Source organism: Klebsiella sp. K5-306 (assembly GCF_051835185.1).
GTDB classification, from domain to species: domain Bacteria; phylum Pseudomonadota; class Gammaproteobacteria; order Enterobacterales; family Enterobacteriaceae; genus Klebsiella; species Klebsiella oxytoca.
The window spans coordinates 1-57,671 of the sequence record NZ_JAIFJY010000003.1 but is presented as its reverse complement, the minus strand read 5'-3'; the positions used below and the strand labels follow the sequence as shown (position 1 = coordinate 57,671).

The 57,671-nt window shown below is 54.9% G+C and carries 51 protein-coding genes and 2 rRNA genes (1 of these 53 running past the window's edge); 17 read left to right on the top strand and 36 right to left on the bottom strand.

The features are described from left to right. Window positions 1-710: the 5' portion of a tRNA (cytosine(32)/uridine(32)-2'-O)-methyltransferase TrmJ gene (gene trmJ, locus K2184_RS05975; protein WP_004114430.1), read on the bottom strand. Its footprint begins 28 nt before the window's first position; 710 of the gene's 738 nt are visible here — the first part of the coding sequence; the start codon lies at window positions 708-710; its stop codon lies off the left edge, out of view. Window positions 711-830: 120 nt separating this feature from the next. On the opposite strand from trmJ, the gene suhB reads away from it, so the two are divergent. Next, window positions 831-1,634 carry an inositol-1-monophosphatase gene (gene suhB / locus K2184_RS05970; RefSeq protein WP_004104514.1) on the top strand — a complete coding sequence of 268 codons (804 nt, stop codon included), beginning with the start codon at window positions 831-833 and terminating at the stop codon, window positions 1,632-1,634. 54 nt (window positions 1,635-1,688) lie between these two features. Here suhB and K2184_RS05965 read toward each other — a convergent pair whose 3' ends face one another. Both K2184_RS05965 and K2184_RS05960 read right to left on the bottom strand, forming a co-directional pair. After that, window positions 1,689-2,669 (bottom strand): nickel/cobalt transporter, encoded by a 981-nt coding sequence (locus tag K2184_RS05965; RefSeq protein ID WP_023329920.1) that lies wholly within the window; start codon window positions 2,667-2,669, stop codon window positions 1,689-1,691. Further along, window positions 2,660-3,298, bottom strand: a complete 639-nt coding sequence (locus K2184_RS05960) for a DUF1007 family protein (protein WP_004114434.1) — start codon at window positions 3,296-3,298, stop codon at window positions 2,660-2,662. The genes K2184_RS05965 and K2184_RS05960 overlap by 10 nt, the downstream gene beginning before the upstream one ends. 124 nt (window positions 3,299-3,422) lie before the next feature. Here K2184_RS05960 and csiE point away from each other — a divergent pair, with 124 nt between their 5' ends. Further along, on the top strand, window positions 3,423-4,700 hold the full coding sequence (csiE, locus tag K2184_RS05955; RefSeq protein WP_163525794.1) for a stationary phase inducible protein CsiE: 1,278 nt from the start codon (window positions 3,423-3,425) through the stop codon (window positions 4,698-4,700). Here the strand turns inward: csiE and K2184_RS05950 are convergent. The 4 genes from K2184_RS05950 to K2184_RS05935 form a co-directional block, all read right to left on the bottom strand. Beyond that, window positions 4,697-5,830: a 3-phenylpropionate MFS transporter gene (locus K2184_RS05950; RefSeq protein WP_004114454.1), complete on the bottom strand. Its 1,134-nt coding sequence runs from the start codon at window positions 5,828-5,830 to the stop codon at window positions 4,697-4,699. The genes csiE and K2184_RS05950 overlap by 4 nt on opposite strands. Before the next feature lie 77 nt (window positions 5,831-5,907). Next, window positions 5,908-6,744 (bottom strand): aldose 1-epimerase, encoded by an 837-nt coding sequence (locus tag K2184_RS05945; RefSeq protein ID WP_016809514.1) that lies wholly within the window; start codon window positions 6,742-6,744, stop codon window positions 5,908-5,910. Further along, window positions 6,744-8,180 (bottom strand): sugar porter family MFS transporter, encoded by a 1,437-nt coding sequence (locus K2184_RS05940; RefSeq protein ID WP_016809513.1) that lies wholly within the window; start codon window positions 8,178-8,180, stop codon window positions 6,744-6,746. The genes K2184_RS05945 and K2184_RS05940 overlap by 1 nt, the downstream gene beginning before the upstream one ends. 70 nt (window positions 8,181-8,250) lie before the next feature. Next, window positions 8,251-11,526 carry a DUF5107 domain-containing protein gene (locus K2184_RS05935; RefSeq protein ID WP_023321431.1) on the bottom strand — a complete coding sequence of 1,092 codons (3,276 nt, stop codon included), beginning with the start codon at window positions 11,524-11,526 and terminating at the stop codon, window positions 8,251-8,253. Window positions 11,527-11,638: 112 nt separating this feature from the next. Between K2184_RS05935 and K2184_RS05930 the strand changes: the two genes are divergently transcribed. Both K2184_RS05930 and K2184_RS05925 read left to right on the top strand, forming a co-directional pair. Beyond that, window positions 11,639-12,835, top strand: coding sequence for an ROK family transcriptional regulator (locus K2184_RS05930; RefSeq protein ID WP_017145536.1), 1,197 nt, complete (start codon window positions 11,639-11,641; stop codon window positions 12,833-12,835). A 74-nt stretch (window positions 12,836-12,909) separates the two neighbouring features. Beyond that, on the top strand, window positions 12,910-13,332 hold the full coding sequence (locus tag K2184_RS05925) for a DoxX family protein (RefSeq protein WP_024274561.1): 423 nt from the start codon (window positions 12,910-12,912) through the stop codon (window positions 13,330-13,332). Window positions 13,333-13,387: 55 nt separating this feature from the next. On the opposite strand, the gene glyA is transcribed toward K2184_RS05925, so the two are convergent. Continuing rightward, window positions 13,388-14,641, bottom strand: coding sequence for a serine hydroxymethyltransferase (glyA, locus tag K2184_RS05920; protein WP_004104543.1), 1,254 nt, complete (start codon window positions 14,639-14,641; stop codon window positions 13,388-13,390). Between the two features lie 325 nt (window positions 14,642-14,966). Here glyA and hmpA point away from each other — a divergent pair, with 325 nt between their 5' ends. Beyond that, the gene (hmpA, locus tag K2184_RS05915) at window positions 14,967-16,157 is read left to right on the top strand and encodes an NO-inducible flavohemoprotein (protein ID WP_004104545.1); all 1,191 of its coding nucleotides are present in this window, start codon (window positions 14,967-14,969) and stop codon (window positions 16,155-16,157) included. 58 nt (window positions 16,158-16,215) lie between these two features. Here the strand turns inward: hmpA and glnB are convergent, their stop codons facing one another. From glnB to purL, 5 genes are all read right to left on the bottom strand, one after another. After that, a complete protein-coding gene (gene glnB, locus K2184_RS05910) occupies window positions 16,216-16,554 on the bottom strand; it encodes a nitrogen regulatory protein P-II (protein WP_002914032.1) in 339 nt (112 codons plus the stop codon). 65 nt (window positions 16,555-16,619) lie between these two features. Further along, window positions 16,620-17,957 carry a two-component system response regulator GlrR gene (gene glrR / locus K2184_RS05905; RefSeq protein WP_017145534.1) on the bottom strand — a complete coding sequence of 446 codons (1,338 nt, stop codon included), beginning with the start codon at window positions 17,955-17,957 and terminating at the stop codon, window positions 16,620-16,622. Further along, the gene (gene qseG / locus K2184_RS05900; RefSeq protein WP_017145533.1) at window positions 17,944-18,648 is read right to left on the bottom strand and encodes a two-component system QseEF-associated lipoprotein QseG; all 705 of its coding nucleotides are present in this window, start codon (window positions 18,646-18,648) and stop codon (window positions 17,944-17,946) included. Before qseG ends, glrR begins: the two co-directional genes overlap by 14 nt. Before the next feature lie 13 nt (window positions 18,649-18,661). Then, complete coding sequence (locus tag K2184_RS05895) at window positions 18,662-20,098, bottom strand: sensor histidine kinase (protein ID WP_094298922.1); 1,437 nt, start codon at window positions 20,096-20,098, stop codon at window positions 18,662-18,664. Between the two features lie 671 nt (window positions 20,099-20,769). After that, the gene (gene purL / locus K2184_RS05890; protein ID WP_142478597.1) at window positions 20,770-24,657 is read right to left on the bottom strand and encodes a phosphoribosylformylglycinamidine synthase; all 3,888 of its coding nucleotides are present in this window, start codon (window positions 24,655-24,657) and stop codon (window positions 20,770-20,772) included. A 174-nt stretch (window positions 24,658-24,831) separates the two neighbouring features. Here purL and mltF point away from each other — a divergent pair, with 174 nt between their 5' ends. After that, window positions 24,832-26,448, top strand: coding sequence for a membrane-bound lytic murein transglycosylase MltF (gene mltF, locus K2184_RS05885; protein WP_032705131.1), 1,617 nt, complete (start codon window positions 24,832-24,834; stop codon window positions 26,446-26,448). On the opposite strand, the gene tadA is transcribed toward mltF, so the two are convergent. Further along, a complete protein-coding gene (tadA, locus tag K2184_RS05880) occupies window positions 26,445-26,951 on the bottom strand; it encodes a tRNA adenosine(34) deaminase TadA (RefSeq protein WP_224261118.1) in 507 nt (168 codons plus the stop codon). The genes mltF and tadA overlap by 4 nt on opposite strands. Window positions 26,952-27,009: 58 nt before the next feature. Further along, a complete protein-coding gene (yfhb, locus tag K2184_RS05875; protein WP_004114470.1) occupies window positions 27,010-27,645 on the bottom strand; it encodes a phosphatidylglycerophosphatase C in 636 nt (211 codons plus the stop codon). Window positions 27,646-27,854: 209 nt separating this feature from the next. On the opposite strand from yfhb, the gene K2184_RS05870 reads away from it, so the two are divergent. Then, entirely contained in the window at window positions 27,855-28,703 is an 849-nt protein-coding gene (locus K2184_RS05870; protein WP_047720788.1) for a MurR/RpiR family transcriptional regulator, read from the top strand. A gap of 38 nt (window positions 28,704-28,741) precedes the next feature. On the opposite strand, the gene K2184_RS05865 is transcribed toward K2184_RS05870, so the two are convergent. After that, window positions 28,742-29,659, bottom strand: a complete 918-nt coding sequence (locus K2184_RS05865) for an oxidoreductase (protein ID WP_004114473.1) — start codon at window positions 29,657-29,659, stop codon at window positions 28,742-28,744. 21 nt (window positions 29,660-29,680) lie between these two features. After that, window positions 29,681-30,877, bottom strand: a complete 1,197-nt coding sequence (locus K2184_RS05860; RefSeq protein ID WP_004104562.1) for an L-lactate MFS transporter — start codon at window positions 30,875-30,877, stop codon at window positions 29,681-29,683. A 115-nt stretch (window positions 30,878-30,992) separates the two neighbouring features. On the opposite strand from K2184_RS05860, the gene K2184_RS05855 reads away from it, so the two are divergent. Beyond that, window positions 30,993-31,919 carry a LysR family transcriptional regulator gene (locus tag K2184_RS05855; protein ID WP_142448195.1) on the top strand — a complete coding sequence of 309 codons (927 nt, stop codon included), beginning with the start codon at window positions 30,993-30,995 and terminating at the stop codon, window positions 31,917-31,919. A gap of 37 nt (window positions 31,920-31,956) precedes the next feature. Then, window positions 31,957-32,217 carry a YfhL family 4Fe-4S dicluster ferredoxin gene (locus K2184_RS05850; protein WP_004114478.1) on the top strand — a complete coding sequence of 87 codons (261 nt, stop codon included), beginning with the start codon at window positions 31,957-31,959 and terminating at the stop codon, window positions 32,215-32,217. A gap of 45 nt (window positions 32,218-32,262) precedes the next feature. On the opposite strand, the gene acpS is transcribed toward K2184_RS05850, so the two are convergent. The 12 genes from acpS to rseD form a co-directional block, all read right to left on the bottom strand. Further along, window positions 32,263-32,643, bottom strand: a complete 381-nt coding sequence (gene acpS / locus K2184_RS05845) for a holo-ACP synthase (protein ID WP_004104568.1) — start codon at window positions 32,641-32,643, stop codon at window positions 32,263-32,265. Beyond that, window positions 32,643-33,374, bottom strand: coding sequence for a pyridoxine 5'-phosphate synthase (pdxJ, locus tag K2184_RS05840; protein ID WP_023329928.1), 732 nt, complete (start codon window positions 33,372-33,374; stop codon window positions 32,643-32,645). The genes acpS and pdxJ overlap by 1 nt, the downstream gene beginning before the upstream one ends. Before the next feature lie 11 nt (window positions 33,375-33,385). Beyond that, window positions 33,386-34,114, bottom strand: a complete 729-nt coding sequence (recO, locus tag K2184_RS05835; RefSeq protein ID WP_024274566.1) for a DNA repair protein RecO — start codon at window positions 34,112-34,114, stop codon at window positions 33,386-33,388. A gap of 198 nt (window positions 34,115-34,312) precedes the next feature. Further along, entirely contained in the window at window positions 34,313-35,218 is a 906-nt protein-coding gene (gene era / locus K2184_RS05830) for a GTPase Era (protein ID WP_004104571.1), read from the bottom strand. Then, the gene (gene rnc, locus K2184_RS05825; protein WP_004104573.1) at window positions 35,215-35,895 is read right to left on the bottom strand and encodes a ribonuclease III; all 681 of its coding nucleotides are present in this window, start codon (window positions 35,893-35,895) and stop codon (window positions 35,215-35,217) included. The genes era and rnc overlap by 4 nt, the downstream gene beginning before the upstream one ends. Before the next feature lie 224 nt (window positions 35,896-36,119). Next, on the bottom strand, window positions 36,120-37,094 hold the full coding sequence (gene lepB / locus K2184_RS05820) for a signal peptidase I (protein WP_163525798.1): 975 nt from the start codon (window positions 37,092-37,094) through the stop codon (window positions 36,120-36,122). Between the two features lie 15 nt (window positions 37,095-37,109). After that, window positions 37,110-38,909: a translation elongation factor 4 gene (lepA, locus tag K2184_RS05815; RefSeq protein WP_004104577.1), complete on the bottom strand. Its 1,800-nt coding sequence runs from the start codon at window positions 38,907-38,909 to the stop codon at window positions 37,110-37,112. Window positions 38,910-39,094: 185 nt separating this feature from the next. After that, window positions 39,095-39,574, bottom strand: a complete 480-nt coding sequence (gene rseC / locus K2184_RS05810) for a SoxR-reducing system protein RseC (protein WP_004104579.1) — start codon at window positions 39,572-39,574, stop codon at window positions 39,095-39,097. Continuing rightward, entirely contained in the window at window positions 39,571-40,527 is a 957-nt protein-coding gene (rseB, locus tag K2184_RS05805) for a sigma-E factor regulatory protein RseB (protein ID WP_004104581.1), read from the bottom strand. The genes rseC and rseB overlap by 4 nt, the downstream gene beginning before the upstream one ends. Further along, window positions 40,527-41,177 carry an anti-sigma-E factor RseA gene (gene rseA / locus K2184_RS05800; protein ID WP_004104582.1) on the bottom strand — a complete coding sequence of 217 codons (651 nt, stop codon included), beginning with the start codon at window positions 41,175-41,177 and terminating at the stop codon, window positions 40,527-40,529. The genes rseB and rseA overlap by 1 nt, the downstream gene beginning before the upstream one ends. 32 nt (window positions 41,178-41,209) lie before the next feature. After that, entirely contained in the window at window positions 41,210-41,785 is a 576-nt protein-coding gene (gene rpoE, locus K2184_RS05795) for an RNA polymerase sigma factor RpoE (RefSeq protein ID WP_004104583.1), read from the bottom strand. A gap of 39 nt (window positions 41,786-41,824) precedes the next feature. Then, window positions 41,825-41,923, bottom strand: a complete 99-nt coding sequence (gene rseD / locus K2184_RS05790) for a rpoE leader peptide RseD (protein ID WP_148720832.1) — start codon at window positions 41,921-41,923, stop codon at window positions 41,825-41,827. Between the two features lie 285 nt (window positions 41,924-42,208). On the opposite strand from rseD, the gene nadB reads away from it, so the two are divergent. Beyond that, window positions 42,209-43,828: an L-aspartate oxidase gene (gene nadB / locus K2184_RS05785; protein WP_023329931.1), complete on the top strand. Its 1,620-nt coding sequence runs from the start codon at window positions 42,209-42,211 to the stop codon at window positions 43,826-43,828. Here the strand turns inward: nadB and trmN are convergent. Next, window positions 43,813-44,553: a tRNA(1)(Val) (adenine(37)-N(6))-methyltransferase TrmN gene (gene trmN / locus K2184_RS05780; protein ID WP_004104592.1), complete on the bottom strand. Its 741-nt coding sequence runs from the start codon at window positions 44,551-44,553 to the stop codon at window positions 43,813-43,815. The two genes, nadB and trmN, sit on opposite strands and share 16 nt — an antisense overlap. Before the next feature lie 131 nt (window positions 44,554-44,684). On the opposite strand from trmN, the gene srmB reads away from it, so the two are divergent. Further along, entirely contained in the window at window positions 44,685-46,016 is a 1,332-nt protein-coding gene (gene srmB, locus K2184_RS05775; protein ID WP_023321440.1) for an ATP-dependent RNA helicase SrmB, read from the top strand. Between the two features lie 44 nt (window positions 46,017-46,060). On the opposite strand, the gene grcA is transcribed toward srmB, so the two are convergent. Next, complete coding sequence (grcA, locus tag K2184_RS05770) at window positions 46,061-46,444, bottom strand: autonomous glycyl radical cofactor GrcA (protein WP_004104596.1); 384 nt, start codon at window positions 46,442-46,444, stop codon at window positions 46,061-46,063. Between the two features lie 311 nt (window positions 46,445-46,755). On the opposite strand from grcA, the gene ung reads away from it, so the two are divergent. Further along, window positions 46,756-47,445 (top strand): uracil-DNA glycosylase, encoded by a 690-nt coding sequence (gene ung / locus K2184_RS05765; protein ID WP_004104597.1) that lies wholly within the window; start codon window positions 46,756-46,758, stop codon window positions 47,443-47,445. Window positions 47,446-47,550: 105 nt separating this feature from the next. Here ung and K2184_RS05760 read toward each other — a convergent pair whose 3' ends face one another. After that, window positions 47,551-48,624 (bottom strand): tRNA/rRNA methyltransferase, encoded by a 1,074-nt coding sequence (locus K2184_RS05760; RefSeq protein WP_163525743.1) that lies wholly within the window; start codon window positions 48,622-48,624, stop codon window positions 47,551-47,553. Window positions 48,625-48,827: 203 nt separating this feature from the next. Here K2184_RS05760 and trxC point away from each other — a divergent pair, with 203 nt between their 5' ends. From trxC to K2184_RS05735, 5 genes are all read left to right on the top strand, one after another. After that, the gene (gene trxC / locus K2184_RS05755) at window positions 48,828-49,253 is read left to right on the top strand and encodes a thioredoxin TrxC (RefSeq protein ID WP_004104599.1); all 426 of its coding nucleotides are present in this window, start codon (window positions 48,828-48,830) and stop codon (window positions 49,251-49,253) included. 69 nt (window positions 49,254-49,322) lie between these two features. Beyond that, window positions 49,323-50,021, top strand: coding sequence for a tRNA-uridine aminocarboxypropyltransferase (locus K2184_RS05750; RefSeq protein ID WP_004114489.1), 699 nt, complete (start codon window positions 49,323-49,325; stop codon window positions 50,019-50,021). Between the two features lie 35 nt (window positions 50,022-50,056). Further along, window positions 50,057-52,735, top strand: a complete 2,679-nt coding sequence (locus tag K2184_RS05745; RefSeq protein WP_004104601.1) for a bifunctional acetate--CoA ligase family protein/GNAT family N-acetyltransferase — start codon at window positions 50,057-50,059, stop codon at window positions 52,733-52,735. Window positions 52,736-52,828: 93 nt separating this feature from the next. Next, the gene (gene pssA / locus K2184_RS05740; RefSeq protein WP_004104602.1) at window positions 52,829-54,184 is read left to right on the top strand and encodes a CDP-diacylglycerol--serine O-phosphatidyltransferase; all 1,356 of its coding nucleotides are present in this window, start codon (window positions 52,829-52,831) and stop codon (window positions 54,182-54,184) included. A 40-nt stretch (window positions 54,185-54,224) separates the two neighbouring features. Further along, window positions 54,225-54,551 carry a YfiM family lipoprotein gene (locus tag K2184_RS05735; protein ID WP_004104604.1) on the top strand — a complete coding sequence of 109 codons (327 nt, stop codon included), beginning with the start codon at window positions 54,225-54,227 and terminating at the stop codon, window positions 54,549-54,551. Between the two features lie 2 nt (window positions 54,552-54,553). Here K2184_RS05735 and K2184_RS05730 read toward each other — a convergent pair whose 3' ends face one another. The 4 genes from K2184_RS05730 to K2184_RS05715 form a co-directional block, all read right to left on the bottom strand. After that, on the bottom strand, window positions 54,554-55,852 hold the full coding sequence (locus K2184_RS05730) for an MFS transporter (RefSeq protein ID WP_163525744.1): 1,299 nt from the start codon (window positions 55,850-55,852) through the stop codon (window positions 54,554-54,556). 273 nt (window positions 55,853-56,125) lie between these two features. After that, a complete protein-coding gene (locus K2184_RS05725; protein ID WP_064372916.1) occupies window positions 56,126-56,581 on the bottom strand; it encodes a DUF4385 domain-containing protein in 456 nt (151 codons plus the stop codon). 214 nt (window positions 56,582-56,795) lie between these two features. Continuing rightward, window positions 56,796-56,911 (bottom strand): 5S ribosomal RNA (gene rrf, locus K2184_RS05720). 71 nt (window positions 56,912-56,982) lie between these two features. Beyond that, window positions 56,983-57,671 (bottom strand): 23S ribosomal RNA (locus K2184_RS05715); the annotation flags it as partial.

The window sequence follows — 57,671 nt, the reverse complement described above, 5'->3', positions numbered from 1 at the left end:
ATTGACGCCAGCATGCCGCGCAGGATGTTCAGCTCCTGGCTTTCCGGACGGGCGCGAGTAAACAAACGGCGCAGTTTGTTCATCACCTGACCCGGGTGGCTGGCGCGAATAAAACCGGTTGCCAGCAGCGTCTGCTCCAGATGACCGTAGAAACGCTCTAAATCATCCACCAGCGGATACGGGGTTTCCTCATGCTCAACGACAGGTTCATTTTGTTCCTGCGCCGCCAGCCAGGCCATCCGGACTTCATAGGAGATAACCTGTACCGCCATCGCCAGGTTCAGCGAACTGTATTCCGGATTCGCGGCAATCGCCACGTGGTAGTGACACTTCTGCAGCTCTTCGTTAGTCAGGCCTACGCGTTCGCGGCCAAATACCAGCGCGATCGGCGCATGCTTCGCTTCCGCAACGCTTTTCAGACCGCATTCACGCGGATCGAGCATCGGCCACGGCAGCGTGCGGGAGCGCGCGCTGGTTCCCACGACCAGGCTGCACCCCGCCAGGGCCTCATCGAGGGTATCAACGATGTTGGCATTGCCAATCACGTCGCTGGCTCCGGCCGCCAGAGCGATGGCCTGAGAATCAGGTTTAACCAGAGGATTGACCAGCCAGAGGTTGGTTAACCCCATGGTTTTCATTGCGCGGGCGACGGAGCCCATATTGCCGGTGTGTGAGGTTTCTACCAGTACGATTCGAATATTTTGCAGCATTATGGTTCTTCGGCTAAAGATTATTCGTGCATGCTATCATAAAACGGAGACATAAGCAGATTTCACTGTTACTATATGCGCCGTTTTTTCCCGTTCTTTAACATCCAGTGAGAGATACCGATGCATCCGATGCTGAACATCGCCGTGCGCGCAGCGCGCAAGGCGGGTAATTTAATTGCCAAGCACTACGAAACCCCTGACTCCGTAGAAACCAGCCAGAAAGGCAGCAATGATTTTGTGACCAACGTCGATAAAGCCGCAGAGGCGATGATTATCGAAACCATTCGCAAATCTTACCCGCAGCACACCATCATCACCGAAGAAAGCGGTGAGCACGCTGGTGAAGATCAGGATGTTCAATGGGTTATCGATCCACTGGATGGCACCACCAACTTTGTAAAACGTCTACCCCACTTCGCCGTATCCATTGCCGTACGCATTAAAGGCCGTACTGAAGTAGCCGTGGTTTACGATCCAATGCGTAACGAACTGTTTACCGCAACCCGCGGTCAGGGCGCGCAGCTGAACGGCTACCGCCTGCGCGGCAGCAGCGCTCGCGATCTCGATGGCACGATCATCGCCACCGGCTTCCCGTTCAAAGCAAAACAGCATGCGACCTCCTACATGAACATCCTCGGCAACATGTTCACCGAATGCGCGGACTTCCGCCGTACCGGTTCCGCCGCCCTGGATCTGGCCTACGTTGCTGCTGGCCGCGTTGACGGCTACTTTGAAATCGCGCTGAAACCGTGGGATTTCGCGGCCGGCGAGCTGATCGCCCGTGAAGCCGGCGCTATCGTCTGCGACTTTACCGGCGGCCATAACTACCTGCTGACCGGCAACATCGTTGCAGGTAACCCGCGCGTTGTGAAAGCGATGCTGGCCAATATGCGCGAGCAGCTGAGCGAAGCGCTGAAGCGTTAATTTCTCACTGAATGAAAAACAAAAAGGAAGCCGCGGCTTCCTTTTTTTATCGCTTCAAAACGGACGCAGGCCGCCGCCCGATGGCATCGCGCTGCTCCACATCACTATCGCCGCCGCCAGTAAGATCACGCCGCCGGCCAGCGCCAGCGTTGCCCAGCCAATCTGCTTCCACAGTGCCGGCGCCCGGCCGGCGCTCAGCCTGACCGCCAGCTGACGGAAGCCATGCACCAGCAGGGCCAGCGCGCTAATCGTTAACGAGGTACCTGCCGCCATCGCCATCGCGGCCGCCATGCCCCAGCTAAATACGCCGATAACCTTGCTGAATAACAGCACCATAATCGCTCCGGAGCAGGGCCGCATCCCCATTGACAGCACGATAGCCAGCCGAGCCCGCCAGTCGTCGCCGCTTTGCAGCTGTTCCGGCGCCGGCAGATGCTGATGCCCGCAGCCGCAGTTGGCGTGATGAACGTGATGCGCGGTGAAGGCGGTGAATGTCGGCCGGCGCAGCAGTACGCGCAGCTTTTTTAGCGCACGCCAGCACAACAAAAGGCCCAGCGCGCCGACCAGCAGATAGCTTCCCTTTTCCAGCCAAAAGCTGCTCAGATGCAGCTGTCTTGCCGGCAGCCGCAGCAGCGTCAGTACCACCACCACTAAGGCGATGGCCACCAGTCCCTGCAGCAGCGAGGCGGCCAGGGTCAGGCCGATGCTCGATTTCAGCTTCGACGGATGGGTTGCCAGCCAGGTGGTTATGACCACCTTGCCATGCCCCGGCCCCAGCGCATGCAGGACGCCGTAGGCGAAGCTAAATCCCAGCAGCGACAGCCCGGCAGCGGCAGGATTCTCCGCTACCGCCTGCAGAAGCCGACTCAGTTCGACATTCAGCGCGCGCTGCCAGACCGCGCTTTGCAGCAGCACCTGCGGCCAGGCCCGCCATAGCCAGAAGCCAGCTCCGGCTGCCAGCAGCAGAAACAGCGCCAGCGGCCACAGCTGACGCCAGCGCGGCGAACGGCCGTTTTGTGCAAAAATCACTGACATTGCAGCGTTACCTTTTGCGCGAAGTAATTCCCCAGTTCCATATCCTCCGGCGGCGCATCCGCTTTATCCAGCGACTGCGCGTAGGACAACATTTTTTCATTAGGTTTCGGCGTCATCACTTTTGCCGTGCAGCCCGCTGTCATTGCAGCCGGCAGAACAAAGTCTGCGTCCTGGTCATAATACATATCAACATAATAAGTTGGGTCGTAGGTGGAAAAGGTGAAGGTTTGCCCGGCCAGAGGCTGCGGCTTCGCCAGCGGCAGAGTAAAAGAGAGTACCGCCTGATGGCCGCTGCGCTCAAGGCCATAGCCATCGGGCCGATTATCAAACTTCACTCTCTCGCCGTTATGCCACAGCTCGCTGAAATAGTGCTGGCCCAGTACGTTAGCCATCACTTCCGCCGCCAGCTTTTTCCAGATTTCGCTACCGGGTTTGGCGTTGCCCGCATCATAGAGCAGATCGGCGGAGGTGATTTCATCCATCGTCCAGCGCATTTTAAAGCCGGTAAGCTGCCCATTTTCCGCTACGGCCTCGGTTTGCAGACTAATGAAACTGTGCGGATGCGCCGCCGCAGATAGCGATAAAAACATGAAAAACGCTACGCTGACGCATTGTTTCACTCTCTTCATCTGTTCCTCGCGTGAAAAATTCTGTGAACCCCGCCAGCAATCCTGATGTAAAGACCCGGAAATGCCCTGTTCACCCGCAATACATTAACTACTCTTAACGAAAACCCTAACTGGAACTAACCGGATGATGACAGTGATTGAACCACCATCTGTGCTTTCCAGTCCACAGCGCCGTAGCCAGGTGCTCCTGATGTTTTATCTGCCCGGGCAGTCCGTGACGCCCGAATGGCTGGGTAACCTCACCCAGGTTGATGAGGATACCGCCCGGCAGGACATCGCGGAGACGGGACGCGAAATTCAGCGTTATCACCGCTTGACCCTGACTTCACAAGCGGACGGCAGCTATCGGATGGAAGGCGCCGCGCTCGATCAACGCTTATGCCTGCTGCACGGCCTGCGCCGCGGGCTGCGCCTGTGCCCGTATTTTGTCAGCCACCATTTTACCCCGGCTCTGAAAACGCAGCTTAAACAGCAGGGTATCGCACGCACGCTCTATGATGACACCAATCTTCAGGCATTGGTCAACCGCTGCTCGCGCGCCCTGAACCGGCAGTTTGACTGCCGCGACGTGCATTTTCTGCGTCTTTATTTACAGTATTGTTTGCTGCAGCACCACCTTGGGCAGAGTCCCTCTTTCACTCACGAGCAACAGCGCTGGGCGCAGGCCGCCGCCGAATTTGCCCTCGCGGAGGAGATTGTCCGCCACTGGCAGCGGCGGGTTGCGGCAGCGCCCCACGCAGGAGAACAGCTGTTTTTGACCCTGCTGTTTATGCTGTTGAAAACTCCCGATCCTATTCGCGATGGTCATCAGCAGGATCGACGTCTGCATCTGGCTATATCTGGCCTGATTCACCGCTTTCAGAACCTGGCGGGTCGTCCGTTTAGCGATGAACAGGGGCTCAGCGATCAGCTCTATATCCACCTCTCGCAGGCGTTACATCGCAGCGTTTTCGCTATCGGTATCGATAACGCGCTGCCGGAGGAAATTGGCCGTCTTTATCCCCGCCTGATGCGCACCACCCAGGCCGCACTGGAGGAGTTCGAAGCCAGCTGGCAAGTGCGGTTTAGCCAGGAGGAAGTCAGCCTGATCGCGGTGATTTTCGGCGCATGGCTGATGCAAAAAAGCGATCTGCAAGAGAAGCAGGTGGTGCTGCTTACCGATGATAATCCGGATCTTGAGCAGTCGCTGGAGCAGCAGCTGCGCGAGTTAACCCTGCTGCCGCTCAATATCAAGTATTTGAGCGTGAGCACCTTTCAGAAAGAGGGCGCCCCGAAGGAAGTGACGCTGATCGTCACTCCCTATACCACCGCGCTACCGCTGTTTTCACCGCCGCTGTTTCATGCTGAAGAGGCGTTCAGCGATCATCAGCAGCAGCAGATTTGCAAAATGCTGGAGGCCTAGGCTACCGCTTTTGGCCTCACCACCAGCGCCGGTAAGGCCACCAACGCCATTACCCAGAACACGCCCTGGTGCAGATGCTGGTAGAGGAAACCGGCAAATACCGTCATCACCGCAATGCTGCCGCCCATCGCGACGGCGGAGTAGACCGCCTGCAGGCGGATCACTTCGCTGCCCTGACGCGCTGCGATATAGCGCATCGCCGCCAGATGGCACACCGTAAAGGTGCCGCAGTGGAGGATCTGCGCGACGATAAGCCAGGGTAGCGCCGTCGTCCAGCCCATCATCGTCCAGCGAATCAGCCCGCACACCGCGGACAGCAGCAGTAGATCGCGGGCGCTAAAGCGACGGAAGACTTTTTTGCTCAGCGCGAAAATCACCACTTCCGCCACCACGCCAAGCGACCACAGATAGCCCACCGCGGAGGCCGAATACCCCGCCTCCTGCCAGTAGATAGCGCTAAATCCGTAGTAGGCGGCGTGCGCTCCCTGCAGCAAACAGACGCAGGCGAGGAAGCGCCAGCTTTGCCGCACCAGCGTAAGCCAGGCCGCCAGGCCGGCCGCTTCCTGCTGGCGGGTCTCTCCCTGCGGCTGCACCGACGGTTTCAGCAACATGCCGAGCAGCATTGAAGCAATGCCGACGCTGAGCATCACCAGTATCATCCGGTAGTCATACAGGCTGACCAGCTTCCCGGTTAGCGCCGAACCAATGACGAAAGCTATCGATCCCCACAGACGCACGCGCCCGTAGTCCATGGTGATCTGCTTTTGCCAGGTATTCGCCAGCGCGTCGGTGAGCGGCACCAGCGGCGAGAAAAAGAGGTTAAAGCCGACGATAATCACCATTAGCCAGGCGACATGATGGCCGACCCAAAATGCGAGCGCAAAAAGCAGCGTCAGCAAAGCCAGAATGCGTAGAGAAGAGATCAGTCGGGACGGGTCGCTGACCCGCGGCGCAATCAGCAGGCTGCCAAGAAAACGCGACACCAGCCCGGCGCCGAGCAGCATACCGATGGTTTCCGGCGTCAGGCCAAGTCCGGAAAGCCAGACGCTCCAGAAAGGCAGGAAGATACCGTAGCTAAAGAAATAGGTGAAGTAACTAAGCGCCAGCCAGCGCGTGGAGTGTAAGACCATGATTCCCTCCCGAATGGAGGCGACAGTCTGGCGATAAAGCGGGGCGGGTGCAAGATGCCCTCGCCCCAAAAATGGCGCTACTCGCGCCCCTGAACGTCTATTTTTAGCGAAAAATTCAGCGTATCTCCGGTGCCCAAAACCCGCAGCCCCGGCTGGCCTTCCATGTTATGGGCGTTTACCGGGTGAGTTTGCGGCTCGAGGCAAAGGAACGGTTCACCCTGCATTCTAAAGAGCATCAACCACGAAGTTTGCGAAAGAATTGCGATATTCATCACATTACTTACTATCCTCGCTCGTCCACTCCAGCCGGAATAGCCGACGTTTAGCCAGCGATCCTCACCGTACTGCGGGTGACTGAAATCGGCATAGCCGGGAAGAGGGCTTTGCCAGTCCAGCGGAAGATGCTGTTCCCCTTCCGGCCAGTAGCCACTGGCGGCAAACTGTACCGTGCTGCGCTTATCAAAGGAGAAAAAGGGGTGAAAACCGCAGCCGTAGGGGATAGGCGTGCTACCGCAGTGGGTAAGCGTCAGCGACGCTATCAGTTGGTTACGCAGCAACTGATAGCGGATCTGCGCCAGGTAATCGAAACCGCAGACATGTTGCCGACGCAGCTGTAACACGCAAAAATCGCCGCCGCGCGCAATGATATCCCAGCACTGCAGCCAACCGTCGCCGTGGAGAAAAAAATGCGCGTCGGCGTGGTGACGTGGCAGGACTATCTCGCGTCCCTGAAAAATAAAGCGATTTCCGGCAACGCGATTGGCCATCGGCAGCATCGGAAACATGCCGCCTGCGGGATTTTCATATAGCACCGGCGCCTGATATTGCCGCGAGAATAAACTTTGCACTTTGCCGCCCAGAGAAGAGACGCACATCCGCAGATGCGCGTTCTCCATAATCCACTCTTCCGCCATTAGCGCGTCTGCTCCTGCTTCGCCGCATTAACGCCCGTATGGCGTTGCGCCAGCTGTTCTTCCAGGGCTTCGAGAGTGATCCCCTTTGTTTCCGGCACGTTGCGCAGAATATAGAGATAGCCGGCAGCGCAAATGATGCCATACAGCAAGAAGCTGCCCGCCGCGCCCAGTCCGGCATTAAGCAGCGGGAAAGTGTAGGTTAACAAGAAACAGGCAATCCACAGCGCCAGGGTACCTAAAGACATGGCGAGTCCGCGAACGCGGTTGGGGAAGATTTCCGCCAGCAGTACCCAGGTGACCGGCGCCAGGGTCAAGGCGTAAATGGCAATAGCCGCCAGCACCAGCAGCAGTACCGGCCAGCCCATAATGCCCATGGCGTAAGCGCCGGCAATCAGCACATAGATCAGCGTCAAGCCTGAAGCGCCAAGCAGCATCAGTTTACGGCGGCCGATTTTATCCACCAGCGGCAGCGCGGCGAGGGTAAATACCAGGTTTACAACCCCCGTCGCGACGATCGATTTAAGCGTGCTGTTAATATCGAAGCCCGCTGAGGCAAAAATCTCCTGTGCGTAGTTAAAGATGACGTTGATTCCGCACCACTGCTGGAAAACGGCGAGAACCATGCCAATGATCACGATCGGTTTCACCTGCGGAGCCAGCAGTGCGCCATAGGATACTTTATGGTTATCTTTTTCCAGCGTGTGCGCGATGTCGCGTAATATTCTGTCGGCATAGTCGGCAGAACCAATGCGTTCCAGCGCGGCTCGGGCACGCTCAGGCTTACCGGCTTTCATAAGCCAGCGCGGCGATTCGGGAACAAAAAACATCAGTACCAGAAACGCCAGCGCCGGAACCAGTTCTGCGCCGAACATCCAGCGCCAGCCCATCTGCCCGTTCCAGGTTTCTACAATCATTTGCTGCGTCGCCCCCGTCTCTACGGGTTCCGCAATCATCAGGTTAATAAGCTGAGCGGCCAGCACGCCAATCACGATAGTGAGCTGGTTGACCGCAACAAAGCGCCCTCTTTTTTCTGCCGGGCTGACTTCGGCGATGTAAAGCGGGCTGAGAGCGGATGCCAGACCAATCCCCACACCGCCCACAATGCGGTAAACCACAAACATGTCGAAACTGCTGGCGACCGCCGTCCCCCACGCCGACGCGCTGAACAGCACGGCGGAAAGTATTAAGGGCAGCTTGCGCCCGAGTTTATCGGCGCACCATCCCGAGATTAATGCGCCGAAAACGCAGCCCACCAGCGCCGAACTCATAGCCCAGCCGGATTGTGCCGGATCGGTAATGGAAAACCAGGCTTCATAAAATGGCTTAGCGCCGCCGATGACTACCCAGTCATAGCCAAACAGTAAACCACCGCAGGCGGCGACCAGACAGATAGTCCAGACGTAGCCCATTTTGAGATGTGTCTGCGCGTTATTCATAATGATTCCTCTATAAGGGAAACGCAGGGAACAGTAGGGTACAGGCGAGCCAGGCCCGCCCATTTGAGGTTCAGGAAAAAATGCCGCTTTGCAGGGCATGACGAATCAAATGCGCCTTATCATGAGCCGGGTTCAGTTGCAGAAGCCGCTGCATCGCCTGCTGGCTGGCGGATACATTCCCCAGCCCCAGATGGCCCAGCGCTTCAATAAACAAGCAGTGCTGCTGATGTTGCTGCTGCGCTGAGACATCAAGCACCACCAAATCCGGAAGAGAGACGGCAAAAAAGTCGGCATGCGGAACGTCATCCCGATGCTGCCCGGCCCAGGTGATAAAATTCTGGAAGTGCTGCTCGGCCTGCGCCGGGTTACCGCTCTTACGCAGCGCGATGCCCTGCCAGAAAAGGTAATCAGCGGGCTGATCGTTGTAGTAACGCCCGGCGTCCAGCGTTGAGCCTCCTTGTAGGGCAAGCTGATAATATTCCTCTGCCTGCTGCGCATCCCCAGCCTGTTCCGTGCAGTAGCCCAGCAAATACCAGATATCGTTGTCCGTCTGCCCGGGCAGTCGCCCCTCCCCCAGATTATCGGGATAGCGTAATGCGTCTTTCAGACAGTCCGCAGCCTGCGTAAACGCCTCGCGTTCAATAAACTGCAAAGCCCGATGCAGCTGATTGAGCAAATACTGACCGGTGATTTTCCCTTCCCCGCCTTCCCAGGGATGAAACACGCGCGTACCGAGAATAGCGGCGGCATCGGAATAATGGCCGGAAGCATTCCACAGGCTTAGCAGCTCAGCGGTCAGATCGTCCCGCTTCAGCACCACCGATTTGCGCGCCGCCAGCTTCTCCAGTCGTTCGTTTACCGGCGTACCCAGTGATTTTTGCAGAAAATCAAGCTCAAAGAGGAAGCGCGCGTTTTCAGGCTCAAGCTCTACGGCGCGCTGTAGATAAGCCAGCGCCTGCGCCGCATCCTGTTGTTTATTCCAGGCGTAAACCCCGAGCAGGCGATGAGCGGGCGCATAGTCGGGTGATTTTGCCAGCGTCTCGCGCCAGCAGCTGACCGCCTCTTCATAGCGTCGTTTGCTGTACCAGAAGCAACCGAGCAGATAGCGGGCGAAAGCGCTGTCGCTCAGGGTTTGCAGCATCTGAACTTCATCGAGCGTATTGGGGAAACGCACTTTTTGCGGATGGCAGCGCTCGGCTTCGGCAATCAACCGTTGCCGTTTATTGGCGTCATCGCTTAACGAGGCTCGCCACAGCATCGGCAGCGCTTCCTGGCAATCCAGCACCTCAAGCATCTCTTTCGCCGCCTGCTTCTGTCCGATAGAAAGCAGCCAGCCCGCCAGCAGGCTGCCGTTGATCCCTCTGCGCCCCGTTACCCACAGTAGGTTCTCTCGCGCTTCGTCGCTGGGCTCAATCATCCAGCGCGCGCAGTGCAGCGGATAGCTCAACGGGTATTGTTTAAGACAGGCGAAAATATACTCCTGCGCCGCTTTCGTCCGCCCGCTGTCCGCTAACGCCAGCGCTTTCAGCCCCATAGCCAGATGGTTGCTGGCGTTGAACTGCAGACTGGTGTTGACCTTTTCCAGCGCGTCGGCCGTATCACCACGCTTCATCGCCAGCCTTGCCAGCGCCCACCATGCAGCATCGCGGCAGTTACCGCTCCAGGATGCTTTGTAATAGTGATCCCAGGCGCCTTGTTCATCTCCCTGCCTTTCCAGCGCGCTGGCAAGCAGCATACTGGCTTCGCCATCGCGCGGATTTTTATTCAGACGATGGGCGCGAAGTAGCGCGGCGCGGGAGCATTGCTCCGCTAAAACCCAGTCGGCCTGGTTAAACGCCAGCGTCCCGAGGGCAACATTATTGCGATAATCCTGCGGATCGAGGGCTATCGCCCGGCGATAGTAATCTGCGGCATAGCGGCTGGCGTGATTGTATTGTTCAAGATGCTGGCCGATAAAATAGAGCTCATCACCGTTGTGAATCTCTTCCGGCATCGCTGGCGCTGAGGCCGGTTCGGGCAGCGGCGTCTGCTGAGTAATATGTTCGTGATAATCCAGTAGCACTTGCTTGTCTGCACTTTTCACCTTGATGGTCAAGCGACCGACGTCATGTTCCGGCAGCGTATGCCGCCAACTCTCGCCGGGCTTCAGCGTAAGCTGAGTTTCATACAGCGGCTGCTGTTCAGCACTGAGTTCAACAACGATATTTTCCAGCGGCGCAATGGCGTAAACGCCGAGCTGTAGCTGCTCAGACTCGCGAACCAGCTTCAGCGCCAGCTGCGTATTGGCATTTTGCACCATTCCCAGCTCGCTATAGGGAAGGAAATTTTGCACAAAAATCTTCTCTTCATAAGGCGCAAGCCAGGTAAAGTCAGGCTGGTTATCGGTGTAGACGCCAGTCATCAGCTCAATATAAGGGCCATTTTCGTCGGTCAGATTGCGGTCCCATGCCTGGCCAAAGTCGCCATAGCCCCAGCTCCACTGTTTTTTGCCCGGAGAGATGTGATGATCGGCAACATGCAGTAGCCCACCGCGCTCGTCATGGTGATAAGCGCCGACAAAATCGTAATCCGATTTCTCCGCCATATACGAGGTGGGCACAGGAACGTTTTTATAACGGGAGATATCGACGCCCGCAGAATAGTCGACTTTGTAGTAGGTACCGGTGGCAATAGGGAAAGCGGAAACATCGCGCTTGCCGTGATCGAACACGGCGGTGACGTCGGGCGGGAAAACGCTCTGGTGAGCATCGCCGCCTTTTACCGCCGGGTTGGCCCACCACAGGAAATGGCGCGGCGTGGCGTTACCATTAAAGACCTTACCGGTAATTTCAATCAGCGCGCGGTCAGGATAGAGAGTAAACCCGGTCATGACCTGCAAACCGCGCATGGGCTCCGCTTCCCCCATCCATACGGTCTGCACGCCGTTTTCCCCGCACTGGATCGAAAAGTCGACCGGCATAAAGGTCGTCGGGCGATGATGCTGCGGCCAGTTGAACTCGATACCGCCGGAGATCCATGGCCCCAGCAGCCCCACCAGGGCGGGCTTCACAACTTCATTGTAATACACGAAATCGCGCTGTTTAACCTTGTCATACGCCCGATGTATACGGCCGCCGAGTTCCGGTAACAGCATAATTCGAATGAAATCATTCTCCATCCATACTGCCTGATAATCGCGCATCTCACGTTCGCCGGTCAGGGTGTCAATCACGCCGTAGGGATAGACGTTACCTGAAGAACCTTGATAAACGCGTTTTTCCAGAAACATGGGGTTCGGATCCTCCGCCCCCGTTGTCCACGTAGGTAATGTAATTATTTCCTGCCAGACCTTAACCGAACCGTACATGACGCCTCCACTAAACAAAGTAAGGTAAAATTCGCTATGAGAGGAGTTTATATCGTCACTTAGCTGCTAAAATGCGCAATGCTCACGCAATAAAGTTAAGGGAGTTAAGTGTATGCAGCGTACCGGTTTAAATAATGCCCGGGTCAGACAGGCCAATAAATCCATTTTTTTGGCTCATCTCTGGCGGGAGAAGCAGCTGAGTAAATCCCAGCTTTCTCAGCTCACCGGACTCTCTATTCCGGCGGTGAGCAATATTCTTGAAGAGCTGCTCAGCGAGGGACTGATCGATCACTCCACGGAAAAAATGAGCAAACGCGGCGTGAACAGCGGAAGCTACCAGATCCCCGCGCGCGGAGCCTGGACGCTATGCATGAATATTACGCCGACCAGTATTGAGTATCAGCTTGCCGATGCCCGTCTACTGGCGGTTGACGGCCACCAGCATTTGCCCATCGATGCCCCTACGCCGCAGGCCCTTCTGGAGGCCATCGTGGAATGCTGGCGGCGTATCCACCGCCTCTACCCGCAGCACAGCATCAATCTCGCCCTTGGCGTCCATGGTCAGGTTGATCCGATCACCGGCGTTTCACAAACCATGCCCCAGGCGCGCTGGAAAACGCCGATTGAAATAAAGTATCTGCTGGAAGAACAGCTCGGCGTGCAGGTACGGGTAGATAATGACTGCGTGATGCTGGCGCTGGCGGAGAAATGGCAGCATCCGGGCCCACAACCGGATTTTTGCGTGATCAACGTCGATTACGGTATTGGATCATCGTTTGTGATTAACGATCAGATTTATCGAGGAAGCCTCTACGGCAGCGGGCAGATTGGACACACGATTGTGAACCCTGACGGCAAAGCCTGCGACTGCGGGAGATATGGCTGTCTTGAAACCGTAGCCTCCCTCAGCGCGTTGAAAAAACAGGCGCGGATGTGGCTTAAAACCCAGCCTGAGGCGCAGCGATCTCCGGAGCAGTTAACCACGGCATCGCTCATTGAGGCCTGGGAACAGGGAGACGTGCATATTCGCGCATGGGTTGATAACGCCGCCAACGCTATTGGCTTAAGTCTTTATAATTTCTTAAATATTTTGAATATTAACCAGATCTGGCTATACGGTCGCAGCTGTGCTTTTGGCGAACAGTGGCTGGAGAGTATCGTCAAACAAACCGGCTTTAATCCGTTTGACCACGGCGATACGCCGAGAGCGCATGCCACCCAAATCGGTTTTGGCACACTGACCCGCGCTCAGCAGCTGATGGGGATCGGTTATCTGTATGTTGAGGAGCAACTGCAGACGCTGCGTTAATCGTCAGGGGGACGTGGCGGAGCGCAAATTTGTGTATTACGTTTAAATCACACGTCTCTCATAACGAGCTGATCATGAACACTCTACGCTACTTTGACTTTGGTTCCTCCCGCTCTCTGCTGCTGCTGATTGCGCGTATCGCGGTAGTGGTGCTGTTTATTCTTTTCGGTTATCCCAAGCTGCTCGGCTTTAGCGGCACGGTGCAGTATATGGCCTCCTCCGGCGCGCCGATGCCAACGCTTGCGGCCATCATTGCCATTATTATGGAGGTGCCGGCGGCCATTTTAATTGTGCTGGGCTTTTTCACCCGCCCGCTGGCGGTGATCTTTATTTTTTATACTCTTGGTACCGCGGTGATTGGCCATCACTACTGGAATATGTCCGGCGATGCGGTACTACCGAACATGATTAACTTCTGGAAAAACGTCAGTATTGCCGGAGCCTTCCTGCTGCTGGCAATAACCGGGCCCGGAGCGATTTCGCTCGACCGCCGCTAATCAACAGGCACAAAAAAGGCCGCATCAGCGGCCTTTTTTAGCTCAACGCTAACGCTTACGCATAGACCGGGAAGCGTGCGCAGATATCCAGCACTTTACCCTTCACGCGCTCAATGACCGCTTCGTCATTGATGTTGTCCAGCACGTCGCACATCCAGCCGGCCAGCTCTTTGACTTCTGCTTCCTTAAAGCCGCGACGGGTCACCGCCGGAGAACCGATACGGATACCGGAGGTCACAAACGGGCTCTTCGGATCGTTCGGCACGCTGTTTTTGTTGACGGTGATGTTGGCGCGGCCCAGGGCTGCGTCAGCTTCTTTACCGGTCAGGTTTTTATCGACCAGATCCAGCAGGAAAAGATGGTTTTCAGTGCCGCCGGAAACCACTTTGTAGCCGCGGTTCAGGAACACTTCGACCATCGCTTTAGCGTTTTTCGCTACCTGCTGCTGGTAAACTTTGAACTCTGGCTCCATCGCTTCTTTCAGCGCGACGGCTTTCGCCGCGATAACGTGCATCAGCGGGCCGCCCTGGGCGCTCGGGAATACGGCAGAGTTCAGTTTTTTGTACAGCTCTTCGCTGCCGCCTTTCGCCAGGATCAGGCCGCCGCGCGGACCAGCCAGGGTTTTGTGGGTGGTGGTGGTCACGACGTGAGCATGCGGAACCGGGTTCGGGTAAACGCCTGCGGCGATCAGACCGGCAACGTGAGCCATATCGACGAACAGGTATGCGCCGATGCTGTCAGCGATTTCACGCATTTTTGCCCAGTCAACCACGCCGGAATAAGCCGAGAAACCACCGATAATCATCTTCGGTTTATGTTCCTGAGCCTGCTTAGCCATATCGTCATAGTCAATTTTACCGGACTCATCGATACCGTAAGGGATGATGTTGTACAGTTTGCCAGAGAAGTTGACCGGAGAGCCGTGAGTCAAGTGGCCACCTTGCGCCAGGTTCATACCCAGAACGGTATCGCCCGGCTGCAGCAGAGCGGTATAGACCGCGAAGTTCGCCTGGGAGCCGGAGTGCGGCTGCACGTTAGCGTAGTCAGCGCCGAACAGTTCTTTAGCGCGGTCAATAGCCAGCTGCTCTACGATATCGACGTATTCACAGCCGCCGTAGTAGCGCTTGCCCGGGTATCCTTCAGCGTATTTGTTGGTCAGCTGAGAGCCCTGCGCCTGCATTACGCGCGGGCTGGTGTAGTTTTCGGAGGCGATCAGTTCGATGTGCTCTTCCTGACGTACTTTTTCTTGCTCCATAGCCTGCCACAGTTCGGCATCATAATCGGCAATGTTCATTTCACGCTTTAACATCCGCATCTCCTGACTCAGCTAACAATAAAATTTCGGCCTAAAAAGGCGGTCCACCTGGACAACGGCCCACAGTATAACTGAATCATTCTGCGATAACAGGTCTTGACAAAGGATTTTACGCAAACGATTGGCTCCGCATTACACAAGGCTTTGAGCAATAAAGCACCTTCGATTATCAACGGATTTCTTTTCAGGTTTGTGATGCAAATAATTCATGTTGTAACTGTCTTAAGGTAAAGCGTTAAAGAACCATTTACAAAGCAGGGGTATTTTTATAAGATGCATTTAATATGCATCATTAAGATAACTTATAAAGGAAGCTGCTATGCTCGACGCCCAGACCATCGCTACGGTGAAAGCCACCATCCCCCTGCTGGTTGAAACCGGTCCAAAACTGACCGCTCATTTTTACGACCGCATGTTTGCTCACAATCCCGAATTAAAAGAAATCTTCAATATGAGCAATCAGCGCAACGGCGACCAGCGCGAGGCGCTGTTCAACGCTATTGCCGCCTATGCAAGCAATCTCGAGAACCTGCCCGCCCTGCTGCCGGCGGTAGAGAAAATCGCCCAGAAGCACACCAGCTTCCAGATTCAACCCGAGCAGTACAATATTGTTGGTACTCACCTGCTGGCGACCCTCGATGAGATGTTCAGTCCGGGCCAGGAAGTACTGGATGCCTGGGGCAAGGCCTACGGGGTGCTGGCCAACGTCTTTATTAATCGTGAAGCGCAAATCTATAACGAAAGCGCCAGCAAAACCGGCGGCTGGGAAGGCACCCGCGCATTCCGCATCGTCAAAAAAACGCCGCGCAGCGCGCTGATTACCAGCTTTGAATTTGAGCCGGTCGACGGCGGCGCGGTAGCGGAATATCATCCAGGCCAGTATCTGGCGGTCTGGCTGAAGCCGGAAGGTTTTCCGCATCAGGAAATTCGCCAGTACTCTTTGACCCGCAAACCCGACGGTAAAGGCTATCGTATCGCGGTTAAACGTGAAAACGGCGGCCAGGTTTCAAACTGGCTGCATGATTCAGCGAAAGAAGGCGACGTGATTTATCTGGCCGCGCCGGCCGGTGATTTCTTCCTCAACGTGGCGCCGGAAACCCCGGTCACGCTGCTCTCCGGCGGCGTCGGTCAGACGCCGATGCTGGCGATGCTGGATGTGCTGGCAAAAGCGCAGCATCCGGCGCAGGTGAACTGGTTCCATGCGGCAGAGAACGGCGACGTACACGCCTTCGCGGACGAAGTTAAAACGCTGGGTGAAACGCTGCCGAAGTTTACTTCTCACGTCTGGTACCGCAGCCCGAGCGAAGCGGACCGTGAATCCGGCGCGTTTGATAGTGAAGGTTTGATGGATTTAACGGCGCTGGCCGACAAGATCGGCGACCCGCAAATGCAGTTCTATCTCTGCGGCCCGGTGGCGTTTATGCAGTTTGCCGCGAAGCAGCTGGTAGATCTGGGCGTGAGCAGCGACAACATTCATTATGAGTGCTTCGGCCCGCATAAGGTGCTGTAAACGGAGCGATAAATGCAGGCGGCCCGGAAATTGCCGGACCGCCATCCGGTTTGACAGCTTAAATCGCCGCGTCGTCTTCTTCGCCGGTACGGATACGAATCACGCGTGCGACATCAAAGACAAAGATCTTACCGTCGCCGATTTTGCCGGTCTGCGCCGTACGGATAATGGTATCCACGCAGGTGTCGACGATATCATCGGTAACAACGATTTCGATTTTCACTTTCGGCAGAAAATCGACCATATACTCCGCACCGCGATACAGCTCGGTATGCCCCTTCTGACGGCCAAAGCCTTTCACTTCCGTTACCGTCATCCCGGTGATGCCGACTTCGGCCAGCGCTTCACGCACGTCATCCAGTTTGAAGGGTTTAATAATCGCATCAATCTTTTTCATGGTGTTCCTGTTTTAGTCGCGTAACCGGTTGCTAACCGTATCATAACTTGCGCCACCATCCGGAGCTACTCTTTAAAGTCGTTAGCGTCGAGCTCGTGGCGCGACAGCAGCTTATAAAATTCGGTGCGATTGCGCCCGGCCATCCGGGCCGCATGCGTGACGTTCCCTTTGGTAATTTGCAGCAGCTTGCGCAGGTAATTGAGCTCAAACTGATTCCGCGCTTCGACAAACGTCGGCAGCGCGGTGTTTTCCCCTTCCAGCGCCTGCTCTACCAGGGCGTCGCTAATGACCGGCGAAGAGGTCAGCGCCACGCACTGCTCAATCACGTTCACCAGCTGGCGCACGTTGCCCGGCCATTTAGCGGCCATCAGCCGCTTCATCGCATCCGTGGAAAATGCGCGGACAAAAGGTTTATGGCGATCGGCAGACTGGCGCAGCAGATGGTTCGCCAGCAGCGGAATATCTTCCGTACGCTCAGCCAGCGGCGGGATTTTCAGACTCACCACGTTGAGACGATAGAACAGATCTTCACGAAATTCGCCTCGCGCCATGGCCTTCGGCAGGTCGCGATGGGTCGCAGAAATAATCCGCACATCAATATCGATATCGCGATTGCTGCCCAGCGGGCGCACTTTACGTTCCTGCAGAACGCGCAGCAGTTTCACCTGTAGCGCAACCGGCATATCGCCAATTTCATCAAGAAACAGGGTCCCGCCTTCCGCGGCCTGGAATAGCCCCTCGCGATTGCTGACTGCGCCGGTAAAAGCGCCGCGCGCGTGGCCGAACAATTCTGACTCCAGCAACTGTTCGGGAAGCGCGCCGCAGTTAATGGCGACAAAAGGTTTATCACGGCGCGGGCTGGCGTTATGAATTGCCTGGGCGACAATCTCCTTGCCGGTACCGCTCTGGCCGTTAATCAGCACGCTGACGTCCGACTGCGCCACCATCCCGGCCTGCTCCAGCAGTCGCTCCATCAGCGGGCTACGGGTCACAATCGCCTGACGCCAGCGCTCGTCGGTGGTTGGCGCGCTCTGCTCCAGCGCGTCATCAATCGCTTTATAAAGGGCGTCTTTATCCACCGGCTTGGTGAGAAAGCTAAACACGCCCTGCTGGGTCGCGGCAACGGCGTCCGGAATGGAACCGTGCGCGGTGAGAATGATCACCGGCATCCCCGGCTGAACCTTCTGGATTTCGCTGAACAGCTGGAGTCCGTCCATCTCATCCATCCGCAGGTCGCTGACCACCAGATCGACCTTGTCGCGACTTAGCGTGCGCAGCGCCTCCGGCCCGCTCTCGGCGGTCACTACGCTATACCCTTCGCTGACCAGACGCATACCCAGCAGCTTCAGCAGCCCCGGATCGTCGTCCACTAATAGCAGACGGGCGGGTTTACGGATCGTCATGAATCACCTCCGGGACTTTATCGCCGCCGTGCCCGGCGTCAGAGCTGAAGTTCCCGCCGGGTTTACGGCTGGAGAGCTGACGCTCGATATCGGTGAGATTCTCCAGCTTGCGGGTCGTCAGTTCGAGCTGACTGCGTAGCTCAATTTCCTGCTGTCGCAGCGTCTCCAGCTCCGCATCGTTTGACTGCTGCAGTTTGGCGTAGCGGGAACGCTCGTCAATCAGCTGAAGCTGCCGGCCCTGGGCATCGCGCCAGAGCTGATAGAGCGGGCGCACCTGAGGGGCGATTTGCGGGCTGAAGCTATCCAGACTGGCGACCAGTTCCCGGCGCTCGTTAGGCGTAATTTTGGCATCAGCCAGTAAAATGCCGCGCTTAAAGGCATCCTGCCAGCTGTCGCCGCTGTGCAGCCGGGCCTCCGCCCGTGCCTGCACCGGAGCAAGACGATCGGCGCAGTCAATTCCACGCAGCCAGTAGAGCGGATTTTTGTCGCTGGCTTCGCTTTGCAGATTCCAGATATCAGCGCACTCCACCGAAAGAAAATCGGCGACCTGATGCTGCGGCAGCGCGGAGAGCGTTTTGCCATCCGCGGCGTATGGTGATGTAGAGGCGGAACATCCCGCCAGCGCCAGGCAGGAAATGCCTGACAGCAGCCATCCCCTGAGGGGACGGACAAATGCGAAGAAGTGGGACATATTCACCCGATAGTTATACGTTATTTTTTCCAGACTCGGCGACGGGGAGCGTAATACGAAAACAGATTAGCCCTGACTTCTCATCAACCAGGCTCAGCTCGCCCTGCATTTGCCGTACGCAGTCGCGGGCAATGCTCAGCCCCAGACCGCTGCCTTTTACCGCCCCTTTACGCTGGTGGCTTCCCTGATAAAAAGGCTCAAAAATCATGTTTCTTTCTGCGGACGGGATCGGCTCGCCGTCGTTAATGACGTCAATGCGCACCTGCTCGCCGTGCCGATAGCTATGGATTCGAATGTTACCGGATTCAGCACCATAGTGCACCGCATTGGAGTAGAGATTATCCAGTACGCTCACCAGCAGAGCGGGCTCCGCTTCGCAAAAACGCTCGCTGAGCAACAGTTCGGTATGCATCATTTTAGCTCTTGCCGGCAGGCTATGGGCAGAAACCACATTTTCCACCAGTTCGGCCAGGTTGACCGTCTCGCGCGCAATCGGGCCATCGGCCTGTTTGCGGTTATAGTCCAGCAGTTGCTCAATCAGCTTTTGCAGGTTGCGGCTGCTGTTATCCAGAATCTCCACGATCTCCTGCTGCTCGGGCGTCAGCGGCCCGGCCACCCGGTCAGCGAGCAGTTCCGTCCCTTCGCGCATGCTGGCCAGCGGCGTTTTCAGCTCATGGGAAAGATGGCGCAGGAACTGATGGCGCTGGGATTCCAGCCAGGCAAGGCGTTCGCTCAGCCAGATAATGCGTTTACCGACGGAGCGCAGCTCGCGCGGGCCGGTAAACAGCGCGGCATCGTCCAGCGATTTCCCCTCGCCCAGTCGGTTGATCATTCTTTCAATGCCCTTTACCGGGCCGATAATCATGCGGGTGAACAGCAGCACCAGCGCCAGGCTGAGCAGGAACAGCACCAGCGCCTGCCAGCCGAAGAACTGGCCGCGCTCGGCGATTTCCTGCTGCAGCTGCTGTCCACGCGAATAGACCACCGTCCGGGTTGCCTGGACCATGTCGCTATTGGCGGAAGCAAACGCTTCCAGGCTGACTGCTGACTTCGCCGCCGGGCCGCTATTTTTACACTGCAGCTCGGCCAGATCGTCGAGATCCTGACGCAGCGCCTGCCAGATTTTTTCATCAGGCAGAACGCCCGCGTGAGCGTCAAGCATTTCGCTGTAGCGTTGGCGTTGATTTTGATAGACCCGCGCCAGCGTCGGATCGTCCAGCACGCAGTACTGCCGGTAGCTACGCTCCATTTCCAGCGACGCGTTAATCATCGCCTCGCTGCGGCGGGCGTCGATAAGGGTGGTGCGATTAATATGCGCCGCCTGGGCGCTGAGGGCGTTAAGGCTTTGCCACGCCTGCCATGCCAGCACCAGCAGCGGAAGCAGGATCAGCACGAAGGATAGCGTGACCAGCTGGCGCAGCGAACGGGGGAAAAGGGAGAGTCGCTTCACGGATAGGATCTCAATCATTAGCTCACTACGATGCTACCTGAATATACCCAATATACTCTATGGATTTTGAGTTACAGGAAGGCGGCAAAGCTGAGAATCCCCGGGAGCTTACTCAAGTAAGTGACCGGGGTGAACAGATGCGGCCAACGCACCTGTAGCACAAAAGACGACGAGTATAATAAAGCCAGGCTACGGGAGCCTGGCTTTATTAAGAAATGAGGCGGTGCCTTACTCGACGTTTCGCCCGATGACTGATAAAGCAGAGCTGTTATCAGGAGTTGGACGGCAGGCACCTGTTTGTGCGTCATTCGAAGTTTATGTAGCGCGTCCCGAAGGGGCTGACATAAGAAGGTGAATGAGCCACTGGTTATAATTATGCACGAACTATGCCACATCTCAAAACATTTTATTAACACAATGAAATATAATGTCTTTTTACTATTTATGGGCACGGATGATGATGGTCGCTTTTTGTACAAAGTGTCGCTGATTAGCAACATCGGGTGAATGATTCAGTGATTCCTTTATGAATCAATAAGTTAAACGTCACCTTTTGACGACACCACCACAGCGCGTTTGTCGGCGATCCCCGACACCTGCTTTCGAAGTACCCCACAAATAAAAAAGCCCCCTGCGTGGGCAGGAGGCTTAATTCGATTTGTAAACGATTTTTAGCCCAGCTGTTTACGCGCGTTGCGGAAAATACGCATCCACGGGCTGTCTTCGCCCCAGTTTTCCGGGTGCCAGGAGTTCGACACGGTGCGGAACACGCGTTCCGGGTGCGGCATCATGATGGTCGCGCGCCCGCTTTCGCTGGTTACCGCAGTGATACCGTTCGGCGAACCATTCGGGTTGGCCGGATAGCTTTCCGTCACCTTACCGAAGTTATCGACGAAGCGCAGCGCCACCAGGCCTTTACTTTCCAGCTGCGCCAGATGCGCGCCATCGCGAACCTCCACCTGCCCTTCACCGTGGGATACGGCAATCGGCATCATCGATCCCACCATACCCTGCAGCAGCAGAGACGGGCTCTGCGTCACTTCAACCAGGCTGAAGCGCGCTTCAAAGCGGTCAGACTGATTACGCACAAAGCGCGGCCACAGGTCGCTGCCCGGGATCAGCTCGCGCAGATTAGACATCATCTGGCAGCCGTTGCACACGCCCAGCGCCAGGGTCTGCGGACGATGGAAGAAGGTGGCAAACTCGTCGCGAACCCGCTCATTGAACAGAATCGATTTCGCCCAGCCTTCACCGGCGCCTAAAACGTCACCGTAGGAGAAGCCGCCGCAGGCCACCAGCGCCTGGAAATCAGCAAGACCGGTACGGCCCGCCAGCAGGTCGCTCATGTGCACGTCGATGGCATCAAAGCCGGCGCGATGGAACGCCGCGGCCATTTCTACATGGGAGTTCACGCCCTGCTCACGCAGCACCGCGACCTTCGGACGCGCGCCGGTGGCAATATAAGGCGCAGCGATATCCTCATTGATATCAAAGGAGAGCTTCACGTTGAGCCCTGGATCGGCATCGTTGGCTTTCGCCTCGTGCTCCTGGTCAGCGCATTCCGGGTTATCGCGCAGACGCTGCATTTGCCAGGTGGTTTCTGCCCACCACATGCGCAGCGTGGTGCGGCTTTCGCTGAATACCGGATGACCGTCGGCCTCGATGACGAAGCGATCGCCCGCCGTAGCCTGGCCAATATAGTGAACGCAATCCGCCAGGCCATGAGCGGCCAACGTGGCTTCCACGGCCTGACGATCGGCGGCACGAACCTGAATGACGCCGCCAAGCTCTTCGTTAAACAGCGCGGCCAGGCGATCCTCGCCGAGCGCGGCGATATCAACGTTGACGCCGCAGTGGCCGGTAAAGGCCATCTCGGCCAGGGTGACCAGCAGACCGCCGTCGGAACGGTCGTGCCAGGCCAGCAGCTTATCTTCAGCCACCAGCGCCTGCATTGCGTCCCAGAAGCCTTTCAGCTGCGCGACATCGCGAACGTCGGCAGTCACATCGCCAAGCTGACGATAAACCTGCGCCAGCGCGGTCGCGCCCAGCGCATTGTTCCCCTTGCCTAAATCAATCAGCAGCAGGGCGTTGTCTTCGGTGGAGAGCTGTGGGGTGACGGTACGGCGTACGTCTTCAACGCGGGCAAAGGCGGAAATCACCAGAGACAGCGGAGAAGTCATCTCGCGCTGTTCAGCCCCTTCCTGCCAGCGGGTTTTCATCGACATGGAGTCTTTACCCACCGGAATAGTCAGTCCCAGGGCAGGACAGAGCTCTTCGCCCACCGCTTTTACCGCTTCATATAAACCGGCGTCTTCGCCCGGGTGACCGGCAGCGGCCATCCAGTTTGCCGACAGCTTCACGCGATTGAGCGCGCCAATCTGCGTCGCCGCGATGTTGGTCAGCGCCTCGCCAACAGCCAGACGGGCGGAGGCGGCGAAGTCCAGCAGCGCCACCGGCGCACGTTCGCCAATGGACATCGCTTCGCCGTAGTAGCTATCGAGGCTGGCGGTGGTGACCGCACAGTTAGCCACCGGAACCTGCCACGGCCCCACCATCTGATCGCGCGCCACCATACCGGTGACGGTGCGATCGCCAATGGTGACGAGGAAGGTTTTCTCCGCGACCGTCGGCAGGTGCAGCACGCGATTCACCGCGTCGGCAATAGTGATGCCCTGGCGTTGCAGACTCTGGCCCTGCGCTTTCAACGTCTGCACGTCACGGGTCATTTTCGGCGTTTTGCCCAGCAGCACGTCAAGCGGCAGGTCGATCGGACGATCGTCAAAATGGGCATCATCAAGGCTCAGATGCAGCGCTTCGGTTGCTTCGCCAATCACCGCGTACGGCGCGCGTTCGCGGCGGCACAGCTCATCAAACAACGGCAGTTGCTCCGGCGCGACCGCCAGCACATAACGTTCCTGCGATTCGTTACACCAGATCTCCAGCGGGCTCATGCCCGGCTCATCGCTGAGGATATCGCGCAGCTGGAATTTACCGCCGCGTCCGCCGTCGCTGACCAGCTCAGGCATGGCGTTCGACAGACCGCCAGCGCCGACATCGTGGATAAACAAAATCGGGTTAGCGTCGCCCAGCTGCCAGCAGCGGTCGATAACCTCCTGGCAACGACGTTCCATCTCCGGGTTATCGCGCTGTACGGAGGCGAAATCGAGGTCGGCATCGGACTGGCCGGAGGCCATTGAAGAGGCCGCGCCGCCGCCGAGACCGATGTTCATTGCCGGACCGCCGAGAACAATCAGCTTCGCGCCGACGACAATTTCGCCCTTCTGCACGTGTTCGCCGCGAATGTTGCCGATTCCGCCCGCCAGCATAATGGGCTTATGGTAGCCGCGCAGCTCTTCGCCGTTGTGGCTGGTTACCTTCTCTTCATAGGTACGGAAATAGCCGTTGAGCGCCGGACGACCAAATTCGTTGTTAAACGCCGCGCCGCCCAGCGGACCTTCAGTCATGATATCCAGCGCGGTAACGATACGATCCGGTTTGCCGAAATCTTCTTCCCACGGCTGTTCAAACCCCGGAATCCGCAGGTTGGAAACCGAGAAACCCACCAGACCGGCTTTTGGCTTCGCCCCGCGTCCGGTGGCGCCTTCATCGCGAATTTCGCCGCCGGAACCTGTCGCCGCGCCCGGCCACGGAGAGATTGCCGTCGGGTGGTTATGGGTTTCGACCTTCATCAGAATATGCGCGTCTTCCTGGTGGAAGTCGTAGCGACCGGTTGCGTGGTCGGCAAAGTAGCGCCCCACGGCTGAACCTTCCATTACCGCGGCGTTGTCTTTATAAGCAGACAGCACGTAGTCCGGGGTTTTCTCGAAGGTGTTTTTGATCATTTTGAACAGCGACTTCGGCTGCTTTTCGCCATCGATGACCCAGTCGGCGTTAAAAATCTTGTGTCGGCAGTGCTCGGAGTTAGCCTGCGCGAACATATAGAGTTCGATATCGTTCGGGTTGCGGCCCAGCGTCTGGAAAGCATCCTGCAGATAGTCAATTTCGTCATCCGCCAGCGCAAGCCCCAGACGGAGGTTGGCGTCAATCAGCGCCTGACGCCCCAGGCCCAGCAGGTCAACGCTGGTGACCGGCGTTGGCTGATGATGGGCAAACAGTTTTTCACCCTCTTCCAGCGCGCCGAAAACGCTTTCCATCATGCGGTCATGAAGTTCGGCCGCCACCAGCGACCACTGTTCATCGTTGAGGCTGCTGGCTTCGACGTAATAAGCGACGCCGCGCTCAAGGCGCACAATCTGAGACAGGCCGCAGTTATGGGCGATGTCGGTAGCTTTAGAAGACCAGGGAGAGATGGTGCCGGGACGGGGGGTAACGAGCAGTAGCTTGCCGGTTGGGGTATGGCTGCTTAAGTTCGGGCCATACTTGAGCAACCTTGCCAGACTCTCGCGATCGTTGTCGCTGAGCGGGGCGTTAAGGTCGGCAAAATGAACGTACTCGGCATATATCGTGCTGACCGGAAGGTTGGCCGCCTGGAAACGTGCCAGCAGTTTATTGATACGGAATGCCGACAGTGCAGGTGAACCACGCAAAATTTCCATCATAAGTCTCTCGTCTTCGAAGCTTTCATGGTGAGCCAGGGGGGAAACGGGCGCCATTATAGTGAATCCTGCGCCCCGACGAAACCGTTTGCGTAGAAATAAAATGATTGCCAGGGTTTATCAATAAATGTGACCCTCCTCGCGAATAAGTTGCCAACTGGCGCATTCTTAAGCAAAATGCCGCTCATTCCACGACAACCTTTTACTTATTCTGGTCATAGTCTGCTGAGGAACCCGAAGCTGCAGAAGATTAACTATCTGAAAAAATTAAAGATTAATTATCTGCTCATCGGCATTGTGACTCTCCTGCTGGCGGCTGCCCTGTGGCCGTCTCTCCCGTGGATGGGTAAGCCGGAAAACCGCGTGGCCGGGATCATGGCGCGCGGAGAACTGCGTATCAGCACCATTAATTCGCCAATGACCTTCGCGACCATTAACGATCGGACCTACGGTTTTGATTATGAGCTGGCGCAGCAGTTTGCCGACTACCTCGGCGTCGAGCTAAAAGTCACCGTCAGGCAGAATATCAGCCAGCTGTTTGATGACCTCGATGAAGGCAAAGCCGATATGCTGGCTGCCGGCCTGGTCTACAATTCCGAACGGGTGAAGAACTATCAGGTCGGGCCAACCTACTACTCCGTTTCGCAACAGCTGGTTTATCGCAAAGGCAGCCTGCGTCCGCGCAGCCTGGCAAATCTTACCGCCGACCAGTTGGCGATTGCTCCCGGACACGTGGCGATTAACGATCTTCAGGCCCTAAAAAAGCAAAAATACCCCGATCTCGACTGGCGCGTGGACGAGAAACGCGGGACGACGGCGCTGATGCAGGCGGTTATTGATGGCAAACTCGACTATACCGTTGCTGATTCGGTCGCCGTCAGCCTGTTCCAGCGCGTCCATCCGGAGCTGGCCGTCGCGCTTGATATCAGCGACGAGCAGCCGGTCACCTGGTTTAGCGAAAAAGGTGAGGACAACTCCCTGCCGGCGGCAATGCTCGATTTCTTCAATAATATTAACGAGGACGGCACACTGGCGAGGCTGGAGGAGAAATACCTTGGTCACGGCAACGATTTTGATTATGTAGACACCCGTACCTTCCTGCGCGCCGTGGAAAGCGTGCTCCCGGACCTGCAGCCAATGTTTGAAAAATATGCCCGTCAGATAGACTGGCGGCTGCTGGCGGCTATCTCATGGCAGGAATCGCACTGGGATCCGCAGGCCACCTCCCCGACCGGCGTTCGCGGCATCATGATGCTGACCCGCAATACCGCTCAAAGTCTGGGCCTGACCGATCGTACCGACGCCGAGCAAAGCCTCGACGGCGGCATGCGTTATTTACAGGATATGATGAATAAAGTGCCGGAGTCGGTCCCGCAGGATGAACGCATCTGGTTTGCGCTGGCGGCTTACAATATGGGCTACGCGCATATGCTCGACGCAATGGCGCTGACGAAAAAGCAGAAAGGCAACCCGAATAGCTGGGCCGATGTGAAGCAGCGTCTGCCGCTGCTAAGCCAGAAAAACTACTACAGCCGGCTGAAGTACGGCTTTGCACGCGGCCACGAAGCCTACGCCTACGTCGAAAATATCCGTAAATATCATATTAGCCTCGTGGGCTATCTTTCTGAAAAAGAGAGAAAGGACGCCCAGATAGCGGCACTAGGCGAGCACTATCCGGCAGTCATGCCGGAGGAGCTGGGTAAGGAAGAGCAGTACGCCATGTCCTTTTTCAGCTTCCGCGCAGAAACGCTGGTGGACAACGCGAAGCTGAAAATCCCCGGTACGGGGCATTAACCTTCCACTTGCCGGCTAGCTCGCTTCAGCGCTTTTTTCTCTTCGCGTCGCCAGCGGAAAAAATCGCTCAGCATGCCGGAACAGGCCTCAGCCAAAATACCTTCCGTCATCTCGACCCGATGGTTCATTCCCGGATGGTGCAGCACGTCGATGAGCGACCCGGCTGCGCCGGTTTTCGCATCTCTGGCGCCAAAAACCAGCCGAGAGATGCGACTATGGACCATCGCCCCGGCGCACATCACGCAGGGTTCAAGGGTAACGTACAGCGTTGCGTCAATCAGACGATAGTTTTGCTGCACCAGTCCGCCCTGACGCAGCGCCATAATTTCGGCGTGCGCGGTCGGATCGTGACGTCCGATTGGCCGATTCCAGCCTTCGCCGATGACCTGATGATTATGCACCAGTACCGCGCCGACCGGCACTTCGCCCTCTTCCCAGGCGCGTTTCGCCAGCGTCAGAGCGTGACGCATCCAGTATTCATCATTTAATTCATGGTCAGACAAAGCGGGCACTCCTGCAGAAAAGCGGGGCGCATTATACATGGACGTTATGTATTACACACTATTCTAACTGCTGAAGATCGCCCTGCGGCGTCACCCGCCAGCGGTGCTGGCAAAAATAGAGCAGCGGGTTATCCTGCTCGCTGTCGCTGTAGCCGCTGTACAATCGCAGCGGAGCGCCGATTTTTTGTTCCAGCTGCGCCACTTTTTCATTGCCGAGGCAGCGCAGGGTTAATCCCCAGCCGCCGCAACGACGCTCCATCCGGCTGGCGATCAGGTTCACTCGCGGCAGCCAGGGAGTATCAAAATAAACCTGCTCAACCAGCGACTGCGGCGAGCCGGTAATCAGCCAGACGTCCGCATCGGTGCTGGTCAGATAGTTGTTGAGCCGCGCCTGTACTACCGGGAACGCCGTGACATGCTGGCGAAACCAGCGGGCGAAACTCGCCTCAAGGCGTTTCAGGTGACGCTCGCTGCGGCCAAAAGTTGACGCCCACAGCAGCAGGCTCATCGGCCAGCGCGCAGCGCGTCCGAACAGCATCAGCCCGACTGCAATAACCGGTAATAAAGGAATCACCAGCAGGACATTTAGCGGCTGGTGGCGCAGGACATAGCGCAAAAAGCTGCCGAACATATCCTGCTGATGTAAGGTTCCATCCAGATCAAAGAAAACCACTCTCCGCGTACTGCTATTCAAAACCCACTCCCCTGAACGATCGCCTGATAACCAATAGCTTAGCAGTCTTAAGCTGCGAATAGCGAAAACATACGCTGTTGTTGAATCCGGATTAAGAAAACGCTTCTGCAGAGAAATCTGAAGCTCAGAATTTTTAATTCGCAGTAATCCTCTTATAATCGAATACAAAATTCTTTCAGTCGAGGGTGAAGCCGTCCTCCGGAGCCGCTATGAACTGTTTGACCCGTATTCGCCAGCGCTACCCAACGCTGGCCGCAAGCGATAAAAAACTGGCCGATTTCATTCTGGCCCAACCGGATAAAACCCGCCACCTTAGCTCACAACAGCTGGCGGGCGAAGCCGGGGTCAGCCAGTCAAGCGTAGTCAAATTTGCGCAGAAGATGGGTTTCAAAGGTTTTCCGGCATTAAAGCTGGCGTTAAGCGAAGCCCTGGCAAGCGCCCCTACGCCACAGTCCGTGCCGGTACATAATCAGATCCGCGGCGACGATCCTCTCCGTCTGGTAGGCGAAAAACTCATTAAAGATAATATCGCGGCCATGCACGCTTCGCTGGACGTCAACGCCGAAGAGAAGCTGCTCGAAGCCGTCACGCTATTGCGCCACGCCCGCCGGGTCATTATTACCGGTATTGGCGCGTCGGGGCTGGTGGCAAGAAACTTCAGCTGGAAGCTAATGAAAATCGGCATTAATGCCGTGTCAGAACAGGATATGCATGCGCTGCTGGCGACGGTACAGGCGATGTCTCCGGACGATCTGCTGTTGGCTATTTCCTACTCCGGTGAACGACGCGAGATCAACATGGCGGCTGGTGAAGCGTTACGAGTAGGAAGTCAGATCCTGGCGATCACCGGATTTAACCCTAACGCTCTTCAGCAACAGGCGACGCTGTGCCTGTATACCATAGCGGAAGAACAGGCTACGCGCAGCGCCGCGATCTCCTCTACCAGCGCGCAGATGATGCTGACCGATCTTCTGTTTATGGGACTGGTGCAGCAGGATCTTGAGCGTGCCCCGGAGCGGATTCGCCATAGCGAAGCGCTGGTGAAAAAGCTGGTTTGACAGAGGCTCTTTCGCACCATGCGAAAGAGCCTCTGGGTTTATTGCGCTTCTTTTGCGTGAATAAGCTGCGTCAGAAGCGTATTCACCGGCACGGGGATATTATTCTGCATGCCAATTCGCGCGATGGCGCCGTTTAAATAGTCAATTTCCGTAAGTCGCCCCTTTTGCAAATCCTGATACATAGAGGGATAGTGATGGCCGCTTTCGCGCGGGTCGAAGACCTTCTTCACCGTATTCATTACCATCTCTCCGCTCAACGGAATATTCTGGCTGGCGGCAACTAATACAAATTCATCCACCACCGCCTGCGCTAAATCTAATGCGCCCGGCAGTTGACCGAAGCCGCCGACATTACAGTCCAGCAGCGCGCAGTAGGTATTCATCACGCTATTAAAAGCCGCTTTCTTCCAGATCGATAAGAGTACGTCAGGACTTATTTCAGCATTCAATCCGGCGCTATTGAGAACGGCAACGATATTTTCTTCCAGAGCGGCGTCCTGGCTGGCAACCGGTTGCAGTTCAATCGTTCCGGTGCCGGTGGCCATAATATGCCCAGGGCCCTCCAGTTCACTGGACCATAGCGTCACGCCAGCATAAATTTTTTGCCGATCGACGTATTTCTCCAGGGTTTCAATATTTCCGAGGCCATTCGATAAAATCATGACGACCTTCGCGGCTGGCAGCAGCGGCTTAATATGCTGCAGCATGCGATTGAGCTGCATGGCTTTAGTAAACAGAATAACCAGCTCGAACTCCCCCTGCGATTCATCAGCCAGCATTGCCGGAATGGGATAATACTGCTGGCTTACTTCTGTTTCGACAAACAGCCCGTTGCTGCATATGGCGTTGACATGTTCGTGCCAGCCATCGATAAGCGTCACGTCGTGCCCGGCCCCCAGCAGCATGTAGCCAAAACGACAGCCCATAGCCCCGGCGCCTGCGATTGCAATTTTCATCTTTATTTCCTTACGCTTTGATCAATGAATTTTGGCTAAAACCACTGCGATATATTTTTTGGTAATCAGGGTTAATACGACACCAATAAGCAATAGCGCCACGGTCAGGATAAATACCGTGTTGTAGCTTCCTGTGTATTTTGCAATAGCGGAGGTTACATACGGCGCAATAACTGCGCCGACGGCAAAGCCAAAATACATAAAGCCATAATTGAGTCCCTGATTGCGCATCCCAAAATTCTGACTGGTCAATCCGGGAAAGATAACTAATATACCCGCATAAGCAAAGCCCACGCCCAGAGCGCTGAAGTAGAATACCGCCGTATTACCATTAAAGAATAATAACAAGAGCATGCAGAGGCAGGTAAAAAGATAAACAATTATCAGTGTATTATATCCTCCAAGCTTATCGGTTAATCCCCCCCAGAATAAACGACCAATAGAATTAAATATCGATACCAGACTGACAACCAAGGCGCCAGACAGTAAACCATACTGCATCATACCAATTTGCGCTGAACTTGAGCTGATGACCATTCCGGAGAAAACGCCCAAAGCCAGAATAACGAATAGCAGCCAAAAACGGAGATCCTTTAACATATGTCGAAAGTCTTTATCCAGTGGCGATGCTTTAATTTCGCCACTATCTTTCGCTGGCGCGCTGCGAATAAAAAACTGAACAATGAAGATAACCACCAGATATACAATACCGAGATATAATAAGGCCCGGCTGACATCGTGCGTTTGCGTCATAAAATATTCAGCCAGGCGGGTGCAAAGTAACGTACCCACGCCAACTCCGGCCAGGACAATACCGCTGGCAAGACCTCGGCGATCGGGGAAAAACTTCAGAATATTATTCAGATTGCCGGTAAAAGCAAGGCCGGAACCGAGCCCTGCAATGACGCCATAGGTTAAGAATAGCATTGGCAAATTATCCACGAATCCGGATAGGATAAAGCCTAAGGAGAACAGGATACCGCCGATAACTATCGCCTGCTTGCCTTTACCATTATCGATCATTCTCCCACCCCAAATCATGGGTAAAGGAATGATCCCCATATTGATAGAGAATGCTAAAGCCAGCGTAGCCGGGTCCCAGTGATATTGCGCCATTAATGGCGTTTTAAAATAGCTAAAGGCGTAGACGCCTCCGAGTACAAAATTTATGCACACGTGGGCTGCAAGCATTCCCCAGCGGTTGATTGATGCTGTCATAATTATTCCTTTTTTAAAATGCACTGATCACAGTTTAAAAAAAGCAAAATAGGCAAACAATTTGGTATTTTTTATAATCGTTATAACAAAACTCAATCGATGGTATCTGACCTTAATGAATATCAAGCAGCTGCACTCTTTTCTGATATTGTGCGATGAACGGCATTACGGCCGGGCAGCCGCACGCTTGTTTATTACTCAGCCATCATTAAGCCAGCAAATAAAACAACTTGAGTCATCACTCAAAACAATATTATTCTCACGAAGAGGGCGAGGTATTGAATTAACAAAAGCCGGAATTATATTGCAACAACACGCTAACAAAATAATGGTGGATCTGAAAAATGCAGAGAACGAACTTCTGCCTTATCAGAACCAGCAACGGGACACAATATCTATTGGCGTGTCAGGCAGCTATCTGGTTCTGCCCGCCTTTCGTAGCTTTATGGCGCACCATCCGGCGATCTCTTTAAATGTTAAGGAGTTTTCTACGGAGCAAACGATAAAAAAACTGACGGACAGCGCCGTCGATATTGGCATTGTTTACCGAACGCCCCTCCCCGCCCAGCTTAGCTCGACGATGCTATTTGAGGATGAAATTATCGCCGCCATTCCGCTTTCGCATCCTCTGGCGCTGTACGAGCGTATCGATCCACAGGATTTAAACGATCAATCCATTATAGTGCTCAATGATTCCCTGCTATTGAGAGGCATCATCACGACTGAATTTAATCACCGCAAGGTCGTTCCCAACATCATCTGCGAGCTGGATAACCACTATTCGTGCCTTGAATATGCTGAGGCCCAGATTGGTATCGCCTTTATTACCCGCTCGTTAACCCGTTTGTCCACGCCGAAAAACGTTCGTCTGGTTTCCCTGAATATTCCTGCGTTCTTTATTCCGGTGATGCTGGTGCATAGCAACGACCTTTCGCTGGACAACGCGACTATCTGTCTGCTCAAGCAGATCAAAAATTTTTACACCGTTGAGGGCCAATCAGCGGTGGAAAAGAGCTGGCCCGAGCGAAAAATGGGCGTATAATGCCCGCCCTGTTTGTGTTGTTTCTGAGAAATTCCTGATGGCGCTGTTAATCACCAAAAAATGTATCAACTGCGATATGTGCGAGCCGGAGTGCCCGAATGAGGCGATATCCATGGGTGATAGCATTTATGAAATTAACAGCGATCGCTGCACCGAATGCGTCGGCCACTATGATACGCCAACCTGCCAGAAGGTGTGCCCGATCCCAAATACCATTCTGAAAGATCCGGCCCATAACGAGAATGAAGAGCAGCTGTGGGATAAGTTTGTCCTGCTGCACCACGCGGACAAACTGTGATATTGCCGGATGGCGGCGTTAACCGACCTCTCCGGCCTGTAACAATTAGCTTTCGATAATCACCGTGGCGCAGGCATAGTGACGCTCGTCGGCCAGCGTCACGTGAATGCTGCTTACGCCCATACGCTCCGCCAGACCCTTTGCCTCGCCCCACAATCGCAGCTTTGGCTTACCCAGCTCGTCGTTGTAAACCTCAAACTGATTGAACGCCAGCCCGTTGCGGATGCCGGTGCCAAGCGCCTTGGCCGCCGCTTCTTTAACGGCGAAACGCTTCGCCAGAAAACGGACCGGCTGCTGATGCTGTTCCCATATTGCCCATTCAAAATCGCTGAGTACGCGACGGGCAAGACGATCGCCGCTGCGGGCTATCACCGCGTCAATACGGGCAATTTCAACAATATCAGTACCCAGTCCGAGAATCGCCATCAGTCGCGAGCTTCCTGCATCAGACGCTTCATTTCCGCAACCGCTTCCTTCAGGCCGCTCATTACCGCCCGGCCAATAATCGCATGGCCGATGTTCAGCTCGTGCATTTCCGGCAGCGCGGCAATAGCCTTAACGTTATGGTACGTCAGGCCGTGACCGGCGTTGACCTTCAGCCCCAGGCTCGCGGCATAGGTTGCCGCTTTGGCGATACGTTCCAGCTCTTTTGCCTGTCCGGCGTCCGTTTGCGCATCAGCATAGCAGCCGGTGTGAATTTCGATATAAGGCGCGCCAACGTCCGCTGCGGCCTTAATTTGCGCGTGGTCAGCATCAATAAACAGGGAGACCAGAATACCGGCATCGGCCAGACGCTTACAGGCATCGCGCATTTTATCGAGCTGCCCCGCCACATCCAGTCCGCCTTCGGTTGTCACTTCCTGACGTTTTTCCGGCACCAGGCAGCAGAAATGCGGTTGAGTCTCACAGGCAATCTTCAGCATCTCTTCCGTCACCGCCATCTCAAGGTTCATGCGGGTATCCAGAGTCTGGCGCAAAATACGTACGTCGCGATCGGTAATATGGCGGCGATCTTCGCGCAGATGAACGGTAATACCATCAGCGCCTGCCTGCTCGGCGATAAAGGCCGCCTGTACCGGATCCGGATAAGCGGTACCGCGAGCGTTGCGTAATGTCGCTATGTGGTCAATGTTGACCCCTAACAGTAATTCAGCCATGACAATCCTCGTTAATCGTTATTTGTTTTATCGGCCCGTGCGGGCAAAAACTGACGAAACAGCTCGCGACTTTTTAACGGCTTCCCACCAAGATAGGGCTTCAGGGCGATTCGGGTGAAACGCTTTGCCGCGCGCAGCGCATCGCTGTCCGGAAATTCGCGGCTGGCCAGCGCCTTCAGATGGTGCCCGGTAAAGGTGTTGTTATCAATAACCACGCTGGCAATAAATCCTTTCTCTTCACGGTAGCGGTAGGTCATCGTATCGTCAACCGCCTCTCCGCTGCCGGCGCAGTGCAGGAAATCAACGCCATATCCCAGATGCCCAAGCAGCGCCAGCTCAAACCGCCGAAGCGCCGGTTCCGGCGAGCCTGTAGCGCCAGCCAGCGACTGGATACAGTGCAGATAATCGAAAAAGAGTTCCGAGAAGCGCGTTTCGTGCTCAAGCACGCGAGAGAGCAGTTCGTTGACGTAAAGTCCGCTGTAGAGCGTGATACCGCTGAGAGGGAGCGCCAGCGAGACGGCTTCCGCGCTGCGCAGCGTTTTAACTTCGCCGCGCCCGCCAAAGCGGAGCAGTAAGGGGGTAAAAGGCTGAAGAGCGCCTTTGAGGTTGGAGCGTTTGGAACGTGCGCCTTTTGCAACAAGCCGCACGCGACCGGACTCTTCCGTGAAGACGTCCAGCATCAGGCTGGTTTCGCTCCAGGGACGACTATGCAGTACGAAAGCGCGTTGCCAGCCTTCCATCATACTCGTCGTCTTTCAAGCCGCAGGTGCGTTGGCTGCGCCCACTGACCCCAGTCAATTACTGAAGTAAGCTCCCGGGGACTCGCGTTCTTGCCGCGCGACTCAGCCTCTGGCCTCGCTCCTTCGGAGCCAGCGCAAGCGCTGTTCAAAACACTTTGTGTTTTGTCCTGCACCTCGAAAGCCATAGAGTATCCAAACTTAAAGATCGTCGCCGTAACCGAGACTGCGCAGCGCGCGTTCGTCATCAGCCCAGCCGGATTTCACTTTCACCCAAAGCTCAAGGTGAACCGGCGCTTCAAACATATCCTGCATGTCTTTACGCGCTTCGATACCGATGGTTTTGATTTTGGCCCCTTTGTTACCAATCACCATCTTCTTCTGCCCTTCGCGCTCAACCAGAATCAGGCCATTAATGTCGTAACCGCCGCGCTCATTGGTCACAAAACGCTCAATTTCGACGGTGACGGAATATGGCAGTTCTGCGCCAAGGAAACGCATCAGCTTTTCACGAATGATCTCGGAAGCCATAAAGCGCTGCGAACGGTCAGTGATGTAATCTTCCGGGAAGTGGTGAATCGCCTCCGGCAAATGCTTGCGCACGATACCGGCGATCGTATCAACATTCAGCCCCGTTTCCGCAGAAATCGGTACGATATCGAGGAAGTTCATTTGACTGCCGAGGAACTGCAGGTGCGGCAGAAGATCCGCTTTTTCCTGGACGTTGTCGACTTTGTTGACCGCCAGAATCACCGGCGCTTTACCGTCGCGCAGCTTGTTGAGCACCATCTCGTCGTCCGGCGTCCAGCGGGTCCCTTCAACCACGAAGATAACCAGCTCAACGTCGCCAATAGAGCTGCTTGCCGCCTTGTTCATCAGGCGGTTAATCGCGCGTTTTTCTTCCATATGCAGACCGGGGGTATCGACGTAGATCGCCTGATACGGGCCTTCAGTATGGATACCGACGATGCGGTGACGCGTGGTCTGCGCTTTTCGGGAAGTGATCGAGATCTTCTGCCCGAGCAGCTTGTTCAGCAATGTGGATTTGCCCACGTTTGGACGACCAACGATGGCAATAAATCCGCAGTAGTTCTTTTCTTCGCTCATTCCAGCTCCAGCTTTTTCAGCGCCTGTTCGGCGGCAGCCTGCTCCGCCTTGCGACGGCTAGAACCCGTGCCAACCACCGGTTCACTCAGGCCGCTAACCTGGCAGTGGATAGTAAATTCCTGATCGTGCGCTTCACCGCGAACCTGTACCACCAGGTAAGACGGCAGCGGCAGATGACGCCCCTGCAGATACTCCTGCAAGCGCGTCTTCGGATCTTTTTGCTTGTCACCAGGGCTGATTTCGTCCAGACGGCTCTGGTACCAGGAGAGGATAAGGCGCTCAACGTTCTGAATATCGCTGTCGAGGAAAATCCCGCCGATTAAAGCTTCAACGGTGTCCGCCAGTATCGATTCACGGCGAAAGCCTCCGCTTTTCAGTTCACCCGGCCCAAGACGCAGGCATTCACCTAATTCGAACTCGCGGGCAATTTCTGCCAGCGTGTTGCCTCGTACCAGCGTCGCGCGCATGCGGCTCATATCGCCTTCGTCTACCCGAGGGAAACGATGATAGAGGGCGTTAGCGATCACAAAGCTCAATATTGAGTCGCCTAAAAACTCCAGGCGCTCATTGTGTTTGCTGCTGGCACTGCGGTGAGTTAATGCCTGTTGCAACAGCTCCTGATGATGAAAAGTGTAGCCCAGCTTCCGTTGAAGCCGATTAATTACGATGGGGTTCATGCGTTACCAATAGATGAATGCGTCAAAAATGCAGCACACGAAACCGACCTGAGTAAACACCAACGCGGTTTCGTGTGCTGTGTCAATCTTACGAGAGACAACCTAAAACTTCGGGGGGATATTCTATACGCAACGACAAGGGATGTCGTTAGTTTGAATAGATTTAAATATTAAATAATTCACGCTGCCGTTATTGCGGCGGCAGCGTGAATAAGGCAGGAAAATTAATGAATGCCGCCAATGCGCGATAAACGTACGCCGGTAGGCCATTCACCTTCCTGTTTTTCGAAACTCATCCAGATTGCGGTTGCTTTACCCACCAGATTCGCTTCCGGCACAAAGCCCCAATAACGGCTGTCGGCGCTGTTATCGCGGTTGTCACCCATCATAAAATACTGCCCCGGGGGGACAATCCAGGTTGCCAGCGGTAGCCCGGACTGGTGGTAATACATCCCAACCTGATCCTGCGCAATCGGCACGGTCAAAATGCGGTGCGTCACGTCATCCAGCGTCTCTTTACGTTCGGTCAGACGAATGCCATTCGCTTTGGTCTCGCCTTTCGGCAGTTGCCAGAAACCGCTGGTCGCTTCACCGCCGTTGCTGCGGGAGAAGGTCTGTACGAAATCGCTCGGCTCAACGTTGGAGTAAGTGACCGGCAGAGCGTTGCCGCAGGCCTGACCAGAACGGCAGCCCGGCTGGATAGTGACCTGTTTAGCAATCGGATCGTAAGTGACTTTATCACCCGGTAAGCCGACGGCCCGCTTGATATAATCCAGGCGCGGATCCTGCGGATATTTAAAGACGACGATATCGCCGCGCTTCGGATGCCCGGTTTCGATCAGCGTTTTCTGGTAAATCGGATCCTTAATGCCGTAAGCAAACTTCTCTACCAGAATAAAATCGCCGATTAGCAGCGTCGGCATCATTGAGCCGGATGGGATCTGGAAGGGCTCATAAATAAATGAGCGAACCACCAGAACAATCGCCAGTACCGGGAAGATTGAAGCGCCGGTTTCCAGCCAGCCCGGTTTCGGGCCCACCTTTTTCAGCGTTTTCTTGTCCAGCTGGTCGCCGGTCGCCGCCTGGGCAGCGGCCTGACTTTCGCGACGTTTTGGCGCAAAGATAAACTTATCCAGGCACCACAACAGACCCGTCACCAAAGTAGCGATGACCAGGATCAGGGCAAACATGTTCGCCATGCCAACTCCTTAGGGTTATTTGCCGTCTTTACCAACGTGCAGAATGGCGAGGAACGCTTCCTGCGGCAGCTCAACGTTACCGACCTGCTTCATTCGTTTCTTACCTTCTTTCTGCTTCTGCAGCAGCTTTTTCTTACGGCTGACGTCGCCGCCATAGCATTTCGCCAGGACGTTTTTACGCAGCTGTTTTACGGTAGAACGGGCAATGATGTGGTTGCCGATAGCAGCCTGGATAGCGATATCGAACTGCTGACGCGGGATCAGCTCTTTCATCTTCTCAACCAGTTCACGGCCGCGATACGGCGCATTATCGTTATGCGTGATCAGCGCAAGCGCATCCACGCGCTCGCCGTTAATCAACACATCCACGCGCACCATATTGGAGGCCTGGAAGCGCTTGAAGTTGTAGTCCAGCGAGGCATAGCCGCGGGAAGTAGACTTCAGACGGTCAAAGAAGTCGAGCACCACTTCCGCCATCGGAATTTCATAGGTCAACGCAACCTGATTGCCGTGATAGACCATATTGGTCTGTACGCCGCGTTTTTCGATACACAGGGTAATGACGTTGCCTAAAAACTCCTGCGGCAGCAGCATATGACACTCGGCGATCGGCTCGCGCAGCTCCTGAATATTGTTCAGCGGCGGCAGCTTGGACGGGCTATCGACGTAAATAACTTCTTTCGAGGTGGTTTCTACTTCATAAACGACCGTCGGCGCCGTGGTGATCAGATCCAGGTCATATTCACGCTCAAGACGCTCCTGGATGATCTCCATATGCAGAAGACCCAGGAAGCCGCAGCGGAAACCGAAGCCCAGCGCGGTGGAGCTTTCCGGTTCGTAGAACAGAGAGGCATCGTTAAGGCTCAGTTTGCCCAGCGCATCGCGGAAGTTCTCGTAATCATCAGAACTGACCGGGAACAGGCCGGCGTAAACCTGCGGTTTAACCTTTTTAAAGCCTGGCAGCGCTTTTTCCGCCGGGTTGCGGGAGAGAGTCAGCGTATCGCCGACCGGCGCGCCGAGAATATCTTTGATGGCGCAAACCAGCCAGCCTACCTCGCCGCATTTCAGCTCGGTACGGTCAACCTGTTTCGGCGTGAAGATGCCCAGGCGGTCGGCGTTATACACCTGCCCGGTACTCATCACCTTAATTTTATCGCCTTTACGCATGGTGCCGTTTTTGATACGCACCAGAGAGACGACGCCGAGGTAGTTATCGAACCAGGAGTCGATGATCAGAGCCTGCAGCGGCGCTTCCGGGTCGCCTTCCGGCGGCGGAATGTCGCGCACCAGGCGTTCCAGCACGTCCGGCACGCCAACGCCGGTCTTTGCAGAACAGCGCACCGCATCGGTAGCATCGATACCGACGATGTCTTCAATTTCTTCCGCCACGCGCTCCGGATCGGCCGCCGGCAGGTCAATTTTGTTCAGGACCGGAACAACTTCCAGGTCCATTTCCATCGCCGTATAGCAGTTAGCCAGCGTCTGGGCTTCTACGCCCTGCCCCGCATCAACCACCAGCAAAGCGCCTTCACAGGCAGCAAGCGAACGAGAAACTTCATAAGAGAAGTCGACGTGGCCGGGCGTGTCGATAAAGTTCAGCTGATAGGTTTCGCCATCAGACGCTTTGTAATCGAGGGTGACGCTCTGCGCCTTGATGGTAATACCGCGCTCACGTTCAAGATCCATGGAGTCCAGAACCTGGGCTGCCATTTCACGATCGGAAAGGCCACCGCAAATCTGGATAATTCGGTCAGACAATGTCGACTTACCGTGGTCGATGTGAGCGATGATTGAAAAGTTACGTATATTCTTCATATTTAGAGTTAATTATGCCTTACGCGAATCATGAGGCCGCTGTACTGTGCCTGACGTTTTTTAATCCGAAAACGCCGCATTCTACACTACATCCACGAAACCAGGAAATGCTCTTACCGCTAGCATAGCTGGAGTAAATGACGAGTTCTTGCGTGAGTTGTAAATAAAGATAAGGGCCAGTGAAATCACTGACCCAATGGTGAGGAAGTCGTCTCGATGCGGACTAAATCTGGCGGTAAACCGACGCTAAGAATCACCGGCTGCCACGACTGCCGGGAAGCCAGGCCCGGCGAGAGGCCGCGCGCTACCAGAAACCCGCCGACGCCGCCCAGTATCGCCCCGCAGAGGGAGGCGAAATCATTGGCAAACAGCACCTGGAATATTGATGCCATCACGAACAAACCCACTAACGGCGCCATATAGACCAATACTGCCGACCCTAGCAGGCTGCTCTCGGCAATACCCAGCTCGACCTTTTGCCCGGCCGACAGCGGCTGTTCGCAGGGAACGCTAATGGTATGGCTGGTTTGCGGCCCTAGCTTATTCAGCACCCGGCTTCCGCAACCGGCGCGAGAAGCGCAGCTGCTGCAGGAGGCTTTGACATCGCAATGCACCAGCGCAACGCCATTGTCCCAGGAAACAACCGTCGCCCACTCTTTAATCATTGTACTGCCCTGAATTTGATACTGTCGGAAATCCGCTTGGCGGTTTGCGGAGGCAGCTCGCCAACAATGGTGATTTCTGCGTTATCACGCACGGTAGTCGCTACGGTACGACGGCCGGTACGCAGTAGCTGATCTGTGCTATTTGCCGTGGCGCGATTGATATTAATGGAGAAACTAAACAGCCCGTCGGAATACAATCGGGACTCTACCGGCCCATCGAAAGTGGGCAGGCGACGCTGGCTGCTGGACACTTCGGCAACACCCTGCGGCAGCCAGGTTGGCGCCCAGTTAAAGTTGGCCTTATTGCCCCCCTCCGGAACGGACAGCTGCGGAGGTAGATTAGCTTTAGACAGGGTTTCCATGCTGGCGCTGACGTTATCGCCAACGTTGAAGGAGACCACCCGGAACTGCTCAAGCGTTTCGCCATCCCGATCAAGCAGATCCACCCGCAGCGGAAGCTTAGTTTCCGCATCCAGCCAGGCAATATAGCTATAGCGGGTACCATCGCGAGCCACGACGCGAACCACATCGCATAGACGATCGGCAATACGCGTACGCCCAACGGAAATGAAGTCGTAATAGGATGAAAGACGTTTAAAGTCGGAGTAAACCAGCGAGGGCAGCGAATCAACAATATAGTCGCCGTTCAGCGTAAAAGGATCGAGCCCGGGTTCAAAGTAGCTAATCTCCGTTCCGCGCAGCACCACTTCCCGACGGGGGCCGTCGAGCTGGAGAAGCTGAGCCAGAGTGCGATTATCCAGTTTAGCGTGTCGATAGCGCAGCGACTCAACACCCTGCTTGTTGATGCTGACGAAAGAGAGCTCGTAATTAAGGGACTGGCTGGCCAGATTCATCTGCTGCAACAACGCCCCGGACGATGTATCAGCCGAGGCGTTGACGGAGAAGAACAGGCTGCCTGCCATGAGCGACATGGCACACCAAAGTTGCTTCATTACTGCGATTGCGTTCCTAAAGTTTGATAGCCCGGCACCTGAACAGCGGCTTGTTGAGTCTGGGCCTGGCCAAACTGCAGCTGTTCCGCATGCAGGCGACGCTGCAATTCATAATCCTGCAGCATAGCATTAATTCTGCGGCGCTGTTCCTGCACTTGAGCCTGCTGGCCGGTACCTGCTGAGGCATCCGCCGGTACGCCCAGGCTAACCGGGCTGGCCTTACCCATCATCGGCATGGTGTTAAACACCGGCGCTTCCGGCTGCTGAGAGGTATCAGACTGGCCATTATACTGTTGAACGCCAACAATCACAGCCAGAGACACGCACGCGGCAACGCCCATCTGGGTGAGCGAACTGGCCCACGGGCGAACTTTTTGCCAGAAAGGCATCTGACGCCACTGGTGCGGTGCGGGCTGAGATTCCGGAATAAGAGGAACCGTCTGACGAACGGGCTCGTTTTCAATGGCGGCCATGACGCGAGCTGAGATATCAAAATGGAGCATCTCACTCGTATCGCCTCGCAGCGTATCGCGGATGAGATGGTAGCTCTCCCAGGTTTTTTGCATTTCAGATGAACGCTCCAGCTCATTGAGCAGTTCGTTATCCAGCGTTTCACCATCCATTAAGGCCGAAAGTTTTTCTTTCTGCATGCCTGATACCCTTTTCCAGTATTCCGCTATCGTCAACGCCTGATGAGCGGTTGAACTTTATTATCAATAGCTTCTCGCGCCCGGAAGATGCGTGAACGCACTGTGCCCACCGGACAATCCATGATGGCGGCTATTTCTTCATAGCTCATGCCATCCAGCTCCCGCAGGGTAATTGCCATGCGTAAATCCTCCGGAAGCGACTCAATGGTACGAAAGACTATCTGTCTCAGCTCTTCTGACAACATTAAGTTCTCAGGGTTCGAAATTTCTTTCAACGCCCCACCGCTTTCGAAGTTTTCAGCATCATTTGCATCAACATCGCTGGATGGCGGACGGCGCCCCTGAGCAACCAGATAATTCTTCGCCGTGTTTACGGCAATGCGATATAACCAGGTGTAAAAAGCACTATCCCCCCGGAAAGAATCCAGCGCACGCCATGCTTTAACGAACGACTCCTGAACAACGTCAGCGATATCGCCCGGCGGCACGTAGCGGGAGACCAGGCTTGCAACCTTATGCTGATAGCGTACCACCAGCAGGTTAAATGCTTTCTGATCTCCTTTCTGGACCCGTTCAACAAGGACCTGATCCGTTAACTGCTCGCTCATCCGAGGTAATGTCTCCCCAAACCCAATTCCCATGCGTATTCAAAAACACCACCCAATTACTGCATAAATGAGCAAGCAGAGGGTTGGAGTGTCTGAAAACAATAAAGTTCCGTTACGCCTTTGTTTTTCGTTCGGCACCGGCTGACGGATTGTTATCTCTCATTATATGTCCCGGTAGCTAAACGATATGTAAGATAATAAGAAAAAGCGCAAGACCCGCCAGAAGGGTAACGTAACCCGACTTTTATTTCACTATAAAATCTGAAGCTAACGAGCGGCTTCGCAAAACCTTTCGTAGACGTATCTTCCGCCACATTGTGACTCCATGTTTAGCCTGCACAACCAGCAGTAAAAAAAGTGTACGAATTATCGCTGGCTGGTGCTATTGTTCGGTAATCGTGTTTAGTAAATTAAACAAAGACTATGAATACAACTCCTGATTCCTCCTGTGATGTGCTAATTGTTGGCAGCGGCGCTGCTGGTTTATCTCTCGCCCTGCGCCTGGCGGAACGCTGTACGGTCACCGTTCTCAGCAAAGGCCCCATTAGTGAAGGGTCTACTTTCTATGCGCAAGGCGGCATCGCCGCCGTGTTTGATGAAACCGACAGCGTTGAATCCCACATCGAAGATACGCTGATTGCCGGAGCGGGTCTTTGCGATCGCCATGCGGTCTCCTTTGTTGCGAGCAACGCTAAACCCTGCGTTCAATGGCTTATCGATCAGGGCGTTTTGTTCGATACTGAGGTACAGGCAAACGGCGAAGCGAGCTATCACCTGACGCGCGAAGGGGGGCACAGTCACCGCCGTATCCTCCACGCCGCCGATGCGACCGGGAAAGCCGTAGAGACCACCCTGGTGAGCAAGGCGCTGGCCCACCCTAATATCCGGGTGCTGGAGCGCAGCAACGCCGTTGATCTGATTCTCTCCGATAAAATCGGCCTGCCGGGAACGCGGCGCGTTGTGGGGGCCTGGATCTGGAACCGTAATAAAGAAGCGGTTGAGACCTGCAGCGCAAAAGCTGTGGTGCTGGCGACCGGCGGCGCAGCGAAGGTTTATCAATATACGACCAACCCTGACGTCTCTTCCGGGGATGGTATTGCAATGGCCTGGCGAGCCGGCTGTCGGGTCGCCAATCTGGAATTTAATCAGTTTCACCCAACGGCGCTGTACCATCCGCAAGCGCGCAATTTCCTGTTAACGGAAGCGCTGCGCGGCGAGGGCGCACTGTTGAAACGTCCGGACGGCACACGGTTTATGCCGGAATTTGACGAGCGCGGCGAACTGGCTCCGCGCGACATTGTCGCCAGAGCGATCGATCATGAGATGAAGCGCCTGGGCGTTGACTGTATGTATCTCGATATCAGCCATAAACCGGCAGAATTTATCCGCCACCACTTCCCGATGATCTACGAGAAGCTGCTGGGGCTGGGCATTGACCTGACAAAAGAGCCAGTTCCCATTGTGCCGGCGGCACATTATACCTGCGGCGGCGTGATGGTTGACGATCATGGGCGCACTGATGTTGACGGACTGTACGCCATTGGCGAAGTGAGCTACACGGGATTACACGGCGCTAACCGTATGGCTTCAAATTCATTGCTGGAGTGCCTTGTTTACGGCTGGTCCGCTGCCGAAGATATCGTTAAGCGTATGCCGTTCGCTCAGGCGGTCAATAAACTGCCTTCCTGGGACGAAAGCCAGGTCGAAATACCTGATGAACTGGTCGTAATACAGCACAACTGGCATGAGCTGCGCTTGCTGATGTGGGATTATGTCGGCATCGTGCGTACCACTCGTCGTCTTGAACGCGCCCTGCGCCGTATTACTATGCTGCAACAGGAGCTGGACGAATACTACGCCCGCTTCCGTGTCTCTAATAATTTGCTGGAGCTGCGTAACCTGGTACAGGTTGCTGAGCTGATTGTACGCTGTGCCATGCAGCGTAAAGAGAGCCGCGGGCTTCACTATACGCTGGATTATCCTGAGCAGCTGCCCGACAGCGGACCGTCGGTGCTCTCGCCGCTGGCTCACATAAAAAGATAAAAATCCTGGGTCAAAGCGGTAAATCCTTCGGAATATTGCTGCTCTGGCCCGCGGATAACTAATCTGTCGCTAAAGCACTCTTCCCCCGCCGACGGCGAAAAAGCCAGCAGAACCCGATGCGGCGGGCGCATTTCCGTTTCCGCGACATCCGTTCGTAGACGCAGATGCCAGCCCATATTCTGCGCCCGCTGCACAAACGCGTTACCGATGTCGACCGGAAGCACAACGCAGAAAAACCCCTCTTCCGTAATAAGTTCGGCGGCACAGGTTAATAATGTTGCGTGATCGAGAGAGGAAGTGTATCGAGCCTGCTCGCGCTGCGAGGTGGCGCAAGGTACGCCTTCTGCGAAAAAAGGCGGGTTGCTGACAATCAGCTCATAGCGTCGGGTTTGCCGCGGCTGCCATTGCTGAATATCGGCCTGATGAATCTGCAGACGCCCGGCCCATGGAGAATCCGCGGCGTTTTCTCGTGCCTGTTGTGCCGCCTCTTCGTCCAGCTCCACGGCATCCACGATGACCGTCTCCCCGGTACGCTGCGCGAGCATCAGGGCTAACAGGCCGCTGCCCGCGCCGATATCCAGCACGCGCTTAACCTGCGCGATCGGGGCCCATGCGCCAAGTAAAATGCCGTCGGTACCCACTTTCATCGCACAGCGATCGTGGGCGACAAAAAACTGCTTAAACGTAAAACCATTGCGCGGCAGCGCGAACTTCGACTGGGACATCCTCGATAACCTTGCGGACAAAAACTCCTGAGCGTAAGGCTATGCACAATACCGGAGAACAGATAGCCTTACAAACAGATGAACATTGCGTCCGTAACGTCTATAATCGGCGGTCCACTCAGAGGTAGATCATGACTGTAACGACTTTTTCCGAACTTGAACTCGACGAAAACCTGCTGGACGCTCTCCAGGACAAAGGTTTCACACGCCCGACAGCCATTCAGGCCGCCGCTATTCCGCCTGCGCTTGATGGCCGTGATATTCTCGGTTCAGCCCCGACAGGCACCGGTAAAACGGCGGCGTATCTTCTGCCCGCGTTGCAGCATCTGCTCGATTTTCCGCGCAAGAAATCTGGTCCGCCGCGCATTCTTATCCTGACCCCAACTCGCGAACTGGCAATGCAGGTTGCCGACCACGCGCGTGAGCTGGCAAAACATACTCATCTGGATATCGCCACCATTACCGGCGGTGTCGCCTATATGAACCATGCTGAAGTGTTCAGCGAGAACCAGGATATCGTGGTCGCCACGACCGGCCGCCTGCTGCAGTATATTAAAGAAGAAAACTTTGATTGCCGCGCCGTTGAAACCCTGATCCTTGATGAAGCGGACCGCATGCTGGATATGGGCTTCGCGCAGGATATCGAACACATTGCCGGTGAAACCCGCTGGCGTAAGCAGACTATGCTGTTCTCCGCCACCCTCGAAGGTGACGCCATTAAAGATTTTGCTGAACGCCTACTGGAAGAACCGGTAGAAGTCTCGGCAACGCCCTCCACCCGCGAGCGTAAAAAAATTCACCAGTGGTATTACCGTGCCGATGACGTCAAGCACAAGACCGCTCTGCTGGTCCATCTGCTGAAGCAGCCGGAAGCGACGCGCTCTATCGTCTTCGTACGTAAGCGCGAGCGCGTTCATGAACTGGCGGGCTGGCTGCGTGAAGCGGGTATCAATACCTGCTGGCTGGAAGGCGAGATGGTGCAGGCGAAACGTAATGAAGCAATTAGCCGCCTGACCGATGGTCGAATTAACGTGTTAATCGCTACCGATGTTGCCGCACGCGGAATCGACATCGCGGACGTAAGCCACGTATTTAACTTCGACCTGCCGCGCACGGCAGATATTTACCTGCACCGTATTGGTCGTACCGGCCGGGCGGGTAAAAAAGGTACGGCTATTTCACTGGTTGAAGCCCACGATCATCTGCTGCTGGGTAAAATTGGCCGCTATACTGAAGAGCCGCTAAAAGCCCGCGTTATTGATGGGCTGCGCCCAACTACCCGCGCGCCAAGCGAGAAGCAAACCGGTAAACCGTCCAGGAAAGTATTAGCGAAGCGTGCAGAGAAGAAAGAGAAAGAAAAAGAGAAGCCGCGCGTGAAAAAACGCCACCGCGATACCAAAAACATTGGTAAGCGTCGTAAACCAAGCGGAGCGGATACCGCGCAGAAGGCAAACGAAGAGTAAAAAAACGCCGGGATATCCCGGCGTTTTTACATCAAAGTTGAGTCTTACAGGCTTTCGGTAAAAGTACGGGCGATAACGTCGCGCTGCTGTTCCGGCGTCAGGGAGTTAAAGCGCACCGCATAGCCAGAAACGCGAATGGTCAGCTGTGGATATTTTTCCGGATGTTCAACCGCATCCAGCAGAGTTTCGCGACGCAGAACGTTCACGTTCAGATGCTGACCGCCTTCAACGCGAACTTCAGGTTTCACGTCTACCGGGATCTCACGGTATTCGATCTCGCCCAGATTGCTCACCGCAACCACGTCATCTTCAGCAAAACCGGCTTTCGCGCACAGGCAGCGGGCTTCGCCTTTTTCGCTGTCCAGCAGCCAGAAAGAGTTCAGCAGGTCGTCATTTGCAGCTTTAGTAATTTGGATACCAGTAATCATTTTATGCCTCCCAGGCAGTGTTTGTTCGATTATTGGCCTTCGCGGCCAATTGGTAAAACCATTGTTGTATGAGTGTATATATATCAGCCGGGCATCCGGCATTCTTTGATTTAAATCAACAAAAACCCCATCACAAAAGTGGGTATAGGCAGATATTATTGTTTTACATCAAGTTACGCTACATCTTTCAGCAAAAAAATTTGTAAGTTTTCAATTTTTTTTGCACAAAGAACGCCAGTGGGATGGCGCAAATTTTGTGTTGTAGAAAGATGCAGTTAAGCTATGGCAATGACACTTTGCAGGAGAGCAAAATGACCACCCCATTAACCTGGCACGATGTGCTGGCAGAAGAGAAGCAGCAACCCTGGTTTGTTAATACCTTAAAAACGGTTGCTGAAGAGCGGCAATCGGGCATCACTATCTATCCTCCACAAAAAGACGTTTTCAACGCGTTTCGCTATACCGAGCTAAGCGACGTCAAAGTGGTGATCCTCGGTCAGGATCCCTACCACGGACCAGGACAGGCTCACGGCCTTGCCTTCTCTGTTTTACCGGGCGTTGCGACCCCTCCTTCTCTGCTGAACATGTATAAAGAGCTGGAAGGCACGATCCCGGGCTTTCAGCGCCCAAATCATGGTTATCTCGAAAGCTGGGCGCGTCAGGGGGTTTTGCTGCTTAATACCGTATTAACGGTACGCGCCGGGCAAGCGCACTCTCATGCTAGTCTCGGATGGGAAACCTTTACCGATAAAGTGATTTCACTGATTAACCAGCATCGGGAAGGGGTTGTATTTTTGCTGTGGGGTTCACATGCGCAAAAGAAAGGCGCGATTATCGATCGCCAGCGCCATTGCGTGCTCAAAGCGCCGCATCCGTCACCGCTCTCCGCGCACCGCGGCTTCTTCGGCTGTAATCATTTCGTCCTGGCGAATGAATGGCTGGCTGAACGCGGCGAAGCGCCTATTGACTGGCTACCCCGGCTGCCGGCTGAGAGCGAATAAAGCAGACCAGTGTTAAAAATCAATCACCACCTCCCAGGAGGTGATTTAGGGATGACAATGTAAATGCCAGCATTACGCTGGCATTTATCGTTCTGCGGCAAGCTATCAAGCTTTGTTCTGTCGCCACCATTCTGCCAGCAGCACGCCGGTTGCCACGGAAACGTTCAGGCTTTCAACGTTGCCGGTGCCTTCGATAGCAATATTCAGATCGGCGCTGGAGATAGCGGCATCAGACAGACCGTCGCTCTCCTGCCCTAATACCAGCACCATCTTCTTCGGCAACTCGGCTTTAAACAGCGGAGTCCCGTTATGGCTGGAAGTTGAAACAATCGCGTAGCCCGCTTTACGGAAGCGCTCAAGCGTATCGATAAAGCTGTCGCCCGTAATCGGTTCAACGTGTTCTGCCCCGCCTTCGGCGGTACGAATCGCGGCACCGGACTCCATAACGCCAGCATCCTGCACAATTACGCCCTTAACGCCGAAGTGCGCGCAGCTGCGCATGATGGCGCCAAGGTTGTGCGGGTTGCCGACATCTTCCAGCGCCAGCACGCAATCTTCAGCGTCGGCTTTCGCCACCCACTGCTCAACAGAGGTGCCATGACGTTTTTTAATCAAGAAGCAAACTCCGCCGTGGTGTTCAGTGCCGGACGCTTTCGCCAGCTCTGCTTCATCAACGACGTGATAAGCTTTACGGTTAGCCGCCATCCAGCGCAGGGCTTCTTTGAAGCGCGGAGTCACGCTCTGGATAAACCAGGCGCGCACAATAGCGTCCGGACGGCTCTGGAAAAGCGCCTGGCAGGCATTTTCGCCGTAAACACGGGTCTCTTCCGCGCGTTGGCGACGCAGCACTTCAGGATCGATAAAGCTTTTTCCGCTGATCCCGCCGTGATCCACTTTTACCGGCGTCTCATCACCCGGCGCGCGGGATACGGTACGCCACGGAGAGGAACCCTCACCGCCGAAGCCTTCACGCTTGCGATCGTCACGTTTACGATCGCCACCGCGGCTGTCTCTTTCATCGCGCGCAGGGCGGTTACGACCGTCAACACGAGACTTTCCTGGGCGTCCCCCACCTTTCCCGGTACGCGGGTTATGGGTACGTCGGTCAGAATCATCATCACTGCGGACATACATCACTTTGACCTTGCCGCTTTTATTTTTCAGTTCGTCGTCGCTCATTCATTTTCTCCACCTGCGCTGCGCGAAGCGCGCAGATTACCCGATGTGCCATCACTTAGCCATTATTTCATTTAAAAGCCTGAGTCTATCGTAATCATTGAATAAAACTCATTGTCCTTTATTAGTACTGCATCGATAATATGTAACATTACAGAAACAAATCGGCCACGTGCCGCGCTGCAACCCATAACCAGAGGTTAGTTATGAATACCGTTTGTGCCAGTTGTCAGGCTCTGAACCGCATCCCCGACGATCGTAGCGCTGATGGCGCGAAATGCGGGCGCTGCGGCCACGATCTTTTTGACGGCGATGTGATCAACGCGACCGGGGCAACGCTGGATAAACTGCTGAAGGACGATCTGCCCGTTGTCGTTGATTTCTGGGCGCCGTGGTGCGGCCCCTGCCGTAACTTTGCGCCCATTTTCGAAGATGTGGCTGAAGAGCGCAGCGGCGAAATGCGGTTCGTGAAAGTGAATACCGAAATGGAACGCGAACTGAGCGCCCGCTTCCGCATCCGCAGTATCCCGACCATTATGATGTTCAAAAATGGCGAAGTCATCGACATGCTGAACGGCGCCGTACCAAAAGCGCCTTTCGATAGCTGGTTGAACGAAGCCGGCCAGCAATAAACCCGACGGGGCACCGCTTGTGCCCCGTTTTTACCTCTGCGACAATGGCGTTTTTTCTTAGCGATCCCCATGACTGATAACGCCGTCCTTCGCCTTCGCGCCGAACGTCTCGCGCGCGCCACCCGGCCTTTTCTTGCTCGCGGCAACCGTATTCACCGCTGCCAGCGCTGTTTGCTGCCGTTGAAACAATGCCTCTGCGCGACCCTTAATCCCGTTGCCGCCACCAGCCGTTTTTGCCTGGTGATGTTCGATACCGAGCCAATGAAGCCCAGCAATACTGGACGCCTGATTGCCGATATCCTGCCGGATACGGAAGCCTTTCAATGGTCACGAACCGAACCGCCGCAGGCGCTTCTCGATCTCGTTGCCGACGCGAGATATCAGCCAATGGTGGTTTTTCCTGCCTCCTATGCCAGCGCCGGGCGCCGGGTACTTGACGCACCGCTTCCCGGCAAACCTCCGCTGTTTATTATGCTCGACGGCACCTGGCCCGAGGCGCGAAAAATGTTCCGCAAAAGTCCCTGGCTTGATGCGCTGCCGATGATTTCCGTTGATCTGTCCCGCGTCTCCGCTTATCGCCTGCGAGAAGCCCATGCAGAAGGCCAATACTGTACCGCTGAAGTCGCCATAGCGCTGCTGGATCTTGCGGGGGATGTCACCGCAGCCAGCGCCCTTGGCGATCATTTCAGCTTATTCAGAACGCGCTATCTGGCAGGAAAAACACAGCATAAGGGCGGTATCACAGCACAACTGACAGAAAACGTTTAAAATCATTCGGTCACTGGGGATCAAAGGAGACCGGAATGAGCCAACGAGGCCTCGAAGCATTACTGCGGCCGAAATCGATCGCCGTTATCGGCGCATCAATGAAACCACAGCGCGCCGGTTATCTGATGATGCGCAACCTGCTGGCTGGCGGGTTTAACGGCCCTGTCCTTCCCGTTACGCCGGCGTGGAAAGCGGTTCAGGGCGTACTGGCCTGGCCTGACGTCAACAGCCTGCCCTTTACCCCCGATCTCGCTGTGCTTTGCACCAATGCCCGAAGAAATCTTGAGCTTCTGGAAGCGTTGGGGCAAAAAGGGTGTAAGACTTGCATTATTCTCTCTTCCCTACCCGAACAGTATCCCGCGCTGCTTGAATGCGCCGCCCGCTATCAAATGCGCCTGCTCGGTCCGAATAGTCTCGGCCTGCTTGCGCCCTGGCAGGGCCTAAACGCCAGCTTTTCGCCGGTTCCTATCCATCGCGGTAAACTGGCGTTTATTTCGCAATCGGCGGCCGTATCCAACACCATCCTCGACTGGGCCCAGCAGCGCGAAATGGGGTTTTCTTACTTTATCGCGCTCGGCGATAGCCTGGATATCGACGTTGATGACCTGCTCGATTTCCTTGCTCGCGACAGTAAAACCAGCGCTATTCTGCTCTATCTTGAACACCTTAGCGACGCCCGTCGCTTCGTCTCCGCGGCCCGTAGCGCATCGCGCAATAAGCCTATCCTGGTGATCAAAAGCGGGCGTAGTCCGGCGGCGCAAAAGCTGCTACACGTCAATTCCGGTATGGATCCGGCCTGGGACGCCGCTATTCAGCGCGCGGGTTTGTTGCGGGTTCAGGATACTCACGAACTGTTCTCTGCGGTGGAAACCCTCAGCCATATGCGCCCACTGCGCGGCGAGAAACTCATGATTATCAGCAACGGCGCAGCGCCGGCTGCGCTGGCGCTGGATGAGCTTTGGCTGCGCAACGGCAAACTTGCCGCTCTCAGCGAAGAGACCAGCGATCTTCTCCGCCAGGCGTTGCCTGAAACCATGGATATTGCTAACCCACTGGATCTCCGCGATGACGCCAGTAGCGAGCACTACCTCAAAGCGCTGAACGTGCTGCTGGATAGCCATGATTACGACGCGCTGCTGGTGATCCATTCACCCAGCGCGGCTGCTCCGGGGACGGAAAGCGCGCTGGCGCTGATTGACGCCCTGAAGCGCCACCCGCGCGGTAAATACGTTACGGTTCTGACTAACTGGTGCGGTGAGTTTTCATCGCAAGAGGCGCGTCGTCTGTTTAGCGATGCGGGACTACCGACCTATCGCACCCCCGAAGGGACGATAACCGCGTTTATGCATATGGTGGAATACCGGCGTAACCAGAAGCAGCTCAGAGAGACCCCGGTACTGCCAGTCTCATTAGCCACTAACACAGCCGAAGCGCATAGTCTGTTACAACGCGCAATCAATGAAGGTGCCACCACGCTGGATACCCATGAAGTGAGTCCTGTTCTGCGTGCTTACGGTATTCATACTCTACCGACGTGGATTGCCGCGGATAGCGCCGAGGCCGTGCATATCGCCGAACAGATAGGTTACCCCGTCGCGCTCAAGCTCCGCTCGCCAGACATCCCCCATAAGTCGGAAGTCCAGGGGGTCATGCTTTACCTACGTACGGCTACCGAGGTACAGCAGGCCGCGGACGCGATTATCGATCGCGTCAAAATGACCTGGCCGCAGGCGCGTATTCACGGACTGCTGGTGCAAAGCATGGCCAATCGAGCCGGGGCGCAGGAGCTGCGGGTCGTCGTCGAGCACGATCCGGTTTTTGGACCGCTGATCATGCTGGGCGAAGGCGGCGTCGAATGGCGAGCAGAAGATCAGGCCGCCGTCGCACTCCCGCCGCTCAATATGAACCTTGCGCGCTACCTGGTCATCCAGGCCATCAAAAGCAAAAAAGTGCGCGGGCGCAGCGCGCTGCGTCCGCTCGATATTCCCGGCCTGAGTCAGCTACTGGTACAGGTATCGAATTTGATCGTCGACTGCCCGGAAATCCAGCGCCTCGATATCCACCCTCTGCTGGCTTCCGGTCACGAGTTTACCGCGCTTGACGTCACGTTAACTCTCGCGCCGTTCACTGGCGATAGTGAAAGCCGCCTGGCCATCCGCCCTTATCCGCAGCAGCAGGAGGAGTGGGTAGTGATGAAGAATGGCGAACGCTGCCTTTTCCGTCCCATACTCCCGGAAGATGAGCCGCAGCTGCTGGCCTTTATCGCACAGGTCACGAAGGAAGATCTTTATTATCGTTACTTCAGCGAAATCAACGAATTTACTCACGATGATTTAGCTAACATGACGCAGATCGACTACGATCGAGAAATGGCCTTTGTTGCCGTGCGCACGACGGCTGAAGGGAATGAGATCCTCGGCGTGACGCGAGCGATCTCCGACCCGGATAACATCGATGCCGAATTTGCCGTACTGGTGCGCTCTGATTTAAAGGGTATGGGTTTAGGCCGTAAGCTACTGGAAAAGCTCATTGCCTATACGCAAAGTCACGGTCTGCAGCGGCTGAATGGCATTACTATGCCTAATAATAAAGGCATGATTGGACTCGCCAGAAAGCTAGGATTCTCAGTTGATATTCAGCTTGAAGATGGAATTGTCAGTTTGTCTCTACAGCTTGTATCTGAGCAATTACAATCGGCTGGCCGCAATTGTTGACTACTTTAACGGGTAGTAATGGTATTATTGCCCGCTTACGTCGTCTGCATGGTACAGAAGACCCTTCAATAAACAGAGAAGAAACGCACTGTGATGTTGTCAAAATTTAAACGCAATAAACATCAACAACACCTTGCCCAACTCCCTAAGCTTTCTCAGTCAGTTGATGATATCGAGTTCTTTTACGCTCCGGCAGATTTTCGGCAAGCGTTACTGGCCAGGATAGCTCAAGCCACCCAGCGTATTTGTATCATTGCGCTCTATCTGGAACAGGATGATGGCGGTAAAGGAATTTTGCAGGCGCTGTACGACGCTAAGCGTCAGCGTCCCGAGTTAGATGTCCAGGTGCTGGTTGACTGGCATCGTGCCCAGCGCGGGCGTATTGGCGTCGCCGCGTCAAACACCAACGCCGACTGGTATTGCCGCATGGCGCAGGAGAACCCTGGCGTCGATATCCCGGTTTATGGCGTTCCAGTCAATACCCGGGAAGCTCTCGGCGTCCTCCATTTCAAAGGCTTTATCATTGATGATTGCGTTCTCTACAGCGGCGCCAGTCTGAACGACGTTTACCTGCATCAGCACGATAAGTATCGTTATGATCGCTACCAGTGCATTCGCAACGCGAAAATGGCCGATGTGATGTTTGACTGGGTTACGAACAACCTGGTGCAAGGTCGCGGCGTTAACCGCCTTGATAAGGCCGATCGCCCAAAAAGCCCGGAAATCAAGAATGAAATCCGCCAGTACCGCCAGGAGCTGCGCGATAGCCGCTACCATTTCCCAGGCGATGCCGACGAAGAACAGCTGTCGGTAACCCCGCTAGTTGGCCTGGGCAAGACGAGCCTGCTGAATAAAACCATTTTCCATCTGATGCCCTGCGCTGAACATAAGCTGACTATCTGCACCCCCTATTTCAACCTGCCGGCTCTGCTGGTACGTAATATCATTCAGCTGTTGCGGAGTGGCAAAAAAGTCGAAATTATCGTCGGCGATAAAACCGCTAATGATTTCTATATTCCGGAAGATCAGCCATTTAAAATTATCGGCGCGCTGCCCTATCTTTATGAAATTAATCTGCGGCGCTTCCTGAGCCGTCTGCAGTATTACGTGAATACTGACCAGCTCATTGTCCGTTTATGGAAGGATGATGATAACAGCTACCACCTGAAAGGCATGTGGGTTGATGATGAGTGGATGCTGCTGACCGGCAATAACCTGAACCCGCGCGCCTGGCGGCTGGATTTGGAAAACGCGATTCTTATCCACGATCCAAAGCATCAGCTTGGTGCCATGCGCGAAAAAGAACTCAGCCTCATCCGTAAACATACCACGATCGTTAAGCACTATCGCGATCTACAAAGTATTGCCGACTACCCGATAAAAGTACGCAAACTGATCAGACGCCTGCGACGTATTCGAATCGACCGCCTTATCAGCCGTATTCTTTGAATTTCCGCCCCGCTCAGCGGGGCTTTTTCCTGGAATTTGTATGCGCAATATCATGCTTATTGCCCCGCTGTTACTACTGACCGGCTGCAGCCATATGGCCAATGATTCATGGAGCGGTCAGGACAAAGCCCAGCACTTCCTCGCCTCAGCGATGCTTTCTGCCGCAGGTAACGAATATGCCCAGCATCAAGGCTATAGTCGCGACCGGAGCGGCGCTATTGGCTTTATGTTTTCCGTGAGCTTAGGGGCATCGAAGGAGCTATGGGACAGCCGCCCGTCGGGGAGCGGCTGGAGCTGGAAAGATTTCGCCTGGGATGTGGCAGGCGCCACAACCGGCTATGCGGTATGGCAGCTGGCACATCAATAAATCTACAAGCGCAGCCCTTTACCTTTACGATGCAGCGTCAGAGAGACCAGAAAAGCAATCGCCCCCATGACGGTCACGTACCAGTAAAAAGCGTGCTCAATTCCCACAGATTTTAGCGACAGTGCGACATACTCGGCCGAGCCGCCGAATAGCGCATTGGCTACAGCGTAAGAAAGCCCAACGCCCAGAGCACGTACCTGGGCCGGAAACATTTCCGCCTTCAGAATGCCGCTGATTGAGGTGTAGAAACTGACGATCAGCAGGGCGCATATCACCAGAGCAAACGCCGCATACGGCGAACTCACGTTTTGTAGCGCATTAAGAATCGGCACGGTAAAGAGGGTGACCAACGCGCCAAAACAGAGCATTGAGGTACGACGGCCAATCTTGTCCGAGAGGGCGCCAAAAAGCGGCTGAACCAGCATATAAACAAATAAAGCAGCGGTCATAATCATGCTGGCGGTGCCCGCTGTCATACCCGCGGTATTGACCAGATATTTTTGCATATAAGTGGTGAAGGTATAAAAGCTTAACGACCCGGCGGCAGTAAAGCCCAGTACCATAATAAATGCCTTGCGGTTACGCCAGAGCCCTTTGAACGAACCAGCCTCTTTTAACGCGCGCGTTTCCTGCTTAGAAGTTTCGTCCAACTGGCGTCGCAGCCACAAGGCCACGATGGCCAGGACTGCGCCAAAGGCAAACGGAATACGCCATCCCCAGGCATGAAGATCTTCATCACTGAGGATCTGTTGTAATGCAACAACAACCAGCACCGCCAGAAGTTGACCACCAATCAGCGTGACGTACTGAAATGAGGCATAGAACCCTTTCTTACCTTCTACGGCAACTTCGCTCATATAGGTGGCGCTGGTACCGTATTCCCCCCCGACGGATAATCCCTGGAATAAACGTGCAAGCAGAAGCAGAGCCGGAGCCCAGGTTCCTATCGTTGCATAACCCGGCAGGCAGGCTATCACCAGTGAACCAAAACACATCATGCATACGGAAATCAGCATAGAAGTTTTGCGTCCACGACGATCAGCAATGCGCCCGAATATCCATCCCCCGATTGGACGCATCAGAAAACCGGCAGCAAACACTCCTGCCGTTTGTAACAATTGGGTTGTGGTATTCCCGGAAGGAAAGAAGATGTGCGCGAAATAGAGTGAGCAAAATGAATAGACATAAAAATCAAACCATTCCACCAGATTCCCTGACGATGCCCCAACAATGGCCCATATACGGCGCCGGGTATCGGCATGTTCCAGCGATTCACGTTCGCTAATACTGCTTTCTGTCATTGTAATCCTGCTCCAGCAAAGACTGCAATCTGCCTCATCGGGTGTCCCCGCGCCATCAGGCAAATCAGTTAGTAAATCAAATGTTATATAATTGTTATTTTTTAGTTTGTGATGCTATTCACATTTTTTTTCGTAATGTAGCTTTTCGCGATTAAAAGTAGATTCTTAAGGATTAACAAAGTGAAATATGGTGAAGATCGGGCAATACAGTTTTTTATATAGGCTAAATCGCGGTAAATATTTATGCGGGGCGAGGAACATCGAGGTTGAAAATTACCCCCATTGAGCCTGATGTTTCTTTTTTCTCTGGAGATAATCTTTATCCTGCCGAAGTTTATCCCACCATTGTTTAAAGACTGCCGCAGCTGCTGCCTTAACAGGATCATTACCACGTGGATTCAGGCAGCCATCCTTCGCATATTTTTTACCACCTTTGTAATTGGCATAACGTCTTGCCCGGGTGTAGCCCATCTGAATAAATTTGCGCGCCATATCCATACCAACGAAATCATTCTGCTGTCGATAAAACTCGAAGAGCTGATAAATTTCCCTGGCAGATTCAGTCGCGGATGCTTCATCTTTATAGCGCCAGTAGGGAAGGATTTCGCTTTTATAGGGCTCAACCAACAACACGCCCTGTTCTCCTCTTCCTACCTGATAGAGCTCCGGGTGCTGGCGAAAATCGATGCAGGAAAAGTCTTGCTGGTAATTAAAAGGCTTAATGGCCATTATTTTCTCTCATGCCCACAGGTACATATTATAAGCCTGGTACATAAGTCTGGAATGTGGAGAGGGAATTACTCTGGATCTTATACAGGGAGACAGCATAAATCCGGCAGAATTCATGAGGGATATTGGATACAGGGAGAACGATGTCCGGCAGTTTCAGACGACAAAAACGCAAAAAGCCCATCCGTCAGGATGGGCTCTTCACTTGTTTGATGCCTGGCAGTTCCCTACTCTCACATGGGGAGACCCCACACTACCATCGGCGCTACGGCGTTTCACTTCTGAGTTCGGCATGGGGTCAGGTGGGACCACCGCGCTAGTGCCGCCAGGCAAATTCTGTTTAATCTGTATCAAGCTGTATTGAAAATCTTCTCAATCCGCCAAAACATCTTCGGCGTTGTAAGGTTAAGCCTCACGGTTCATTAGTACCGGTTAGCTCAACGCATCGCTGCGCTTACACACCCGGCCTATCAACGTCGTCGTCTTCAACGTTCCTTCAGGACCCTTAAAGGGTCAGGGAGAACTCATCTCGGGGCAAGTTTCGTGCTTAGATGCTTTCAGCACTTATCTCTTCCGCATTTAGCTACCGGGCAATGCCATTGGCATGACAACCCGAACACCAGTGATGCGTCCACTCCGGTCCTCTCGTACTAGGAGCAGCCCCCCTCAATTCTCCAGCGCCCACGGCAGATAGGGACCGAACTGTCTCACGACGTTCTAAACCCAGCTCGCGTACCACTTTAAATGGCGAACAGCCATACCCTTGGGACCTACTTCAGCCCCAGGATGTGATGAGCCGACATCGAGGTGCCAAACACCGCCGTCGATATGAACTCTTGGGCGGTATCAGCCTGTTATCCCCGGAGTACCTTTTATCCGTTGAGCGATGGCCCTTCCATTCAGAACCACCGGATCACTATGACCTGCTTTCGCACCTGCTCGCGCCGTCACGCTCGCAGTCAAGCCAGCTTATGCCATTGCACTAACCTCCTGATGTCCGACCAGGATTAGCTGACCTTCGTGCTCCTCCGTTACTCTTTAGGAGGAGACCGCCCCAGTCAAACTACCCACCAGACACTGTCCGCAACCC

Bases quoted from the DNA above. Each gene is read 5' to 3' on its own strand.
- rseC (WP_004104579.1), bottom strand. From the start codon at position 39,574: ATGATTAAAGAGTGGGCGACGGTTGTTTCCTGGGACAATGGCGTTGCG.
- K2184_RS05745 (WP_004104601.1), top strand. From the start codon at position 50,057: ATGAGCCAACGAGGCCTCGAAGCATTACTGCGGCCGAAATCGATCGCC.
- K2184_RS05870 (WP_047720788.1), top strand. From the start codon at position 27,855: ATGAACTGTTTGACCCGTATTCGCCAGCGCTACCCAACGCTGGCCGCA.
- pdxJ (WP_023329928.1), bottom strand. From the start codon at position 33,374: ATGGCTGAATTACTGTTAGGGGTCAACATTGACCACATAGCGACATTA.
- purL (WP_142478597.1), bottom strand. From the start codon at position 24,657: ATGATGGAAATTTTGCGTGGTTCACCTGCACTGTCGGCATTCCGTATC.
- suhB (WP_004104514.1), top strand. From the start codon at position 831: ATGCATCCGATGCTGAACATCGCCGTGCGCGCAGCGCGCAAGGCGGGT.
- K2184_RS05960 (WP_004114434.1), bottom strand. From the start codon at position 3,298: ATGAAGAGAGTGAAACAATGCGTCAGCGTAGCGTTTTTCATGTTTTTA.
- K2184_RS05930 (WP_017145536.1), top strand. From the start codon at position 11,639: ATGCAGCGTACCGGTTTAAATAATGCCCGGGTCAGACAGGCCAATAAA.
- rnc (WP_004104573.1), bottom strand. From the start codon at position 35,895: ATGAACCCCATCGTAATTAATCGGCTTCAACGGAAGCTGGGCTACACT.
- K2184_RS05850 (WP_004114478.1), top strand. From the start codon at position 31,957: ATGGCGCTGTTAATCACCAAAAAATGTATCAACTGCGATATGTGCGAG.
- glyA (WP_004104543.1), bottom strand. From the start codon at position 14,641: ATGTTAAAGCGTGAAATGAACATTGCCGATTATGATGCCGAACTGTGG.
- ung (WP_004104597.1), top strand. From the start codon at position 46,756: ATGACCACCCCATTAACCTGGCACGATGTGCTGGCAGAAGAGAAGCAG.
- K2184_RS05950 (WP_004114454.1), bottom strand. From the start codon at position 5,830: ATGGTCTTACACTCCACGCGCTGGCTGGCGCTTAGTTACTTCACCTAT.
- K2184_RS05860 (WP_004104562.1), bottom strand. From the start codon at position 30,877: ATGACAGCATCAATCAACCGCTGGGGAATGCTTGCAGCCCACGTGTGC.
- trmN (WP_004104592.1), bottom strand. From the start codon at position 44,553: ATGTCCCAGTCGAAGTTCGCGCTGCCGCGCAATGGTTTTACGTTTAAG.
- K2184_RS05965 (WP_023329920.1), bottom strand. From the start codon at position 2,669: ATGTCAGTGATTTTTGCACAAAACGGCCGTTCGCCGCGCTGGCGTCAG.
- K2184_RS05855 (WP_142448195.1), top strand. From the start codon at position 30,993: ATGAATATCAAGCAGCTGCACTCTTTTCTGATATTGTGCGATGAACGG.
- K2184_RS05760 (WP_163525743.1), bottom strand. From the start codon at position 48,624: ATGAGCGACGACGAACTGAAAAATAAAAGCGGCAAGGTCAAAGTGATG.
- acpS (WP_004104568.1), bottom strand. From the start codon at position 32,643: ATGGCGATTCTCGGACTGGGTACTGATATTGTTGAAATTGCCCGTATT.
- rseB (WP_004104581.1), bottom strand. From the start codon at position 40,527: ATGAAGCAACTTTGGTGTGCCATGTCGCTCATGGCAGGCAGCCTGTTC.
- glrR (WP_017145534.1), bottom strand. From the start codon at position 17,957: ATGACGATCCGTAAACCCGCCCGTCTGCTATTAGTGGACGACGATCCG.
- trxC (WP_004104599.1), top strand. From the start codon at position 48,828: ATGAATACCGTTTGTGCCAGTTGTCAGGCTCTGAACCGCATCCCCGAC.
- rpoE (WP_004104583.1), bottom strand. From the start codon at position 41,785: ATGAGCGAGCAGTTAACGGATCAGGTCCTTGTTGAACGGGTCCAGAAA.
- K2184_RS05735 (WP_004104604.1), top strand. From the start codon at position 54,225: ATGCGCAATATCATGCTTATTGCCCCGCTGTTACTACTGACCGGCTGC.
- mltF (WP_032705131.1), top strand. From the start codon at position 24,832: ATGCCGCTCATTCCACGACAACCTTTTACTTATTCTGGTCATAGTCTG.
- glnB (WP_002914032.1), bottom strand. From the start codon at position 16,554: ATGAAAAAGATTGATGCGATTATTAAACCCTTCAAACTGGATGACGTG.
- pssA (WP_004104602.1), top strand. From the start codon at position 52,829: ATGTTGTCAAAATTTAAACGCAATAAACATCAACAACACCTTGCCCAA.
- qseG (WP_017145533.1), bottom strand. From the start codon at position 18,648: ATGTCCCACTTCTTCGCATTTGTCCGTCCCCTCAGGGGATGGCTGCTG.
- rseA (WP_004104582.1), bottom strand. From the start codon at position 41,177: ATGCAGAAAGAAAAACTTTCGGCCTTAATGGATGGTGAAACGCTGGAT.
- K2184_RS05935 (WP_023321431.1), bottom strand. From the start codon at position 11,526: ATGTACGGTTCGGTTAAGGTCTGGCAGGAAATAATTACATTACCTACG.
- K2184_RS05725 (WP_064372916.1), bottom strand. From the start codon at position 56,581: ATGGCCATTAAGCCTTTTAATTACCAGCAAGACTTTTCCTGCATCGAT.
- hmpA (WP_004104545.1), top strand. From the start codon at position 14,967: ATGCTCGACGCCCAGACCATCGCTACGGTGAAAGCCACCATCCCCCTG.
- csiE (WP_163525794.1), top strand. From the start codon at position 3,423: ATGATGACAGTGATTGAACCACCATCTGTGCTTTCCAGTCCACAGCGC.
- grcA (WP_004104596.1), bottom strand. From the start codon at position 46,444: ATGATTACTGGTATCCAAATTACTAAAGCTGCAAATGACGACCTGCTG.
- era (WP_004104571.1), bottom strand. From the start codon at position 35,218: ATGAGCGAAGAAAAGAACTACTGCGGATTTATTGCCATCGTTGGTCGT.
- recO (WP_024274566.1), bottom strand. From the start codon at position 34,114: ATGGAAGGCTGGCAACGCGCTTTCGTACTGCATAGTCGTCCCTGGAGC.
- K2184_RS05750 (WP_004114489.1), top strand. From the start codon at position 49,323: ATGACTGATAACGCCGTCCTTCGCCTTCGCGCCGAACGTCTCGCGCGC.
- srmB (WP_023321440.1), top strand. From the start codon at position 44,685: ATGACTGTAACGACTTTTTCCGAACTTGAACTCGACGAAAACCTGCTG.
- K2184_RS05945 (WP_016809514.1), bottom strand. From the start codon at position 6,744: ATGGCGGAAGAGTGGATTATGGAGAACGCGCATCTGCGGATGTGCGTC.
- K2184_RS05940 (WP_016809513.1), bottom strand. From the start codon at position 8,180: ATGAATAACGCGCAGACACATCTCAAAATGGGCTACGTCTGGACTATC.
- K2184_RS05865 (WP_004114473.1), bottom strand. From the start codon at position 29,659: ATGAAAATTGCAATCGCAGGCGCCGGGGCTATGGGCTGTCGTTTTGGC.
- K2184_RS05730 (WP_163525744.1), bottom strand. From the start codon at position 55,852: ATGACAGAAAGCAGTATTAGCGAACGTGAATCGCTGGAACATGCCGAT.
- lepA (WP_004104577.1), bottom strand. From the start codon at position 38,909: ATGAAGAATATACGTAACTTTTCAATCATCGCTCACATCGACCACGGT.
- K2184_RS05925 (WP_024274561.1), top strand. From the start codon at position 12,910: ATGAACACTCTACGCTACTTTGACTTTGGTTCCTCCCGCTCTCTGCTG.
- nadB (WP_023329931.1), top strand. From the start codon at position 42,209: ATGAATACAACTCCTGATTCCTCCTGTGATGTGCTAATTGTTGGCAGC.
- lepB (WP_163525798.1), bottom strand. From the start codon at position 37,094: ATGGCGAACATGTTTGCCCTGATCCTGGTCATCGCTACTTTGGTGACG.